Consider the following 48,414-nt stretch of genomic DNA (forward strand, 5'->3'; position numbering starts at 1 on the left):
GTCATCAACTTCTTCGACGGGTGGAACGAGTTCCTCCTGGCCAAAACGTTCATTGCCGAACGCGATCTCTGGCCGGCGTCCGTGGGCCTGGCATCCTTCATCGGCCAGTACCTGACTTCCCTGAACTCCGTCATGGCCGCGGCCTTGCTGTTCACCCTCCCGGCGCTGATCTTCTTCCTCCTGGTCCAGCGTCGTATCGTCTCGGGCCTCACGGCCGGCTCAGTCAAAGGTTGATCATGGCAAAGCTCTCACTACGCAACATCAGCAAGCGCTTCGGCGACACGCAGGTCATCCACGACTTCAGCGCCGACGTGGACAACGGGGAATTCCTCGTCCTCCTGGGCGCGTCGGGATCCGGAAAGTCCACCCTGCTCCGCATTATTGCCGGGCTCACGGATCCCACCAAAGGCGACATCATCTTCGACAACCTGCGGGTGAACAGGCAAAGCCCGCGCGAACGGGACATCGCGTTCGTCTTCCAGTCCTATGCGCTCTACCCGCACCTGACAGTCCGCGAGAACATCACGTTCCCGCTGGCGCTGGACAAGTTCAAGGCCTGGCACCACATCCCGGGCATCAGCGCGATCGCACGCCGCATCTTCGGTTCCTCAAAGGAGGTCGCAGAGCGGGTGGACAGCGTTTCCTCCATGCTGGAACTGGACGAGTATTCGAAGCGCAAGCCCGGCGGGCTCTCCGGCGGCCAGCGCCAGCGCGTGGCCCTCGCCCGTGCCCTCATCCGCAACCCTTCGATGTTCCTGCTCGATGAGCCGCTGTCCAACCTGGATGCGAAGCTCCGCGCTGAACTCCGCGGCGAAATCGTCCGGCTGCACAAACTGACCGGAAAGACCTTCGTGTACGTTACGCACGACCAGGTTGAGGCCATGACCATGGCCACCCAGATCGTCATCCTCCACAACGGCATCGTGCAGCAGCACGCCACGCCGCAGGAAATCTATGCCCGCCCCGCCAACACGTACGTCGCCCGGTTCATCGGCAGCCCGCCCATGAACCTCATGAGTGCGACCGTCGCCGACGGGCAGCCGGCACTCGGCAGGCTTCGGCTCCCGGCACCCGAAGGTCTCCGGCTCGGCACCGGACCGGTCACCTTGGGCCTGCGCCCGGAACACCTCACCGTTTCCGCCGACGTCGACGGGCCCGGCCTCCCGGGCACGGTCCGGAGGATCGAAGACCTCGGTGCGGACACCCTGATCGGCATCCAACCCGACCGGACGCTGGACCTGAAACTGTGGGAGCTCAACCAGGACGACCTCATCTGGATCCGCCAGACGGGACAGACCCGCCTGATGACCGGCGATCCGTGCACCGTGGCTCTCAACGCCGGCATGGCCAGCTACTTCGACAGCGATACCGGTGCAAACCTTGCATCAGCCGCGGAGGTCTCCGACGCGGGAATGCTGTCCTCCCACGGCTAATATGACCACCAACACAGATCCCGTTCCACACGTAAGGAAAAGGCACCTATGACCATCGTTGTCACCGCAGAGTTCACTCCGAAAGAAGGCACCTACGACCAGGTGGTTGCTGCCCTCTCCCCCGCCATTGCAGAAGTGCACGAAGAACCGGGCTGCTTGCTGTATGCCATCCATGAATCGCCGACTGGCCGGATCATGATGATCGAAAAATGGGAAAGTGCGGAGCTGCTGGACGCCCACGGCGCCGGCGACCCCGTCAAACGGCTCAATGCTTCGCTGGATGGGCTCCTCGAAAAGCCGGTGGAAGTTACCCGCCTAGTGCCGATCCCGGCGGGTACCACCCACCAGGGCAGTCTTTAACGAGCAAAGCGGACGACGGCGGAGGTCCCGCCGTCGTCGCTTTCCGTTAAAACCTCGCCTAGGATTTCTTTGCAGGCTTTGCCTGGCTCTTCGCGCTGGGGGTAGCGGTAGTGTCCTTCGGGTTGTTTGCGTCCTGCAACTCCACCTCTGCGGTGGCCTGGATCAGCGCAAGCAGGTCGGGGTCGAGTCCAGGGGCGAATTCCTCGCGGCGCTCCGGGGAGATGGTCATGGGGAAGCCTTCAGGCATGACGTCGGTACTGAGCTCGGTCCCGTCATTGGACGGTGAGGCGCCGCGGTAGAGTTTGCCGGCCTCGCTGAGGTTATCCGCGCTGAACGTGTACTGGATGCTCTGCAGGCCTTTGTCCAGCAGCTTCTTGACCTCGGGGAACTGCTCGGCGTTGGTCTTGGGGATCGGCAGGACCTTGCCCCAGTTCACGCCCAGGCTTTCCAGCGCTTTGGCGAAGGCGTTCTCGTGGGCCTGGTCCCGGACAATGAGGTAGGCGATGGTGGACCGCGCGGTTTTGTTTTCCGTCATCTCGTAAATCCGGCATTTCTGCAACCGGCCGGTGGATTCCAGCATGAGGTTGTACAGCAGGTCCAGGACCAGGTTGCCGCTGTTGTAGACATAGGATCCGCTCCACGGGTTGCCCGCCGCGTCCACAGGCAGGGCGCCCTGAGCGCCCACGAGGTAGTGGTGGATATTGCTGGTGTCCAGCGCAATCTTCAACGGCGTGGCACCCTTAGCGCCGGGCTCATCCACCGGATCGGTCTTTTTGCCCTGGTAGCGCGGGGAGCCGTCCAGGAGCTGGGAGATGGTGGTTCCGATGAGTTCGACATGGCTGATCTCCTCGGTGCCGACGCCTTGGAGCAGGTCCTTGTAGGGTTTGGAGGCAGCATCGCCGCGGAAGTTCATGCTCTGGAACAGGTACTGCATCATGGTGCGCATCTCGCCGAACTGCCCGCCGAGACCCTCCTGCAGCGCATTGGCTGCGGCAGGATCCGGCTCGTCGGCAGCGATTTCGTTGATCAAAAGCTGGGTATGCAGGTACATTTTTTCCTCACTCGTTGATCCATTGACGGGGCATTGTTGACGTTGAATGGGATTCGGCGGATGCGGGGTTCTGCAGGCTTTCCACGAATCTGGTGAGTTCTCTGCGAAGTTTTCGCCACCCCTGCGCGTCCGCCGGGAAGGCGTTGGCCTGTGCATCGCGGGCGGACTGCAGCAGGGTCCGGCCAGCTTCGGTGAGCCCAATAGTGAATTGACGCCGGTCCCTCGGATGGCGTGTCCTGGTGACCAGCCCAGCACTGTCGAGCCGCTCCAAGACCCTGCCGATGGTCTGGCTTTTGACGTGGATGGCGCTGGCCAACTGTTCCTGGTTGAGGGGGCCGTTGGCGAGACCACCCATGGCTATGGCCGCAGCCCGGGTCAGTCCCAAGGGAGCCAGGACCTCATCTTGGCGGCGCTGCAACAACCGCGCCGCCAAGATGAGGAGCCGGTATCCATCCCGGATATCGCTTTCTAAATTGCTCATCTGAACCGTCCTTGCCTCTGACGTTCACACGACGCAGTGACGTCGATGCTGTCTGTGCCTACGACGGTGGAGCACATCGTGGGCGGATTACGCATGGTTCGCGCCACTACCATAAGCATGCTTATCATCCAGTTGGCAAGCAGGCTTGTCATTCCCGCTGAAGAGCTCTCCCCTCGCCCACCGAATACCTGCACGGGACAAACCGGCTCTTGCAAAGTAGATGGCAAGTGTGCTTAGTATCGATTAGTAACCTTGCTTACTATTCGTTCAGAGCCGGCACCGCTGGCACTACTCGCCAGAGTGACCCATCAAGAACGTGATCCATCGAGAAAGAGAGCGACAATGACTGAGAACCAATGGCCCCAGACATCCCCGTCGACCCTCGACCAGTACGGCGACCCGGCCCCGGCCACGCCTGCCGGAACGCCGGGCGGCTCCGCTTCCAAAGCCGACGCGGCCAAGACGGAAGCTTCGGAGGTTGCCAACCAGGCAGCCGGCGCAGCCCAGGACGTTGCGCACACCGCCAAGGCGGAGGCTGCCAACGTAGCCGCCGAAGTGAAGACAAATGCCCGGGACCTCCTGCACCAGGCCAAATCGGACCTCACCAGCCAGGCAGGCACGCAGCAGCAGAAGGTTGCAGAGGGGATGCGCTCCATCTCCACTGAACTGCGTGCCATGGCCGACGCCTCCAATGAGCCTGGCGTGGCCTCGGATCTGGTGCGGCAAGCTGCCGATCGGTCGCAGTCCGTGGCGTCGTGGCTTGACGGCCGGGATCCCGGGTCACTGCTGAACGAGGTCCAGAACTTTGCCCGGCAGCGTCCCGGCACCTTCCTCCTTCTCGCGGCAGGCGCGGGCGTGCTGGCAGGACGGCTGGGCCGCAGCCTGCAGGCCGGTGCCCCCGCTTCGACCGGGACCCCCAGCCCGGCAGTACAGCAGTCCGCCTACCCCGCGGCATACCCCTCGACCGGGACGGGTGTTGTTGCCGGGGTTGGGGAGCCGTTCTACGACGAACCAGTCGTGGGTCGGCCCGGATTGGCAGAGCCCGCCTACGGTACGCCCGCTTACGGCGAACCCACCTTTGGTGAGCCGGGATTCGGTGAGCCGGTGCGGCCCGCAACGGGCGCGGACCCGTACGCCGAAGGGGAAGGACGCCACCTGTGAGTAGCCAGATTCCGGAGCCTCCCGCGTCGGCGGCGCACGTGAAGGCGGATAACACCTCGCTGGGTGATCTGCTCGGTGAGGTCACCCGTGACCTGTCCACCCTGATGCGCCAGGAAGTCGAACTCGCCAAGGCCGAACTGAAAGAGTCAGCCGGCAAGGCAGGCAAGGGCGGCGGCATGCTCGCCGGCGCCGGCGTCGCCGGACACTTCGTCCTGCTGTTCCTCTCCATCGCCCTCTGGTACGCCCTGGGCGAGCTGATGGGACTGGGCTGGTCCGCCGTCGTCGTCGCCCTGATCTGGGGCATCACCGCCGCCGTGCTGGCCACCATCGGCCGCAAGGAACTCAAAGCGGTCAAGGGCCTGCCCCAGACCACGCAAACACTCTCAGAAATCCCCCCAACCCTGAAACCCGGTGAGGTACAACGATGAGCGACAACCCGGACGCAATCCGTTCAGACATTGAAGCAACCCGCGCCCGCCTGGGCACCAACGTTGACGCCGTGGCCGACAAAGTCACCCCGTCCAACATCGTCCACCGCCAGACCGACAAAGTGAAGGAAGCGGTGTTCGGAATGAAGGAGAAAGTCATGGGCACCAACGACACCACGCCTGCCTACACCAACGCCTACACCGGCCAGCGCGTGGGCCAGGGACACAGTGCCGGGGATACCCTTCACAACGCCACCGACACCGTTTCGGCAAAGTTCAGCGACGCGGGCGAGTCCATCGGCGACGCCCCGCACCAGGTCAAAGCCAAAACCCAGGGCAGCCCCCTGGCCGCTGGCCTGATCGCGTTCGGCGCCGGGCTGCTGCTCTCGGCCCTGATCCCCGCCAGCGAAAAGGAACGCGAGGCAGCCGACGCGCTCAAAACCGCCGCCGAACCCATGACCACCCAGCTGACCGAGGCCGCCAAAGACATGGCCGAAGGCCTCAAGGAACCAGCCCGCGAAGCCATGGAAAACGTCAAGGCCACCGCCACCGACGCCGCCGAAAACGTCAAAGCCGAAGGCCAGGAAGCAGCAGCGGACGTCAAAGACCGCGCCACCGACGCCAAGGACAACGTCCAAAACACCTAAGCCCAGCTAGAGCCCGTCCGGGGCCGTCCTTCCATTCGAAGGGCGGCCCTGGCTCATTTCCCGTCCGGTGACTCTTCATCCTCAGTGACCACTTGGTTGGCGATCAGGTCCACGCGGTCAGCTGCGGTCAAGGTGTCATCACCCTGGATGGCGGCAACGTCCTGGCTGTCTACCGGTCCCGCCCCCGGCTCAGGAACCTCGTCAGGATGCGGATCGTCCTTGTGGCGGGCTTCCTGGAGATGGTGCTCCAGTTTTTCCTCTGCGTCGCGGCGGCGTTGACCCACCGTCCGCATTTGCTGCGTTGTCGGCGCCGCATGCGCGTGCTGGTGCGGGCCATGGTCCTGGATGCTGCCAACTTTATCTTCGCTCATACCGAAATCGTCCCACTCTATGCCAGCGCCGGGAAGCGCGTCTCACGCCTGAAGGACGACGGCGCGTGGTCCGTCGTGTGCTTTTCTCGACAAAGTAGGTAGACTGGTCTACCTACTTCCACTGAGCGAGCGAGGTCCCGCCATGACGGCGAAACAAGATGTAGCGGCAACCCGCCCCTTCCGAAGGCCCGCGCGGGAGGCACTGCTCGAGGCGGCCGCCAAACGCTTTTACGCCCACGGCCTGACCGGCACCGGCATCGATACCATCACGGCCGAGGCGGGTGTGGCCAAGAAGAGCCTCTACAACAACTTCGCGTCGAAGGCGGACTTGGTGACGGCCTACCTGTACGCGCGGCACGAGGAGTGGCTCGGGCTGTACCGGGCGAGGCTTCAAAAGGCGACGACTCCAAGGAACCGCGTGCTGGCCGTCTTTGATGCGTACGCCGACCACGCCGATCTCGTGTACGAGCACGGGTTCCGCGGCTGCGGCCTGCTGAACGCGGCCGCAGAACTACCCGCCGGTGACCCCGGGCGCGCGGTGGTCCGGCGGCACAAGGAGGAGGTGGAGGCGTTCCTGACCGAGCACCTGGCTAAACTGCCGACCCCGGCCGGCCAGGCCGCTCCCCTCGCCCGGCATCTCGCCTTCCTGCTCGAAGGTTCCATGGTCCGCGCCGGCCTGGAAGGTGATGAGGGTTGCGTCCTGGAAGCCCGCAGGATCGCGGCTGACCTGCTGGACAGACTGTGAGGACGGCTGGCTTCCACGGGACGACATGGGGTGCGCTGTTTGTGCTGGCCGCGTCTGTCCTGTGGGGAACCACCGGGACGGCGGCCACGTTTGCCCCGGATGTGAGCCCGCTGGCGATCGGCGCGGTGGCCATGGGTTTCGGCGGCCTGCTGCAGTCGGCCATTGCGGCGCGTGCCCTGAAGGCTTTCGGCTCCAGTCTGCGGAGCCAGTGGCGCACGGTGGCTCTGGGTGCGCTGGCCGTCGCTTTGTACCCGCTCGCCTTTTACTCGTCCATGCACCTGGCCGGCGTTGCCGTGGGCACGGTGGTCTCCATCGGGTCGGCGCCGCTGGCGTCTGCCGTCATTGAACGCGTTGTGGACAAGAGGCCCTTCACGCGTCGCTGGCTCGGCGGTGCGGTCCTTGGCGTGGTTGGCGCGTCGCTCCTGTGCATCGCCGACGCCGGGAAGGCTGATTCCGCCGTAGCCGCGGCGCCGGGATGGTCCACCCCTGCTGGCATCGCGCTGGGGCTTGTGGCCGGACTGACGTACGCCCTCTACTCGTGGGCGGCGCACCGCCTCATCAACACAGGGGTGCCGTCAAGGGCCACTATGGGAGCAATCTTCGGGATCGGCGGCCTGCTGCTCATGCCGGTGCTGGCGGCCACCGGGGCGCCTATCGTCGCGTCGTGGCAGAACCTGGCGGTGGGCGCGTACATGGCACTCGTACCCATGTTCGCCGGCTACGTTTTGTTCGGGTGGGGCCTGGCCCGGGTCCGCGCCAGTACGGCCACCACCCTGTCCCTTTCGGAGACAGTAGTGGCGGCCGCCCTTGCAGTGCTGGTGGTGGGTGAACGCCTGCCTGCGCTGGGCTGGCTTGGCGCCGCGATGATCGCCGCCAGCCTGTTGGTTCTCACGCTTCCGGCGCCGCGGTCCCGATCCAAGCCGGCGGCCGGCAGCGAAGTGATGCTCGACGGCGGCGCCTCCCCCCAGACTGGGCCCGAGTCTGTTGCGGCCCAGTCGGCTGAATTGTCGGAGTAATCAGGCCGCCAGTGGCGCGTCGAAAAGCTGCTCGGCGAGCCGGATCAGGTGACCGGGGGCGTCTGATTCGTGTCCGCGGTTCCCGTGGCCGAGGAACACCGCCGTCCCGTTGAGGGTGTCGTCCAGGGAGATGCCCGCCTCGCGGGCAAGTACTTCGGCCCGCACGTTCTGGGGCAGGCGGCTTCCCTCGTCGTTCAAGTAGACGTGCCAGTCTTTGCTGGTGATGGATTCAATGTTTCCTGCAACCAACTTCTGCAGTGCTTCCATGTCCGTGTCCACGGTTTCGATGCGCACCGGTTGCGCGAGGTGGGCAGGGACGATCAGGGCGTTAAAGGTGGTCTTCATGGTCATGTCCTTGTGACTGAAACGTGGATCTCAGTTGCGGCCTCAAGTGGCGGCGAGAAGTGGGTGGCGGGCAGCCGATTGGGTCTAGGAGTCTCGCAATCGGCTGCCCGCGGTCTATCAGCGCTGGTTTTTGCGCGGCTTTACGAACAATCATTGGTTTCGCTTTTAGCCCTTTTTTCGGCCCGCTTTTCGAGAATTGACTTTCCCGCTTTTTTATTGCTGCCACTCTTGGGCGATTTTCCTGACATGGGAATCACACCTTTCTATGCTGTGTATCTACCCGATACCATACACACTTATATTTTTTATGCCAGTTTCCGAAAAAGCCCACAGGAGGGCCAGGAGGGCCGCCTGAGGCGTCCAGGCCGGCCTGAAGGGGTGCAGCCACCATCGTTCCGGTTGGCATTTGGTGGCCACCGTCACGGAATTAGCTAATTCCGGGGCCCGGCCTTGGACCGTTAATATCCTTTGTTTTCTGGTCCGCAGAAAATGCGAATCCTTGCACCACCGAAGTCCACCTCGAGAAATTTGCCGACACACCGCTAATGCCGGCGGCGACGGCGGGAACCTCCCGCCGTCGCAACCTTGGAATTTAATGCAAAAAGTCGCAGGGCAGGGGCCTTGGACCGAAGCGGCATCCATGGAAGTAGCTTCCATGGTGCGCGTCTTCGGGCTCAACCGTTCCGAACTGCATACCCGGCTGGGCCTGGCTGAAGGCGTCACCTTCCCCCGCGTTCCGGGCATCGAAGCCACCGGCGAAGTGGCAGCCTGCCCGGGCGGGGAGTTTCAGCCCGGGCAGAAGGTGGCCACCCCGATGGATGGGCCGCGTGTTCGATGGCGGCCACGCGGAGTACACCTGCGTCCCCGCGGGGGGGACGTCGTCGGTGGCATGGCGGCGGCCGTCCTGGTCTAAGGCAGCATCACAAGGTGGCGGCTTCCTGCTCTGCCAGCCTGATCAGACGGAGTTCGTCCTCCACCGCGCGGGTGGGCCAGTAGTCCTTCGACAGCTCATCTGCCGCGGTCAGATCGGCTGCCGGGAAGAGCTTGCCGAGCAGTCCGGCCGCCTGGAGCAGGGCGATCAGCACGATGGTCCTGGCGTCAGGCCCCTTGGAAACAGGCTTGGCCCCGGGGGCACCGGCGTCCGGCGCCCCCGCAACGGAGGCATCGATTGGAACCGTGGTATCAGGCGCTTCGAGTTCGGACGGCTCGCTCAGTGCAGCCTGGATCTTCTTCAGGAGCGCCGCCTCCGGGGCGTGGTCCTTCTCCGGGTACCGCGCGGCCCGGAACCGGCCAAGGTGCTTTTCCCCGACATGTTCCACGATGCCCAGTGACGCCAGCCCCTCATAGACCCGATGCGCTTCGGCGCGACCCTCCAGCATGGAGACCCACGTCTTGGGAGTGTGGGGCCGGGATTTGTCACGGATGAGGTCCAGCTCGTGCTGGAAGTCCGTGTTCGGGGCCGCGCCGGTGACCCTGACGTGCTTTCCCTGCAGCTCAATCGCGCCGAGCAGGTCCAGCTCGGCCAATATTGCCCCAGCCACCGTGGTTCTGAGGGCAAACACCGGCACTGCAGGTTTGCCGTCTTTGTCGTTTGTGGCCAAGAGCAGGAAGGCCTGGGGAAGATTCAGCTCCACCGCTTGGGGTGTTTCAGCGTCCATAGGATCATGGTGGCGCAGTTGGGCAGCCACCACAATAAGGACTTAGAAGCACCGAGCCGCAGGCAAAGTCAGCCTTCCAGGATCTGCCTGATCCCGAACTCTCCCACGGCGAACATCCGCGGATTATCGTCGGAGTTGCTCAGCATCGCCGTGGACAGGACGAGAGCCCAGCCCCGGGCCCTCGCCCAGGTGTCCCCGTCCACTGCGCGGCCAAAGGCATCCGTGAAGCGGTGTCGGGCGCCGGCGCCGAACATCAGCCACCCCACCGCAAGATCGACAGCCGGGTCCCCCGCCCCCACGTCACCGAAATCGATGACACCGGCCAGCGAGCCGTCCTCCGCCAGCAGGATATTGCCCGGGTGAAGGTCCCCGTGGAGCATCACCGCGGGACCATCCCAGGCATTGGCGGCACGGGCCTGCGTCCATATGGCACTCAGGGCTGCCGCCTGCGGGTAGCGTTCGCGGTCCCCGAGCCGTTCCATCACCGCGGCATGACGGTCCGCCAAGGGCACGCCGCGGAAAGGGTTAACCGGAACGCCGGAGGCGGCGGGCACGTGGAGGGACAGGAGGAACTCGGCCAGGCCCTCAGCGGCAGGTCTGCGCTCTGCTGATCCCACGTCGGCCGCTGCGGCTCCGGGGACCCACCGCACGATGCTCCACGGCCAGGGAAAATCCGGCGTCGGCCGGCCGGCATGGACGGGGACAGGAACCGCAACCGGGGAACGGCTGGCAATGTCGGGAAGGTAGCGCTGCTCATGCAGAATCAGCGGCACGGCCTCCGCCCTGCGCGGCAGCCGGACGGCCAAGTCGTCACCCAGCCGGAAGGTCGCGTTGTCCCAGCCAGTTGCAACCCGCACTAAAGGACGATCGCCGAGGTCGGGCCGCTGGTCCCGGACGAGGCAACGGACGACAGCGTCACTCACGTCCAACGTGGCTGGTGGCATTCCCGCCATCCGGAGATCCGCCTCCCTTGTGTCTGCCATGCAATCCGGCCCGTTCCCTCCGAATATAGTTCAGGTCCCCGCGTGCAGAGGAGCAGGCGCACGACGGCGGGACTTCCCCGCCGTCGTCCGCGTGCCATTGGCAACTTCCCCCCACGACGCCGCTCACTACAGCGCCGACCAGCCGCCGTCGGACGCAAGAAGGGCGCCGTTGACGGTGGTGTGGTGGGCCGTCAGGCGTTCGACTCAAGCAGGAGGTTGCGTGCTCTGGCTTCCGGCAGGACCGCTGCCGAGACGATGGACACGATTGCCAGCAACGCCATGTACGCTCCCACAGCCCAGAGGTTGCCGAAAGCTCCTACGAGCATGGCGCAAACTAATGGCGCAACGCCGCCGGAGGTCAGGGCACCCAGTTCCTTTGATGACGTCACCGCCGCCAGCCTGGCCCGGGATCCGAACATCTCCACCATGTATGCCGACTGAACCGAGTACATTCCCATGACACCAACGCTGTACGCCAAGACGAAGGCCAGCAACACCCAGAGGGTCTCACCGGTCTGGATCATCCAGACCGTGGGGAATGCCACGGCGAGCTGAAAGACGCTCAGTGAGATGTACATGCGGCGGCGGCCCAACCGATCGGACAACCAACCGGCCAGGGGTGCGGTCGCGAAGCCGACAACGGCGGACACCACGATAGCCAGTGATCCGAGCCCGGGATTGTCTTTTGCGAGGGTCACCAACTGACCCACGAAGAAGGCCAGGAAGATCGTGGAGATCCCGTTTTCGCCCCAGCGCAAGCCCACGCACGCGAGCATTTTGCCGCGGCTCGTCTTCAGCAACCGGCGGTAGATATCGATGATTCCCAGCTCGGCGGCATCTTCCTCACGGACCTCGAACGTGGGACTTTCCGCGACTGACCGACGCATCCACAGTCCGACGACGGCGATGATGACGCTGATCAAAAAGGGAATGCGCCAGCCCCAGGCGAGCAGTTGTTCCTTTGGCAGGGCAGAGACGGCCAGCCAGACTGCCGATGCCAGGAGGGTCCCGGCGTTGGTTCCGATGCCCATCAGGGATCCAACAAGCCCGCGTCGGGCAGGATGTGCGGATTCAACCAGGAGAGTGGAACTTGACGCTAGCTCGGCTCCCGCGCCGAGCCCTTGGATAATCCGCAGCAACACGAGCAGTATCGGGGCCAGGATCCCTACTTGATCGTAGGTGGGCAGCACACCGATAAGCGTGGTCGCCGCACCCATGAGCACCACCGTCCAGACCAGGATGGCTTTGCGTCCGATCCGGTCGCCGACCGCACCGAGGACAATGCCGCCGACCGGGCGGGCGAAATAGCCAACGGCGAAGGTAGCCAAACTCGCGACCAGGCCTACGGCGGGCGTGATGTCGGAAAAGAAAACTTGCTTAAAGACGGTGGCGGCAGCCAGCCCGTAGATCGCGAAATCGTAAAACTCCAGCGCCGTGCCCAGGGTACCTGAGAACGCGGTCTTGAATGTGGTCCGCCGGGATGGCGCTGCCGGGTTCGGCTGGCCTTCCAAGGTGGTCGAAATAGTCATGACGTCCTTGTCGTACGTAGATGCGTATTTTGATTGATCAGTGGCCCATGGCTAAAAGCGCTCTTAGGGAGTTCCACCGAGGCCGGACGCGACGACGGCCGCACAGACCGAATGTGATCCGCCTCGCATTTTGGAACGCTCCAAAGCTAGAACACACCGGAACGGTATGTCAATGGAGCGTTCCAAATATGTCGTGCGGGCGCAGTCGCCTCACTCCGCGCACAAAAAACGGGCGACGGCGGGTCCTCCCGCCGTCGCCCGCCTACCTTTGACGCCCCTTTGGTGCCGCCCGCTACAGCGCCGACCAGCCGCCGTCGGACGCGCGAATGGCACCGTTCACGTTGGGTGCCGTTGCCGCTGAGCAGGAACGTGATGGAGGCGGCCAGCTGCGCCGCGGTGGCGGGCGCGGGGATGTTTGCGTCAGCGGCTGCCCTCCCCGCAGAACCTGAGGTCAGGTCGACGCGTCCCTTTCGATTTCTTCAGCGAGGTCATCCACCTCTTCGGGCGGCAGCTCGATGCCCGCCTTCCCAAAGCGTTCCTCGAGAACGTGGCTTACGTCATCCTGGACGTGGCCCAGGCGGATCTCATGACGGATGTCTTCGGCAATGCTCTCGGGGGTCTCGGCATGGTCGACCTCCCCGACGCCATCGTCGTCGTCAAGAGGGGCGCCAGCCGTATCAGCTCCGGATTCACTCATAACTCATGGTGGCCGGTCGGCATGGAGCCGTCAATGACTCGAAAACGAGGAGCAGATCGTCATGGATGGCGCCGCGGCCGAGATCCTTTCCTCACCACCGAACTCCGGAACGCAGGGGATTCCTGACCAAGGTCCTCCAGCGGTGCACGACGGGGGTCGCAGCCCGGCCGCGAACGTCGGGTGACTTCGACCAGACTCGCTGTTGACCCGGCGCCGTCACGCGCATCCTGAAGTTCGAGCCCGGAACGGACACGTCCCCCGTCGGTGTGCTCACACATGACTTCTGGGAAGAAATCTCATTGAGGGTTCCGTGACCGATCAGCGGCTGCACCGAACGTTCAGTGCAGGCGATTGGGCCGTGCGGCCTCCGGGCATGGAACACGGACCGCGGGTCTCCGAGCACGGTGCCAGGATGTTCGAAGTGCGGTGTTACCAGAACCGCGGTTAGCGGACGACGACGGGACTTCCCGCCGTCGTCCGGGTTCCGAAAGCCGCGGGCCTGAGACAATGGCCCAATGGAAATCGCACTGGGACTTCTGGTTCTCGTCGCGGTGGTCTGCGCGGGAAGCGCCTTGGGCCGGAAGCTCAACATTTCGGTTCCGCTGGTGCTGGTGCTCGCCGGCGTCGCCGGTTCCTTCCTCCCGTTCGTTCCGCACATTGAGCTGAACCCGGAGTTGGTCCTCGTGGGCCTGTTGCCGCCCCTGCTTTATGCGGCGGCACTGCGGACCTCCCTGTTCGACTTTGGCTCCAACCGCCGCTCCATCGGCCTGCTTTCCGTGGGCTACGTCATTTTCGGCACCGTGACCGTGGGCTTTGTGGTCTGGTGGCTGTTCCCGGAGGTCCCGCTGGCCGCCGCGTTCGCCCTCGGTGCCGTCGTGGCACCGCCGGATGCTGTGGCGGCGACGTCCATCGCGCGCAAGGTGGGGATGCCGCGCAGGATCGTCACCATCCTTGAAGGTGAATCCCTGGTCAACGATGCCACCGCACTGATCTGCCTCCGGGCTGCAATCGCCGCCATCTCGGGGTCGGTGTCCGCAGCAGGGATCGCCGGGGACTTCCTGCTCGCGGTGGGCGGCGGGCTGGTGGTGGGCATGGCTGCGGCCTACGTGCTGACCTCACTTCGCAAACGGATCCGGAACGTTGCGATCAACACCTCGACGTCGCTCGTGGCCCCTTTGGTGGCCTACTTGCCGGCGGAAGCGATCCACGCCTCAGGCGTGCTCGCCGTCGTCGTGACCGGACTGGTGATGGGCACCAAGGCGCCGTCCATGCCCAACGGGGCCGCGCGGCTGAGCCAGCGCAGCAATTGGAACACGGTCCAGTTCCTGCTGGAAAACTCCGTATTTCTCCTGATCGGGCTCCAGGTGCGGTCGATCGTCGAGGGCGTCCAGGACGACTCCCTCGGCGCAGGCCGGATCTGGGCCGGATGCGCCGTAATCCTGCTGGCGGTGCTCGTGCTGCGGCCGGTGTGGGTGTTCCCTGCGACGTACCTGCCCCGGCTGATTCCGGCGGTGCGGCGGAACGACCCGGCGCCGCCGTGGCAGTTTGCGGCGATCGTCTCCTGGGCCGGGATGCGGGGGGTGGTCACCCTGGCCGCGGTTCTGGTGCTGCCCGCGGATCTGGAACACCGTTCCGTGCTGATTCTCGCTGCCCTGGTGGTTGTGGGCGGCACGCTGACTTTGCAGGGGTTCACTCTTCCGGCCCTGGTCCGGGTCCTGCGGGTCAAGGGCCCGGACCAGCGCGAGGACGCACTGAACCAGGCTTCGCTGATGCAGCAGGCCACTGCAGCCGGCGTGGCCCGCCTGAAGGAACTGCGCACGGACGACGATCCGCCGGAGGTTGTGGCCATGCTGAAACGGCGCACGCAGGAGCGCGGGTTGGCTGCCTGGGAACGTCTGGGCCGGCCGTCCGCGGAGACGGCCACGCCCAGCGAGCGCTACGCCCGGCTGCGGCTTGCCATGCTGGAAGCGGAACGGGCCAAGGTCCTGGAACTGCGGCGCGGCGGCGAGTACGCACAGGAGGTCCTCAGCGAGGTTCTCGAGCGGCTGGACGTGGAGGAATCCATGCTGGACGTGTCGCTCGACGAGGTGGATACCTCCGGCGAGGGCGGCGGCGAAGGGATCGCGAGGCCGGGCGGGGTGTGCGGCCACCTCGAGTCGGCCCGCTCCCCGGAGGTGCCCCGCGATGCCTACTGCGCGGACTGCCGCCGGGAAGGCACGACGACGGTGCACCTGAGGATGTGCCTGCGGTGCGGCAAAGTGGGGTGCTGTGATTCCTCCCCCGGCACCCACGCGTCCAGGCACTTTGCAGCGACCGGGCACCCGGTCATGCGGAGCATCGAGCCGGGCGAAGACTGGCGCTGGTGCTACGAGGACGACCTGCTGGGGTGAGTGCCTAATCGTCCAGCCGCACACCGCGGAGCAGCAGGAGCGTCCCGCCCACCACCACTGCTGACGCCAGGAAAACTCCTCCTGCGCCAAGCCCGGCCGCCACCACGCCGATGGCGCTGGGCAGCACCACCTGGCCCACCCTGTTGCCGGCCAACCGCAGGGCAAGAGCCCGGCCGCGTTGGCCCGCCGGGGCCTGCGCTGAAAGCCAGGACATCGTGAGGGGCTGGCCGATGCCGAGCCCCAGACCCAGTACCGCCATGACCGCAAACAGCAGCCACGCCGGCATGGGAATTGCGGCCGCGCAAAGGGCGGCTGTGGACAGCGCAAGGCTGAACACCATCAGCCGCATGCGCCCCAGCTTCCGGGACATCTGCCCCAACCCGAGCCGGGAAACCATGGAGAACACGGCCCGGGTGGTGAGCATCAGGCCCACCGTTGCCGCAGTGAGCCCGCGCTCGGCGCCGAGCGCGGGGAGGTAGACCATGGTCAGGTCCACCACGGCCAGGACGGTGGCACTGGCGGCCAGGGCGCGGGCAACACCGGGTGTCTTCAGCAGCCCAACAACACCGCCCTCGCCGCCACCACCGGCACCCACAACCGCTTTCCTTTTGCCGCCGCTGACTTTGGCCGACACGCCGAAAGTGGTCACGAAAAGCACCAGGCTCATGCAGGCGGAGAGAAAGAAGATCGCCTGAGTGTCGGGGCGGATCGAGGCGCCTCCCACCAGGGAAATCGCCAACGGCCCCAGGGCCTGCCCCAGCGATGCGGCGAATGTCAGGTAACCGAAGGCGGAGTCCATCCTGGAGGAGGCAGCGTTGTTGGCCACCACGGCCTGCTGCCCCACCACGCAGGCAAGTTGGCCGGCGCCGAGGAGGGCGGTTCCGATGACCAGGGTGACGATCGACGATCCCCACAGCAGCAGGAAGGCAGAGCAGGCAAGAACGACGGCGGATCCGATCGCCATCAGCCGGCGCTCACCCAGGCGGTCCACCAGTCCGCCCGTGGGGACGGCGAGCAACAGCGGAAAGACGGCGTAGCTGGCGGCCAGGAGACCCAGTGCGAAACCCGGAACGTCCAGTTCCAGCGCCCGGTAGGTGGCGGCCGGCCGGACCAGGAAGGTCACAGCCTGGATCAGGGTGGAATGCAGGAGCAGTGCTGTGGCCGAGCGGCGTCCGAGTTCACCAATCATGTGATGACGAGGCTGCTGCCCGTGATGGCACGCAGCGCCGCGTCCCGGGCTCCGATGACGTGCTCGAACGCGAGCTTGGCGGCTTTTTCAGGGTTGCCGCCGGCCACCGCGTCCACCAGGATCCGGTGCTGCGCCAGGGCCTGGTCCCGCCGTTCCTGCGTGCTGTTGGTGAAGTGGCGGTACCGCTCCATCTGGCTGGAGACCTGGTCATGGAATCGCCGGGCCCACGAATTCCCCGCAATCTCGGCGATCTTGGCGTGCAGCGCCATGCCCTGCTTCATGGCTTCATCGGCAAACGTCACCATGGCGGCGTTGCGCTCAAGAATGCCGTTGAGGGCTTCGATGTCGGCCGCCGTCGCCTTTACGCACGCCAGCCGCGCCATGAGCGATTCCATCGCCGCGCGCACCTCGTACAGCTCGGAAATCACTGCCTCGTCCAGGACCGGCACCAGCACTCCGCCGGTAGGTTGCTGTTCGAGCAGGCTCTCCGAAATGAGCCGCCGGATGGCCTCCCGCAGCGGCGTCCGGCTTACCCGCAGCGCCTCAGCCATTGCCGGCTCGTAGATGCGCGCCCCTGGCTTCAGCTCAAGAGTAAGGATCTGCCGCTTAAGCTCCGCGTAGACAAGGTGTGCCCCGGTGTTCCGGGACGGTGAATCTGCCATGTGGTGACCTCCGCGCTTCATTATACTTGTATACATCTATACAAGTACGCGCTTCCTGCACGGGAGGCTCTGTCAATGGGCGGCGGCTAACCTCCGGGCATTTGGATCACGCCGAGTTGCTGCATCAGACCGAGGTCGTCCCTGGCTGACCAGTGCTCCGCGATCTCTCCGTCGTGGATTCGGTGGATGGCCACGGCCGTCTCCCGCAGCTCGGCGCCTGTAGGCGGCAGCGGTCCGGGGAGTTCACCCACATGTCGGCCGGTGGCGGTCAGCCTGGTGACCACTTTGTCCCCTTCGGCCACCTGGTCATCGATCTGGTGAGTGCCCGGCGTCGCCGTCCAGAATATGCGGAAGGCCTGTTTCAGGCCTTCCCGTCCTGCCGGCAGCCCGGGGAATGGCGGATTGTGATCGAGGTAGTCTTCGGCGACCAGATCATCCATTGCATCGACGTCCCCGGCGTCGATTGCTGCGTAGAAGCGCCGCACGAGCGCTTTGTTATCGTCTGTTTCCACGGGTCGACCTTCCGTTTGTACACGGAGATCGCCTTCGGACCGGCTCAGCTGTGCGGGCAGTTCAAGTGTCCCGTGCGAGGCCAGTTTAAGCCCGCCGGGCCAGCCTTTATAGGTCCAGCAGGCCTAAGCTAATAGCAGTACGTCTCTTCCAGCGCCGGGGAGGTCATCATGGATACGGAAACCGCCGAAGTGATCGGGCATGATGTCACCACCATTACCTGCGTCTGCGGCAACACCGTCAGCAAGGACGGGTTGATTCAAGCCAACTCACAAGGCGTCCCCGTCCACCTCGGCGAAGACACTCCGGTACCCGCTGAGCTGGCGGCATGGCCTGCCGACGAGGATCTCTACACCCTGTGCCCTGCATGCGGCCGCGTGTACCGTGACGCGGTCATCGAAGAGACCGGGACCGCGCCGGTTGCTTTCCGTGTGGACGTCGCCGCCGGCCCCGTTGCCGAAGCGATCCGCGTCCACTGGAACCTCAGCACCTAGGCCGTAGGCGCCGGACGATAATTACAGGCGCACCCGAGGACGGTGACGGACGACGGCGGGACGCCCCGTCGTCGTCCGTTCTCAGCGGTCAGCCCGCACCCTGGCCCTCGCGGGCCGTCTCCTCCAGAAGCCTGGCTGACGGCGACGCCGTCATGAGCTGCCCTATTACCTCGGGCTTATCCCACACCTCGCTGCGGAGCCGTTCCAGAAAGCCGTTCGCAGCATCCTTCGTGTCGAAGTCAAGGAGCACGGCCACGCTGTTCTGGTCGTCCGTATCCCGGAACAGGCGGACAGACCTGGCGCCCGAGGCGGCGCGGCCCGCAGGATCGCTGTCGAATACTTTCTTGAAAGCCTCGTAATCCCTGACTGGATAACTGATCTGCAAGGTGAACATCGTTGTTCCTTTCGTTCGGGCTGTGTCAGACCAGACATAGGCCTTCCACCGTCGTCCCGGTAGGGCCGAAAGGCTTAGGGGGTGCCGGATCCATGCCGGCGGGATGAGAATGGTGGAATGCGCTCCGCATTCACACAAAACCGGCCCACGAGCCGAGTCCTCGTCCGGGACCTAAGTCCCGCCGTCGGCGTTGGGCTGGTTCTGTGGTGAGTACGTTCATCCTGATCCCGGGAGCCGGGGGCGCCGCTTGGTACTGGAGCCACGTTGTTCCGCTGCTGCAGGAGGCCGGCCACCAAGCCGTCGCGGTCGATCTGCCCGGCGACGACGAACGCGCCGGGCTCGCCGAATACACAAGTCTGGTCGTGGAAGCCATCGGTGCGCACCACGGAGTGGTGCTGGTGGCGCAGTCGCTGGGCGGTTTCACCGCGCCGTTGGTGTGTGGAGAGGCTTCCGTCGGGGAGCTGGTGCTGGTCAATGCGATGATCCCCCTGCCGGGCGAGACGCCGGGCGCATGGTGGGACAACACCGGATGGGCTGCGGCGCAGCAAAGCGCTGCGAAGGCCCACGGCTACGGCAATCGAGTTCGACACGGACACCTACTTCCTGCACGACGTTCCCCCGAAAATCGCCGCTGAAGGGGTGCCGCATCAGCGCCCTGAAGCTAACGCAGCCTTCGAATCGGCATGCAATTTCGCGGCGTGGCCCAAGATCCCCACACGCGTGCTATCCGGCGAGGGAGACAGGTTCTTTCCCGTGGACTTCCAGCGCCGGATCGCCCGTGAACGCCTCGGCATCGAGCCCGACGTTGTGCCGGGCGGCCACCTCCTCGCCCTGGCAAACCCCGAAGGTGTGGCCACGTACTTGCTACGCAGTTGAACGAAACAAGATCCTAGAAGGTATTCCAGGTGAGCGGTCGACGGCGGGACCTCCCGCCGTCGGCCGCTTCCGTCTTGTCAGGCGTCGTCGCGGGCGAGGCTGCTGGAGAGCTCCCGGTGGGCATTGGCTTGGTCCTGGAGCGTCGCGGCCCGCGCCTCGAAGGTGGCGACGGCGTCGGCTCCGGCGGCGAACCGCAGTGGCGGCTCGTCGAATTCGGCCAGCTGGATCAGGGCGTCGGCGAGTTTGGCTGGGTCCCCGCCCTGCTGGCCGTCCATGCTTTGCCAGGCCTTGACCGTCTGCTCGGTGCGCTCGGCGTAGTCCTCGATGGTGGATTCGGCATAGCTCGTCGATTCCGGAGTGAGGAGCTCAGTGCGGAAGAACCCCGGCTCCACGATCATGGAACGGATGCCGAACGGTGCGACCTCCTGGGCCAGCGACTCGGCCCAGCCCTCGACGCCGAACTTCGACGCGGCGTAGGCGGTGAGGAACTCGCCGCCTGCAAGGCCGGCGGTTGAGGAGATGGTGACCAGCAGGCCGGAGCGCTGGGCCCGCAGGACCGGCAGGGCCGCGCGGGCGACGTTCATGGGCCCGAACATGGTGGTTTCGATCTGTGCCCGGAAGCCCCCGGGGGTGATTTCCTCGAAGAACCCGGCGTAGAAGTTGCCGGCGTTGTTCACCAGGACGTCGATCCGGCCGAACCGGTCCACGGCTGCCCGGATGGCGGCCGTTGCGTCGGCGGGATCGGTGACGTCAAGCTTCACGGCAAGCAGGTTCTCGTTCTCGCCGACGGCCTGGGTGACTTTCTCCGCGTTGCGGCCGGTGGCGACCACGGCGTGGCCGGCCGCGAGAGCTGACTTGACGATGTCGGTGCCCAATCCCCGCCCGGCGCCGGTAATGAACCAGACTTTCTTGCCGGCCATGTTGTCGTTCTCAGTGGTGGTGTGCTGCTCAGTCATGGGTTGGTTCAGTCCTTCCTGGTTTGCGTCCTGGCTGCGCGTGGGAGCGCACGGGGGCGTCGGATCCGCCGGCGGGATCGCCGGCGGTGGTAGTTTCGGGCGGCGATCCCGCCCAGCTGGCGAGGAAGGCCAGCGCGTTTGCGGAGGCGGAGCCTGGCTCCGCAGTGAAGGTGAACAGGGTCTGCCCCTCGTCGCCGGGGAGGTCCAGCGTCTCGAACTGCAGCGACAAGTCCCCGGCGACCGGGTGGTGGAAGCGCTTGGTTCCCGTGGTGTGGATGCGCACGTCGTGCCCCGCCCAGAGCGCGGCGAACAGACCGCTTCCCGTGGTCAGCTCGCCGACCAGCTCGTTCAATGCCCGGTCGTGGGGGTTCCGGCCGGACTCCAGGCGAAGCATGGCGACCGTCGTTGCCGCGATTGCGTTCCAGTCTGGATAGAGGTCTGCTGCGTCCGGACCGAGGAAGAGGTAGCGTGCCTGGTTCGGCAGCCGCCCCGGAACGTCCGCCCCCAACGACACGGCTGAGTTAAATACCTCGGCATACAGTGCCTTGCCCAGCAGGTTGGCAGCGAGCACTTCGCCGCGGCCGTTCTGCACTATGGCGGCCACGCCGGTCATCCCGTCCAGCAGGCGCAGCACCCCGGGACGGACCCGCTGCTGAGTCGGGCGGCGCGGCGCCCGGCGCGAAGGCGTGTTTGCCGTCCGCGCCAAGTCCATCAGGTGTGCGCGCTCCGCCTCGTCCAGCTGAAGGGCTGAAGCCACAGCCTCGAGCACCGAGTCTGAGGCGCCGCGGATGCCGCCGCGTTCCAGCCGGGTGTAGTAGTCCGTGCTCACCCCGGCGAGCTGCGCCACTTCCTCACGGCGCAGACCCGGCACACGGCGCAGCTCCCCGTAGCTGGGGATGCCGGCCTGCTCCGGGCTGACTTTCGCACGACGCGAGATCAGGAACTCACGGATCTCTTCTTTTCTGTCCACAACCACCACGCTACGCAGCGCGGTTGGCTGGCGGCAGTGTCTGTCAGACACCCCCAGGCAGTTCGGTGGGTCCCCTGGCGAAAGTCATTCACATGATTGACTTCAAGAGGGCACAGCTCGGGCGGGACTCGCCGGACTGAGCGACGGCACTCCCGGACTTGCGTTGAACCAGGGCTCCTGTTGACGCTGCATGTGATACGAGTTACAGTTGTCCCAGTTATACGAATAACCCTTCCATTAGTAAACGGCCCGAGGAGGTGCCCATGGCTGGAACACGGCCAAAATCAGGTCCGACGATGCACGACGTCGCTGCTGCTGCCGGCGTTTCGCAGGCCACAGTGTCTTTGGTGTTGAACTCGGCCGCCGGGTCCCGGTTCTCGCAGGAGACCCGGCAGAGGGTTCGGGATGCTGTGGACAAGCTGGGTTACCGCACCAACGCCCACGCCAAAGTTCTCCGCGAAGGTGTGGCCGGCATGATCGGGTTCATCGGCGATTCCGTGGCCACCACTCCTTTTGCAGGCGCCATCATTGAAGGTGCCCAGCAGCGGGCCTGGGAGGACGGGCTTCTCCTGCTCTCAGTAAACACCGGTGGTGATAGGGAGCTCGAGGCCGCGTCTTTGGACGCCATGCTCTCTTATAAGGTTGCCGGCGTAGTCTACGCCGCCATGTATCACCGGCGGCTGGAAGTTCCCGACGCCCTGGCCGGCGTCAGGTCCGTAGTGCTGAATTCGCAGGACCGGGCCGGTCGGGTCCCGAGCGTCGCCCCGGACGAGGTCAAAGGCGGGTACGCGGCCACCAGCCGGTTGCTCGAGGCGGGCCACACCAGGGTGGGGATGATCAACATCGAAACCCTTGAGAGTGACCTTCCTGCCGCCGTCGGCCGCTACAAGGGCTACTGCGCGGCACTTGAGGAGGCGGGGCTGGACATTGATCCGTCGCTGGTTCGCTTCGGCTCGGGCGGTGAGGAAGATGGCTACAAGTACACGATGGAGCTTCTGACCGCCAGTAACCCGCCCACCGCAATTTTCTGCGCCAATGACCGCGGCGCCTGGGGAGCCTATCAGGCAGTCTCGGACCTGCGCCTCGCAATCCCCGGCGACGTCTCGATCGTGGGGTTCGATAACCAAGCGACCCTGGCGCCATTTCTTCGCCCGGGATTGACCACTTTTGAATTGCCGTTCGTCGCCATGGGCCGGCGCGCGGTTGACCTGATCCTCCAGGATGCGGAACCCGACGGCCGGGTCGAGCTGATGGACTGCCCACTCGTTGAACGGAATTCAGTGACTCATCCTAAGGAGATCCCATGAGCCGCACCATCCCGGCCAAACGCGGGCGTCCTGCCGCGGCGCCGCTGCCACAGCGTAAAAATTCTCTTTCGCTTCGCCTGAAGAGGATTTCCCGTGCCTGGCAGTTATACGTATTACTAACTCCAGCAATCATCTACATCCTGGTCTTCAAGTACTGGCCGATGTACGGCGTGCAGATCGCTTTCAAGAACTACAACCCGGTGGACGGGTTCACGGAAAGCCCCTGGGTGGGCCTGACGCACTTTATCCGGTTCGTGAACTCATACCAGTTCGGGCAGGTGGTTGGTAACACCCTGTGGATCGCCGTCCTTGGGCTGTTGATTGCCTTCCCGATCCCCATCATCCTGGCGTTGCTGGTCAACCAGCTCCAGAGCGAGCGGTTCAAGAAGTTCACCCAGACGGTGCTGTATTCGCCGGCGTTCATCTCCACTGTGGTGGTGGTGGGCATCATGTTCGTAGTTCTGTCCCCAAGGTCGGGGCTGGTGAACAACGCCATCCAGCTGGGCGGGGGCGAGCCGATCTTCTTCATGGGATCGGCGGAGTGGTTCCGCCCCATTTACGTGATCTCGGATGTCTGGCAGAACGCCGGGTTCTCGATGATCGTGTACCTTGCAGCCCTGGCGGCCATTGACCCGGCGCTGCATGACGCGGCCAAAGTTGACGGCGCCTCGAAGCTGCAGCGCATCCGGCATATCGACCTGCCGGGCATCATGCCGGTGGTGACCATCCTGTTCATCCTTGCCATCGGCAACCTGCTCAACGTCGGTTTTGAAAAGGCCCTGCTGATGCAGACGCCGCTGAACCTCTCCACCTCGGAGATCATTCAGACCTACGTCTACCACGCAGGACTGCAGCAGGCGCAGTTCAGCTACTCGGCCGCCATCGGCCTGTTCAACTCCCTCCTCAACCTGGCGCTGCTGCTCGTCTTCAACACGATTGCGCGCCGGGCCAACCAAGCGACCCTGTGGTGATGCCGAAATGTCTCTGACAACCAACCCCCGCCCAACCGAGGCCCCGGCCCGGACACGGACCACCGATCAGGGCCGCCCCAAGCAGTCCTTGCGGGACAAATACGGCGACCGCGCCTTCAACATCGGCGCCACCGCCGTGCTGCTGCTGTCCATCCTGGCCGTGGTGTATCCGCTCTACTTCATCGTGATCGCGTCCATCAGCGACCCGAACGCCGTCTACGAAGGCAAGGTCTGGCTCTTCCCCTCCGGTGTCACCACTGAAGGCTACGAGCGGATCTTCGCCGACAGCCGGATATGGAACGGCCTGGGCAACACCGTCATCTACACCGTCCTGGGAACGGCCATCAGCGTCAGCACCATCCTGTGCGGCGCCTATGCCCTGTCCCGCAAGGACATGCCCGGCCGGAAGATCCTCATGCTCCTGTTCGTGATCACCATGTTTTTCGACGGCGGACTCATCACCAAGTACCTGGTGGTCCGCGATCTGGGCATGCTGGACACCGTCTGGGCCGTGGTCCTGCCCGGCGCGGTGGGCGTATGGAACCTGATCATCGCCAGGTCCTTCTTTGAACACACCATCCCGAACGAACTGCGCGAAGCTGCCCAGATGGACGGGGCCACCGACTTCACGTTCTTCTTCAAAATGGTGCTGCCGCTGTCCAAGCCACTGATCATGCTGATGATCATGGTCCACGTCGTAGCCCAGTGGAACTCTTTCTTCGACGCCCTGATCTTCCTCAATGACGACTCCAAGTACCCGCTGCAGCTCGTCCTGCGCAACATTCTCATCCAGTCAGACGTCTCCTCCACCGGAACCACCGGCGGGGACATCGCATCCTATGCGGCAGCGCAACGGATAGCGGAGCTCACCAAGTACGCCATGATCGTCGTCTCGAGCCTGCCACTCATGATTGCCCTGCCCTTCATGCAGAAGCACTTCACCAAGGGCGCCATGATCGGCGCCGTCAAGTAGACCCCCTCCCCCGTTACCCACCGCCTGGGGCATCCGCCCCCGGACGGCAGCACTCCCATCTCAGAATAGGAATGACCATGGCATTCAGCCGCAAATTTACCGCCCTCGGCGCCGTCCTGGCCGGTACATTGATGTTCACCGCCTGCTCCGGCGGCGGCTCAGGCACCGAGATCAAAGACGCCTCGGCAGACTTCGGCTTCCAGGAAACAGGCTTCCCGATCGTCAGCAAGCAACTCGACCTGACGTTCTCCGGCACCAAGGCAGCACTGGCCCCGGACTACAACACCATGACCGTGGTGAAGGAATGGGAAAAGGCCACCAACGTCCACATCAACTGGGAGAACCTGCCCGATACGGTCTTCCAGGAAAAGAAGAACCTCATCCTGGCCAGCGGCGATTTGCCTGACGCGTTCTTCAACACGGGTCTGACCGACGCCGAGATCGCCACCTACTCCGCCAGCGGCACGCTCATCCCGCTCGAGGGGCTCATCGAGAAGAACGCACCGAACCTCGCCAAACTGCTCGCGGACCGGCCCGACGTCAAGGCCGCCATCACTTCCTCGGACGGGCACATCTATTCCCTGCCATCGATCGAAGAACTCGGCTTGGTCCAGTTCCCCGACGAGCTCGCCATCAACACGTCGTGGCTGAAAAAGCTGAATATCCCGATGCCGAAAACCATCGCTGAGTTCCACGACGCACTGCTGGCGTTCAAAACGCAGGATGCATCCGGCACCGGCAAGACCATTCCGCTGAGCTTCATGCCCGGCTCCTGGTGCGGGGACATCGTTGACCTGATCGCCGCCCTGGGCGGAGTGCCGGACAACATGGACCACCGCATCGTCCAGGACGACAAAGTCATCTTCACCCCCACCCAGGACGGCTACAAAAAAGCCATCCAGACCCTGCACGAGTGGTACCAGGAAGGCCTGATCGACCCCGAGTCCTTCTCCCAGGATGACAAGGCGTACCTGGCCAAGGGCAAGGCCGCCACGGAAAACCTGGGCTCCTTCGTCTGGTGGGAAGTCCCCGAAATGGTCGGCGCCGACCGCGCCGGCAACTACTCCCTGGTCCCTGTCCTCGAAGGCGTGAACGGCAAGCGGATCGCCAGCCAGTCCAACAACCAGGAAATCGCCCGCGGCGCCTTCGCCATCACCCGGACCAATAAATACCCGGCCGCGACCATGCGCTGGGCCGACAACCTTTACGACCCCATCCAGTCCGCCCAGGCCAACTGGGGGCCCATCGGTGAAACCCTGCAAAAGGACACCAGCGGCCTGCTGACCCAGATCCCCGCCCAGGCCGGGACCAGCGAAGGCGAACGCCGCCAGAAGGTTGCCCCGGGCGGCCCGAAGGCCAACACCGCCGAGAACTTCAAAACCGTCGTCGCTCCCGAACCACGCGCCGCCGACCGCCAAAAGACCGTCGACGAGTTCTACAAGCCCTTCGCCGGCAACGACGGCTACCCCCCGGTGGCCCTCTCCAACGAAGAACTGCAGCAGATCAGCACCATCCAGACCGACACCACGTCCCTCGTGAAGCAGAACATGGCCAAGTGGATCGTCTCCGGCGGCATCGACCAGGAATGGGACGGCTACGTCTCCCAGCTCAAGAACGTCGGCGTCGACAAAATGATCGAGGTCTACCAGCAGGCCTACGACCGCTACAAGAAAAACTCCTAGCTCCAGAACCGGGTGGGCCGGCGCAACCGGCCCACCCATCTTCAGGGAACCCTGCTCAGGGGGCTCCCCACGCTTGCACAGAAACGAGACCTCACCTTCATGACTGCCGCGACCGCCACCACGGCCGACACCTTCCGGCCGGCCCTGCACTACGCCGCCCGGAACACCTGGCTCAATGACCCCAACGGCCTGATTTTTCACGACGGCGTCTACCACCTCTACTACCAGAACAACCCGCTGGATAACGTCTGGGGCAACATGTCCTGGGGACACGCCACCTCCCCGGACCTGACCACCTGGACCGAACACGCCGTCGCCATCTCCTGTGACGAGGAAGAAGACATCTTCTCCGGCAGCATCGTCTTCGACCGGGACAACACCAGCGGATTCGGGACCGACGCCGCTCCACCCTTGGTCGCCGTCTACACCAGCGCCTTCAAACCCGGCTCCGCCCATGAGGGCCTCCAGGCCCAGTCCCTCGCCTTCAGCCGCGACGGCGGCTACACCTGGACCAAACACACCGCCAACCCCGTCCTGAACCGCGGATCCGCTGAGTTCCGCGACCCGAAGGTCATAAGGTACGACGGCGGCGCCGGCAGTTACTGGGTCATGGTCGCCGTGGAAGCGACGGACTTCCAAGTGGTGCTCTACAAATCCCACGACCTCAAGAGCTGGGAGCTACTGAGTACCTTCGGCCCGGCCAACGCCACCGGTGGCGTGTGGGAATGCCCGGATCTCTTCCCCCTCCCCGTCGACGGCGATCCGGAGAACCTTCAGTGGGTCCTCACCGTGAATCTCAACCCCGGTGGTCCGAACAGCGGCTCCGCCGGGCAGTACTTCGTCGGAGACTTCGACGGGACCACGTTCACCTCGGCCACCACCGTTACCGAAGGACTTCAGGACCCGGACCGGTTGGGTGAGTACCAGTGGCTGGACTGGGGCCGGGACTACTACGCCGCCGTGTCCTTCAGCGACGTCCCGCATGGGCGGCGGCTCATGATCGGGTGGATGAACAACTGGCAATACGGCAACGACATCCCCACCTCTCCATGGCGCAGCCCCATGTCGTTGGTCCGGGAAGTCACCCTCGCGACAGTGGACGGGAACCCCAGACTTCTCCAGCACGCGGCCGAGGAAATGGCTTCCCTGCCGGCCAAGACCGGGTTCGAGTCCCGCGCGCGTGAACTTCCGGAAGGCCAGCACCTCATCGAGGGCGCACAGGGCCGGGTCCAGCGCATCGACGCAACGTTCACGCCGGGCACTGCCGAGGAATTCGGCCTGATCCTCCGCGGCAACGGAACCAAGGGCACCCGCATCGGCATACGGCCCGGCGAAGGTCGGCTCATCCTCGACCGCCGAGAGTCCGGCCTGACGGATTTCCATGACTCCTTCGCCTCAGCGGAGTCCGCACCGATCCTGCCCGTCGATGGCATGTACCAGCTCACCGTTTATGTGGACAGCTGCTCCGTTGAGGTCTTCGCCCAGAACGGGCGCCTCACGCTGACTGACCTCATCTTCCCGGACGAGTCCAGCACCGAGCTCTCCCTTTACGCGAACGGCGGGCCGGCCACCCTGGACAGCCTCAGCGTGGCCACCTACGGCTGAGCTGCACATGATTCTTCCTCCTCCCTACTCCGATGAAAGGGCCTCCATGCTCAAGACCCGCGCCCGCAGCGATGCCGCGGTCACCCCTGATGTCATCGTCATCGGCGAAGCGTTGGTCGACGTCGTTGCCTCAGTCGACGGCACGATCGAGCATCCGGGAGGATCGCCGATGAACGTCGCGTACGGGCTGGGACGGCTCGGCGTGAGAACTGCGCTCCTGACGTCGATCGGTGAGGACGAACGTGGCGCCTCGATTGAAGCGCACCTGGGCAGCGCCGGCGTCGAGCTGCTCCAGGGTTCCAAGAGCACGGCCCGTACCGGATCCGCCACCGCCGTCCTCGGGTCCGATGGCTCCGCCACGTACGATTTCGACATCCGCTGGGAACTCAACCCCATCGCTCCCGCGTATCTTCCCAAGGTGCTCCACACAGGCTCGATCGCAACTTTCCTGGCACCCGGCGCCACCGCGGTCAAGACGCTTCTCCATCAGTCCCACGGCGCCTGCATGGTCACCTACGATCCCAACATCCGGCCTGCTCTCCTGGGCAGCCAGGCCGAGGCCCGTTCAATCTTTGAGGACCTGGTGCCCCTGACCGATGTGGTCAAGCTCAGTGACGAGGACGCCCGGTGGCTCTACCCGGGACTTGGCCTAAAGGACGCCGCGGGCCGGATCCTCGAACTCGGCGCAGGGCTGGCCGTGGTTACCAGCGGTTCCGGGGGATCCCTGCTGGCAACGCGGGAGACTCAGGTGCACATCCCGGCCATTACATCGGTGGTGGCTGACACCATCGGCGCCGGGGACGCCTACATGGCGGCGCTCATTTACGGGTTGCTGGCCCGCGGGACGGACGGCCTGGCACCTGCCGTGCTGGAGACCCTGGGGCACACTGCATCAAAGGCCGCCGCCATCACCGTCCGCAGGCAGGGCGCCAACCCGCCCACCGCAGACGAACTCCAAAGCTTCCAGGGGTTCGCCGCGCCGACGGTTCTTGCCAGATAACCTCAGCAGCTTTAGGAGGCCCGGGTGAAAGTCCCCAGCCCGGTTCTGTCGTAGAAGTCAAGGGTCACGCTCGGCGAGGAGCCGCCGTTTGCTTCTGCAAACAGCGCACCGGCCAGGCCGTTGCCGTTCTCCCCGATGGATTCGAAGCTGAAGGTGTCGCCGTCAAAGTGGGTGAGCGGGAAGGTGGTGGGACTGCCAGACGGCCCCATTCTCATGGCCAGCTTTCCGCTCTCTTCGAGGACCACAAGCTGGCCATAGTAGGGGTTGTCATAGGTGCCGGTGTAGGCATTGTTTGCTCTGGCGGGAGCTGGGCTGGACGGAGCCTTGGTGTAGTCGACCTCAGGATTCTCGGACTCATCAATTTGTTTGAAGGCGCCACCGGTGAAGGCCAGCCAATCGACCGTGGGAGATCCGTGCTGGGCTCTATCCAGGAAGCCGGCGCAGATTGCTTCAGGAATTCCCTGCGGGCGTCCGTTGGTCAGTGCCACAATGGCCAGTTGTTCACCGGGAAGCATCGAGACGGCGGTCGCCGCGCCAAGATTGAATGCTCCGGAGTGGCCCAGCTGGACGCGGGCCTGGTCGTCGTAGGAAACGTTCCAGCCCAGCCCATAGAAACGGGACCGGGCAGCCGGGGCCGATGCCGGCCCGGAGACTGCGTGGGGAACGTGGGTAGTTTGCAGGGCTGCCGGATCAATAACGGGCTGGCCCTCGTAACTGCCGTTTCCGAGCTGCAGCCGAAGCCATTGCGCCAGGTCCCGCACCGATGAACTCGCGCCGCCGGCCGGAGCCTCGGAATCGGCGTTGCGCCGGTATTTTGCCGCCCACTCCTTGTTCCCGAGCGGCACATGAAGGGTGGCTTTATTTGCGGCTCTCTCGTAGTCCGTGTGACGGTAACTGCTGTCGGCCATGCCCAGCTTCCGGAAGAGGACCTCGTCGGCCAGATCCTCCCAGGTCATTTTCATCGCATCGGCTGCTGCCTGGCCGCCTTCCGTGTAGCCGAAGTTGCTGTAGTTGTAGCTGGACCGGAACGTATCAAGGGGCTCCTGGTTGAGGTGGCCGAGGATGTAAGCCCGATCGAATCCGAGGTCCTCCAGCAGATCACCTGAACCTGTTTTCAGCCCACTGCGGTGGGACAGCAGATCAGCAAAACTCGCATTCCGCGTGACGTAATCATCCTTGAGCGCGAAGTTCTTATTGTGTTCGACGACGGTGTCGGTCCAGTTGATGATCTGCCGCCCCACCAGCCCTGCCACCACGGTGGACGCCAGGGGCTTGGACACAGAAGCAACCTGGAACACCGTATCGGGACCGATCTCCTCGGGCTTTCCGACCTCCCGGACCCCAAAGCCCTTGGAGTACACCACCTCGTCCCGATACACCACGGCTACGGCCATCCCCGGCAGCCCGGTGCTCTCCATCGCGTCCCGGACCATCCCGTCGAGCTGGCCCAGGGCATTGTCGACTTTCGGCCGGTCCAGCAGCGGTTCGACCTGCCCGGGCGGGGCCGGGAGCAGTGCTGCCGGCGTCGACGATGCGGCAACTTGTGCGGATCCGCCGGTGCAAGAAGACAGAAGGGGTATGGCGGCGACACCGGCCGCACCAATCCCGGCCGCTTTCAGCAGCGTACGTCGGTTCGGGAAAACAGAAGCAGCGCTGTCGTCCATGTACTCCCCCTTGAGCCGTCAAGCGGGTGGTCCGGTCCGTACCGGGCGTCGCAGTCCTTCCATACTGGACCGCGCGCTGCAAGCAGGCAAGGGCTGAATCCCAACTGGGCATCAGTGTCTACCAGACACCTCGGTCGCCCTGCTACTGCGTCAGGTCCTTGCCCTTGGTTTCCGGAAGTTTCCAGGCCACCACGGTGGAGATAATCAACAGTGCAATCACGTAGATGGTGAAGGCCGAGGGCCCGAAGGCGGCGTTGGACCAGCTTTGCAGGTATGGTGCTGTCCCGCCGAAGATGGCCACGGCTACCGCATACGGGACGGCCACACCCACGGTGCGGATCCGGGTGGGGAACAGTTCCGCGAAGACTGCCGGGGTGACGGCGAGTGTGGCTCCCATCAGCACCAGGATGAGGGTCGCCGGGAGGAACAGGGACCAGAAGCTCTGGCCCACGGTGTTGACGAGCAGCGGGAACAGCAGGACGGGCGCACCGGTGCCGATCATCATGCTGGCGCGGCGGCCGAAGCGGTCTGAGAACCTGCCCCAGAAGGGCAGCGAGATGATCAGAACCACGTTGCTCAGGACGCTGGCAAGCAGGGCCGTTACCAAGACCAAACTCCGGGTATAGGCATACCTGGACGGCATGGAGATTCCGAGCCAGCCCCAAAGCCCATGCCATTGACGTGAACTTTGGGCCGAAAGTTCCGATTCTTGAGACTTGATATTGCGCGGGACACTCGCTTCAGGCACACTGGCTACAGATCCGCAGGAACAAATGCTTCCGCCGATCCAGCTCGCCGGACAATTCGGCCGGCCACCGCCCCATCAGAGATGCCGGGCAACCCCTCTGGAACCATTTCCTTCCGCCTCCCCGGGTCCGCCCGGCGCTGGAGGCCTGCGCCCACCCAGAGTCCCGGGATCCCGCCGAGAAAGAGACCACCATGATCAAGCGCCAATCTGACCTTGTCCTGGCAATCACAGCCCACGACCCTGACACGGTCGAAAACGACCTCAACACCGCCGTGGAAATGGCCCGCGAACACGCCATGAAGGAGAGCCGCCACGGCATCCTGGTCACCCAGCACAGCTACACCAGTTACACGGTCGCCGTCAGCCGGGATGTCCCGTACGGGCAGACATACGAACGGCGCGAACAGCCCGCGTAGCAGTAAACGCAAGCAGACGACGGCGGATCCTCCCACCGTCGTCTGCTTGCGTTTGGCGCACCGGAGCGGGTGCGCGGGGCCGGGGGGTGGCGACGCCTCTAGGCTGCCTGCACTGGCAGCCTTCTACAAAATGCCCTCCTTCAGTTCCGCAGCCGTCCGAAGGAGATGGCCGGCCAGGCGTTCCCCATCGCCGGATCCAAAGCGCGCAATGGGCATGGCAATGCTGAACGCCGCATGCTCGCCGTCGATGACGCCCAGGGACACGGCGAGGGCCGCCACACCGTCCTCGCTCTCCTCGAAGTTCATGCCCACTCCCCTGCGTCTGGTGTCATCGAGATCCCGATGGAGCTTTTCGAAGTCCACGCTGGAAGCCGGGCCGCCGGCCACGGACGGCACCGTCCGGTAGCGGTCTTCCACATCTTCCCTCGAGAGGTCCGCCAGCATTGCCTTACCCGCCGACGTGACGTGGGCCGGAAGGACGACGCCGACGCGCAGCCCGAACCGCAGCGCGTGGGTCGTGGCGTCGATGCCGTCATGATGATGAATTGTCGTACCGACGAGCGTCGCCAAGTGAACTGTTTCCCCCACCCGCTCGAACAGGCGCTCCAGATAGGGCCTGGCGCGAACCCGCAGCGGGGGAAGTGCCACCATCATTCCTGGCCTGAGGAGTTCCCTGCCGGGCCGGTAGCGCCGCTGTTCCCCCTGCTCGGCAAAGCCATCCCCGGTCAGCGTGGCCAGAAGGCGCTGGGCGGTGGACGGGTCGACATCGAGTGCCTTTGACGCCTCCGTAACGCTGAGCGACCCCTCTTGAACCATCAGCTTCAGGAGGACCAAGGCGCGGTGGACTGACTCGACCCGGGAACTGTTGTTATTGCGCATCACGCAATAACCATAGTTGGGTGTTGCGTAACACACAAGGTCGTGTCTAAACTCACATCCATTAGTTAGCGCGAGAGCGCGACCGCCAGGCAGTTCCCGGCCCCCTTTCCGGCAGTGACTGCCCTCCCCCGCATCGTCACACGTTCATCCGACATAGGAGTCATGATGAGTCAGCCCGCCTCGATTCAACCCGCCAAGCGCCCGCTCCGGCCGGCCACCCCAGCCCCTGCCGAGGCAAAGCGCGCCGTCCTCAGCGGCACGTTCGGATCGGCTTTGGAATGGTTCGACTTCGCCGTCTACGGAGCCATGGCGGCCACCGTATTCCCGGTTGTGTTCTTCAATGACCTCAGCCCCGCGATGGGTCTCCTGGCCTCGTTCGCCACCTTCGGTGTGGGCTTCTTCGCCCGGCCACTCGGCGGGATCCTCTTCGGCCACCTGGGCGACCGGGTTGGACGCCGCAAGATCCTCCTCACCACCTTTATCCTCATGGGCGTTGCCTCGATGGTGATCGGCCTGCTGCCGGCATACTCGGCCGTCGGTTTCATCGCGCCCGTGGCCCTCGTGCTCATGCGCTTCATTCAGGGGGTGGCGCTTGGCGGCGAGGCTACCGGCGCCCAGCTGATGACCATGGAGCATGCCCCCGCAGACCGGCGTGCGTTCTACGGCGCCCTTATGGCAATGGGCTCGCCGATCAGCCAGGTCATGGCCAACCTCCTGCTCGCCGTGCTCTCCGGCGTGCTGAGCAAGGAGGATTTCCTCTCATGGGGCTGGCGCCTGCCGTTCCTGCTGAGCATCCTCCTGGTGGCGGTGGGCATCTACATCCGGCTCAAGGTCGAAGAGACGCCCGTATTCAAGAAGGGCCTGGAGGAAATCGGGGCCGAGTCCACCAATCCCGCGATGGTGATCCGCACCCACGGTGTGACAATTCTGCGGCTCATGCTCGCTTACGCCCCGATCATCGTCACGTTCTACATCGTCAGCGTCTTCGGCATCAGCTACCTCACCACCCATGGGTATGCCCAGAGCGAGACCTTCACCATCATCATGATTTCGAACTTCCTCTCCGTCATCGCCATCTGGTGGGGCGGCCGGCTTGCCGACGTCTACGGCCGGCGCAAGATCCTCATGATCGGGTCCTTCTTCACCCTGATAGCAGCCGTCATCTTCTTCCAGGTGGTGGACCTGCACAGCTTCCCCCTGACCCTCGCGGTCGTCGCTTTCGCCCTGGTATCCGCGCAGTTCGGTAACGCCGGCCAGGGCGCCCTCTTCGCCGAGGCCTTCCCCACCCACATGCGCTACACGGGATCGGCTTTGGCCCTCACCGGCGGCAACCTGGTGTTCGCGGCCCCCGCACCGTTCCTGGCCTCCTGGCTGATGAGCATCAGCGGGGGCAGCACCCTGTCCATCACCATCACCTGGGTGGTCATCATCGCCGCGGCCCTGGTGAACATGCTGCTCATGGGTGACGGTTCCACGCTCGAGGGGAACAAGCAGCGCTTCGGACGCTACGAACCGGCTCCCCGGACGGCAGAAGAACTGGACGCCAGCCCAGCTGTCCGCGCCGGCTCGGCAGTGAACTGATCCATGATCGTTGAACAACGCACCTACGTCCTGCACACCGGGGCCAGCCTGACAGACTACCTGGCGGCGTATGAAGAGATCGGACTGCCCGCACAGAAACCGATCCTTGGGGGCTTCCTTGGCTACTTCGTCACCGAGTTCGGCCGCCAGAACGAGCTGAACCACCTCTGGGCCTACGCAGACCTCGAGGACCGCCGGGCTCGCCGGGCCGAGCTGGCCAAGAACCGGCAGTGGCAGGAATGCCTGGCCATCATCCGTCCCATGATCATGACGATGGAAAACAAAATCATGTACCCCACATCGTTTTCACCCATCCGGACGTTGCCCGTTTCCATCGCAGATACCAACACTGCATTCAGCGAAGAATTGAGAAACTGACCATGGGAATCGCCCTTACCGAGGCTCCCGGCCTCGCCGTCCCCGCACAAAAGACCCTCACCCAGACAGCGATCGTCACCGGCGGCGCCGGCGGCATCGGCAGGGCCATCAGCCACAGGCTGGCCGCGGAAGGCTACGCCGTCGTCGTCGCCGATGTGAACCCGGAAGCTACCGACCTGACCGTGGCAGGCCTCCCCGAAGTCAACGGCGCAGCCCACAGGGGTTTCGCCGGGGATCTGACCACCAGCGAAGCCAACCGCGAACTGGCAGCCCTCGCCGCCCGGGTGGCGCCCATCGGCGTCCTGGTCAACGCCGTCGGCATCTCCCCCAAGCGCAACGGCACCAAGGTCCCCTTCTTCGAGCTCAGCGACGAAGACTGGAACAACATCATGGCCGTCAACGCCAGAGCCCCGTTCTTCCTCATCCGCGAGGCCTACCGTTACATGCCCACAGATGGCAGCGCGAGCATCGTGAACCTGCTCTCCATCACCTCGAAGCTGGGGACCGGCGGTCCGGCAGACGCCTCATTCGGGCCCTTCCTGCCGAGTTCCGTGGCGTACGGGGCGTCGAAGGCTGCCCTGCAGAATCTGACCGCAAGCCTGGCTCACGAGCTGGCCGACCGGAAAATCCGGGTCAACGGCGTCGCCCCCGGTTTTGTGCAGACCCCCATGATGTCCAGCGTCCCCGTCGACGAAAAGCTCCTGAACCAGGTCCCGATGAAGCGCTTTGCCCGGCCCGAAGAGATCGCCGACGCCGTCGCTTTCCTCGTCAGCAGCCGCTCAAGCTACATCACCGGCATCAGCCTCGACGTCAACGGCGGCTGGCTTACCTGCTGACTCCTGATCCGACGTGCCCGCCCGAAGTCTTCGGATCACGCGCAACACCCCGATCGACACCTGGAAACACCTGAAAGCGAGCAACACATGTCCATGCCCGAATACTCCTTTGACCTGGTCGTGATCGGCTCCGGCATCGCCGGGCAGGCGGCCGCCGCATCAGCGGCCGAAGCCGGACTCAGCGTGGTCCTGCTGGAAAAGACCGACGGCCTCGGAGGTTCGACCTCGATGAGCGGAGGGTTCTTCGCCTTCTCCGGAACCGACGAGCAGGCTGCGGAGGGCATCCGCGATTCAGCCGAACTCTTCCTGAGCGACATGGTCACAGCCGGCGGCGGGGCGAGCGACCGCGCCTTGCTCCAGACCTACATGGACCATCAGGCGGAAACATACACGTGGCTCAAGGACCAGGGCGTGGTTTTCCGGGCCCTGGAAATCAGTTCAGGACAGTCCGCGCCGCGCAGCCACAATTCGCTCATTACCGAGGTCCTGGCCACCCTCCACCGGAACTTCACCTCCCACGGCGGCGAAACCCGGCTGAACCACCGCGCCACCCGACTGGTCCGCGAGGACGGAAAGGTGACCGCCGTCGTCGTCCAATCCCCCGACGGTGAGGCACTGTTCCGTTCCCGCGGCGGGATTGTGCTGGCCACCGGCGGATTCAGCCGGAGCGCTGATCTGCTCCAGACGTTTTCCCCGGAAGCCCTCGCAGCGATCCCGTACGGCGGAAAAGGCAACACCGGTGACGGCCTGAAAATGGCGTGGAAGCTCGGCGCCGGCATGGCTGACATGTCCTATGTCACCGCCACGTACGGTTCGCACCCGGAGACCGGCGAGGAGTTCCATGAGCTGCTCACCGCCTATTACATGGGTGCGATTGTGGTGAACACGGCCGGCAAACGTTTCATGGACGAGTCCCAGTCCTACAAGGTCCTGGGCCGTGAGGTCCTGAAAGAAGCCGAGGGCCTCGGCTTCCAGATCTTCGACGCAAGGATCCGCGCGAAATCCCACCCAGGGATTCCGCTCAACGACATCGACATGCTCGAAAACATCGGCCACGTGCACAAGGCAGACAGTCTGGAAGGACTCGCCGAACTCGCCGGCATCGACGCCGCCGGGCTGCAGGAAACGGTGGCACGCTACAACGCCTCCGTTGCCGGGGACCAGGCTGACGAAACCGGCCGCACCAACCTGTGCAACGGCGTCGGGGAGCTGCTGCCCCTCGACCAGGCACCGTTCTATGCCTATCCGGCCAAAGCACTGATGACCACCACCTACTGCGGGGTCACCATCAACACTGACGCCCAGGTAGTGGACATCGACGGCGAGGTGATTGACGGCCTCTACGCCATCGGCGAGGTCACCGGCGGATTCCACGGCGCGGCCTATATGACGGGCACGTCGCTGGGCAAGGGTGCGGTGTTCGGCCGCATCGTCGCCCGGCACGCTGCAGCCCGCCTGCCCCTCGTCCGGGCCTGACCCCCTATCCGCTACACAGGAGAATTTGCTATGTCACAGTCAGGAAACCCCGACGAGACCCGTCAGGTGGATGTGGTTGTTGTCGGCTCGGGCATCAGCGGGTCGGCTGCAGCCATGACGGCCGCCCGCCAGGGCGCGCGGGTCGTGTTGCTGGAGAAGCAAGAGTCGTTTGGCGGCTCGGCCGCCCTCTCCGCCGGCATGTTCTGGACCGCGCCAACGGCGGAGGCTTATAACGCTCGGATCCCGCTGGGAAACGCCGCACTTGGTGCCCGGCTCGTAGGCGACTATGAGGAGGCGCTGGCGGAGCTGCGGGCATCAGGGGCACGAGTGGCCGCCGAGCCCAAAATGAACATCATGACGTTCGGCATCGGGTACTCCACGGACATCCACGCGATCCTGGAGTGGTGCCGGCAGGAAGTTCGCCGTGCCGGCGGCGAAACGCTCACCGGGGTTACGGTCACCGAACTGACGCACGACGGCGGCTCCGTCACCGGAGTAACGGCGCGCGACGCCGCCGGCCGTGCTGTCCGCTATGCAGCGCCCGCCGTCGTACTTACCACCGGCGGCTTCCAGGGTGCCCGCGACGAACTCACCCGGCACATTGGGCCGAACGCCGACCGCCTGCTGCTGCGCTCCAACCCCGGCAGTGTCGGGGACGGGCTGCGGCTGGCACGCGCGGCAGGTTCCGGCGGGACCACGGCGATGAGCACGTTCTATGGCCACCTGCTGCCCTTCCCGGTCAGCCGGTTCGAGACGGAGGACTACCTGCCGTACTCCCAGTACTACTCCGGGTCCACCGTGATGGTGAACCTCCGCGGGGAGCGCTTTGCCGACGAAACCAAGGGCGATGAGCTGCTCAACCAGGACGTGACATTCCAGCCGGAAGCGCGCGGCATCCTGATTTTTGACCACCACGTCCGCACCACCGAGGTCATTCAGGAGCCGTTTCCCGGCCTCGGCACCATCGATCGCTTGGCCACCGCCCTTGAAGCAGGCGGAACCTATGCGGAGGCGGAGACACTGGACGAGCTGGTGCGGAAGGTCGCGGCCTGGGGTGTCGACCAGGACAAACTCAGTGCCACGCTTGAGCAGTACACCGCCGCTGCTGACCAAGGCGGAGGCACCGCACTCGGCGTTCCGGTATCGCCCACGGCCCGGCCTCCGCGAACCGGTCCCTTCCACGCCCTGATGGTCCAGCCCTCCATCACCTTCACCTTCGGCGGAGTGCGCACCAACAGCAACGGCGAGGCACTGGACCATGACGGCCGGCCCATCCCCGGCCTCTACGCGGCCGGCGCCGATATCGGCGGCCTCTCGAACTACGGCTACGCCGGCGGCCTGGCACCCGGTTACATCACGGGCCGCTGGGCGGGCCGCGCCGCAGCTCAACGCGCAACCACCGGCACCCGTCGGAGCCCCGAACCAATCCGGGCCCCGGAACTGATTTATGCAGGCGGACCGGCCACAGAGAAGGAAGCATCGTGACCAGCACTACAGCAGACGTCCTGATCATTGGAGGCGGCGGATCGGGAATGTGCGCCGCCATCTCGGCAGCAACCAGTGGCGCCAGCACGCTTGTCCTGGAGAAATGCCCCAAGGTGGGCGGCAGCACGGCGATGTCCGTGGGCTCCTTCACCGCGGCCAATACGTCCTACCAGTACCGGGCCGGCGTGAACGACAGCATCGACCTTTTCGTGGCGGACATGAAGGTGGCCAACGGCGAATTCGAGGAACGGGAGAACAAGCCGCTGCGCCGGATCCTGGCCGAGAACGCGGGGTCGACCGTGGAATGGCTGTCCAGCATCGGTGTGCAGTTCCTCGGCCCCACGCCGGAGCCGCCGTACGAGAAGCCCCGCATGCACAATGTGCTGCCCAACTCGTCCGCCTACGCATCGGCCCTGCTGAGGGAATGCCGGAAGCGCGGCGTCGAGATCCGCACTTCGATGCACGTGGAGAAGCTGCTGCGCAACGCCGCTGGCGAGATCATCGGGGCACGGGCGAACGGCACCGACTTCTTCGGCCGCCGCGGAGTTATCCTGGCCACCGGCGATTACTCCGCGTCCACGGAGCTGAAGGCCAGGTTCGTTGGGGAAGCTGCCGCCAGGATTCCGCCGGTCAACCCCAACAACACCGGCGACGGCTTCACAATGGGAACCGGCGTTGGCGGCGTGATGCTGCAAATGGACCGGCTGTATGAGGGACTGCGCTTCGCGCCCTCCACACGGCCGGATCCCATCAAGCTGCTGCCGTCGCACCCGCTGCTGTCCAAGGCCATGCGGCTCATCGTGGAGCGGCTGCCCAGGAACCTGTTGGCAGTGGTCATCCGCGGTGCCCTGACCAGCTGGGTGGGCCCAAACAACACGATGTACAAGGCGGGTGCCATCCTGGTGGGACATGACGGGAAGCGGATTGCCAACGAGGACTCGGACAAGCTGATGGCCCGCGCCGCGGCCGCCGACGAGAAAAACACTGCCTTCATGATCTTCGATGAGCGGGTGGCAAAGAAGTTCTCTGCGTGGCCGAACCCTGTTTCCACGTTCCCTGGCGTGGCCTACGCCTATGTGGAGGACTATAAGCGGTACCGCCCGGACGTCTACCACCGGGCCGACACCATCGAGGAGCTCGCCCGGAGTACCGGGCTGGATGCCGCCGTCCTGCGGTCAACCGTCGATGACTGGAACGCGGACGTCGCCGCCGGAGCCGACAGCCGGTTCGACCGGCAGCACCTCGGTGCCGGGGTCAACGAAGGCCCGTTCTACGCCTTGGGCCCGATGAATGCCTTCATTACCCTTGCAGACGGTGGCCTGGCCGTCGACACCGAACTGCGGGTGACGACAGAAGACGGCGAAGCCATCCCCGGGCTGTGGGCCGCAGGATCCACCGGCCAGGGCGGCCTGCAGCTGCTCAACCACGGCCTGCACATCGGCTGGGCGATGGTCTCCGGGCGGCTGGCCGGCCGCCACGCGGCCCAGGCCCGGACCCGGTCCGACCTCAAACCTGCCGAACACATGACGGTGGCCTGACGCGGGGGGCGCCGGAAGGAGCAACGCGGCTGTCCCGCGCCAGGGCCGCCAGCCTGGCAGTGGTCCGGCCTGAGGGAAGCTCGCGTTATCCCGGCCAGTCGCCACCCGCGCTGGACGAAGTTCGCGGAGGCGGGGCTGCTGGTCCCGGAGGCGGCAATGGACGAAGGCGTCACTCACGTACACCGTGGCTGGCCGCATTCCCGCCCTGCAGAGCCCCGCGTTCCTTGTTCCTGCTCTTCAATCCGGCCCTTCCCTTGCCCGAACATAGTTCAGGTCCCCGGCCGGTAAATTGGAGGCGATGATTCACATTGCGAAAGACGACCCCGCACGCGCGGATGTCCACAAACTACTGAGCGAGCACCTGGAAGACATGTTCGCCACGTCGCCCGCCGAGAGTGTTCACGCGCTGGACCATTCTGCGATGTCCGCACCGCCGATCACGTTGTGGACGGCCCGCGAGGAAGGCGTGCTCCTTGGCTGCGGCGCGCTCAAGCTCCTCGATTTCCCGGACAGCCCGGGGAAGCATGGCGAGATCAAGTCCATGCGCACCGCAGCTGGTGCGCGGGGTCGAGGGGTGGCGACGCTTGTGCTCGGTCACATCCTGGACGTAGCCCGGACGCGAAACTTCGAGCGCATCTATCTTGAGACCGGAACCGAGGACTATTTCGCTCCCGCCCGGCGCCTGTATGTCCGCCACGGATTCAGCGTGTGCCTTCCCTTTGCCGACTACGCCCTGGATCCCAACAGCGTGTTTATGGAACTCCGCCTCTAGATTGCGACTCTCCTGAGAAGTGCTTAGAGGCCAGGGCACGAGCACGCGGCGCTGCTGACACGATTACTCGTCGTTCCCGCAAAGGTCCATCGTGTAGCAGACGGCCGTACCTTCCAGGACAACCGTCCCATCTTCACGGACAACCCAAGTCCGAAGCTTGGTGATCGGCTTGTCCTCGCGTGCTTCCAAGACTTCAACATGTCCGGTAATGATGTCGCCCGGACGGACAGGCGCCTTGAAGTCCCAATTAACGTTCAGGAAAACGGTACCCGGACCAGGTAGTTCCTCCGCCACGACGGCGTTCAGGATCGCGCTGGTGACCCCGCCCTGAACCACGATTTCCCCAAACCGGGATGCCTTCGCCGCCTGAGGATCATAGTGCAGGGGATTACGGTCTCCGCTGATGTCGGTGAACAACCTGATGTCGCTGTCCGCGACCCTGCGGGACAGTTGGGCGGTTTGCCCCACGACGGGACGGGTGCGGGCCTGAATCGGGGTCATGACTGACCTTTCCTGTACGAGTTGGTCTTGCCTTGTACGAGTTGGTCTTGCCGACCCTGTTGCAGCCCCAGCAGGGCCGAAGCAAGATCGTCCTCTTGAACTTCACCCTCGCTTTGAACCAGTTCTCTTTGGGAGCGAGGTGTCCCAACAGAATTGCGCTGGCACGCCCGGAGGTCAATCCGTACTGAGTTCCGTAGAGAAATCCGTGATGACCACGGATGCACCCTACCTGTGATGCATCCCACACTGAGGTGGCATCCAAATCTCGAACCTGGAGATAGTGGATCCGCCCGGCTGGCGCGGAGCCGGTGGCCGCACAAACCTCCACTGACTGGACACTTCAGCTTCATGTCCAGCAGGCCGCCTGCGGCTAGCAGCGCCAGCAGTTTCCGCGCCCACCGCATTTCCCAACAGAAAGAAGACACCATCATGAAGCTCCAAGTTGCTATCGACCTGCTGACCACCGAAGCCGCCCTCGAACTCGCCGGCCAGGTAGCCGAATTCGTTGACATCATCGAGCTCGGTACCCCGCTGATCAAGGCCGAAGGCCTCTCCGTCATCACCGCGATCAAGAACGCCCACCCGGACAAGGTTGTTTTCGCTGACCTGAAGACCATGGACGCCGGCGAACTCGAAGCCGACATCGCTTTCAAGGCCGGCGCTGACCTGGTGACCGTGCTCGGTGCCGCTGACGACTCCACCATCGCCGGCGCCGTCAAGGCTGCCAAGGCCCACAACAAGGGCGTTGTCGTTGACCTCATCGGCATCGCAGACAAGGTGACCCGCGCCAAGGAAGTACGCGCCCTGGGTGCGAAGTTCGTTGAGATGCACGCCGGCCTGGACGAGCAGGCAAAGCCCGGCTTCGACCTGAACGGTCTGCTCCGCGCCGGCGCCGAAGCCCGCGTTCCGTTCTCCGTGGCAGGCGGCGTAAAGCTCGCCACCATCGCAGACGTCCAGAAGGCCGGCGCCGATTTCGCCGTCGCCGGCGGCGCCATCTACGGTGCAGCCGACCCGGCACTGGCAGCCAAGCAGCTCCGCGCCGCCATCAACTAAGCCGCCATCAACTAACCATCCGGTTCATGGTGGCGCTTGTTTAGGACTAGTCGTTTTTAGTACCAGTCGCCGCCCGGACCCCGTCAGCGCTTCATAACCGCCTTCGTTGAACCTCGCGCCCTTCCTCAAGCCATTGGAGTTCTCCTGCCATGTCCAGCACGTCTGTTATTGACAACCCGCCCCTCGTTTCCACGGCGCCCATTGCCCCACCAGCCCCGCTCAGCGGCCCGCTGGCAGGGGCACCCGGCATAGTCGGAATCCCCATGGCTGTCGCGGGAGCCTTCGGTCTGGGCCTGGTCAACACCGGGTTTGTACCCGCCAGCGCAGCCGCCGCCGCGTTACCCACGGTCATCGCCGCCTCCGCAGTCGGTCTGCTGCTGACAACAGTCTGGGCCTGTGCTCTCGGCCAGAATGCATCAGCGGGCATCTTTGTACTTTTCTTCGGTTTCTTTGCCACGTACGCCGCACTATCACTTGGACTCATCAATGGTTGGTATGGCATTCCCTCTGATCAGGTCGTCAACGCACAGGCGCTATGGCTGACCTGTTGGCTGGTTATATTCGTGATGCTCACGCTGGTGACATTACGTCTCCCCTGGAGTTCCACCCTCATGCTCGTGTTCGTGGACATCGCCCTAGTCCTGCTTCTCATGGGCACCCTCCAGAACAACACGGCCATGACCAACCTTGGAGGCTGGTTTACCTTCGCCTTTGTCGCAGTGGCCGTTTATCTCTACGTCGACGTCATGTGGAGCCAGACCGGTGGACGTGGGCTGCCCCAGGGACGGCCGCTGGTCCGCTAAGCAGTTCAGGCTCAGTGACAACGAGCCTTAGCAGCGCAGCAGACCCCCGGCTTCGGGCGCCCCCTGGTGGCGGACCGGGGGTCTTCCTGCTGGGACGTCCGCCAGCGGCGCGAACCGGTTTTGACTTCCCCGCGCACCAGGCGGGCTGCGCCCCCCAGAATGCCGGCCGTAACCTGTCACAGCCGGCCATAAGCACTGACCCGTCGTTGCGCAGATTTGGCTGGTGGCTATCCGACGCCTGCGGCAATTCTCGCCGAGATATCGGGCGTTCGTTTCTCTGAAGCCATCCAGTGGGAATGATCCATTCCCACTGGATGGCTTTTGCACGCATGCAGCCCGCTCAGTACCGCTTCCCGTGGAGAAATCCGTGATGACCACGGATGCACCAGTGCTGTGACGCAATCCACACTGAGAGGGAATTGTTGTAGCGCTAATTGGGCGGGACCGTCCGCACCAATCCCTTGAAAGGAAAAATCATGACTACACAAATTGCCGACAATAGTCTCCTCCTCCAGGAGGCCCTCACTCATTTTCCAGCAGGTGTCGTAGCCCTGTCGGCGACGGTCGAGGGCGAGCGGCAAGTTCTCATCGCTTCGTCTTTTTCTGTCGGAATCTCCTATGAACCGCCGCTGGTTCTCTTCTCCGTTCAGAAGTCTTCATCCACTTGGCCGAGCATCAAGGATGCGCCTCTCATTGGCGTGTCGGTCATGGGCGAAGACCATAATCCGATCTGCCGTCAGCTCGCATCGCGCGATAAGTCAAAGCGCTTCAACGGAGTAGAGACCTTTTCCGGGGACCGGGACGACCTCTATATTTCCGGGTCTCCCCTGTGGCTTACTTGCTCCATTTACCAAGAGGTCGACGCCGGCGACCACATTCTCATTCTGCTGAAAATTGAAGATTTCAAGGCACACAGTTTGCATATGCCCCTAGTTCTTCACCGTTCTTCTTTGGGCCGCTGGGACAGCATTTAGCGCTCACAAACGAGACGAATGAGAGGCAGTACAACCATGATCAACACGCTTCCTCAAGTCGTGAATGTGATAAACGCCCACACCGTCCCAACTGGCCACGCCCGTGGCGTTCGGTCTGCTGATCACCAGTCAACGCGGGCCGGCGACTCGATGACGAGTGCCACGCAGCTGGACATCCTGCTGACGTGGAGGGGCCGGGTGGGTCTCTTCAAGAAGTCCGGGCACGGTGCAACGGCGAGTACCCCGTGGCAACTTCTCTCCGTGGCCCAGGCGGGCAGTGGTTCAGCTTTCGATGAGGGATTCCTGCAGTGCATCCAACTGCTCCATGGGGAGACCGGCCTCGCCGTTCGTGACATCCTCACGATTCAGCCTGGCCCGACCATCGAGGTGTCCCACGGCTCGCAAAGCACCTTGCACGTGGTCTACGTGGTCGAAACCAACCAACGGCGGTTGGCCCTCGGACCCGAGTACTCGGTGCACAGGTGGGTCAAGAAACCGAGGATCGGGCGATTCGATGGTGGCGCCGATTGGCTCGGACCTGTACTTGAAGCCGCCGCTTCCAGGCCGGTACACAATGCGGCCGGCAGCAGACCGGCATTGGCCGCCTAACGCAGCAGTACGCGGCGCGGGACAACGAAGACCCGCATCAACACCCGATGTGAAACCAGGCGCAACTCCCCGTCGAATGACTGAAGGATACGAATGGCACTCCAACAAGCAACCTTGCCCATGGTACGAGGACGTACCAGATCAATTCGCCTCATCCTGCTTTGTCAGGTCCTGACCTTAGCCGTGTGGTTCGCCTCGACTGCCGCGTTGCCGAGCATCGCGACCGTCGAATCCATTTCTGAGACACAAATGGCGCTGATGACCAGCGTGCTGCAGGTGGGGTTCGTTGTAGGCGCTCTGCTCAGTGCTTGCCTCAATGTGGCAGACAGATTTGACCCCAGGAACCTCTTTGCAGCGTCGTCGGCGGCTGCGGCAGTGACTACGGCAGCCCTGCTTGTGGTGTCGCCAGTAGGAACCGAAGCGCTCATTCTCAGGGCCCTTACCGGCGTAGCCCTGGCAGGAATCTACCCCGTGGGTATGCGTATGGTGGCCAGTTGGGCTACCAATGACCTGGGAAAACTCGTCGGCCTACTGGTCGGAGCACTGACCATAGGATCTGCGCTGCCCCATCTCTTCACCATCGGTGAAGCCTGGGACTGGAAACTCGTTTATGCAGTCTCATCAATTGCTGCACTGTCGGCAGCGGGCCTGGTCAAACTTGTGAAGCTCGGACCTGCCTTTAAGCGGGCGCAAGCGTTCGACCCAAACGTTGCGAAAGCTGCTTGGCTCCAACGCCCAGTCCGTCTGGCCAACCTGGGATATCTCGGCCACATGTGGGAGCTATATGCAATGTGGGCCTGGATCGGGCTGTTCTTCCGTGCTTCATTGGACGCCCGGGGAGTTGATCAACCGGGGCTTGCACCCGCAGCCACCTTCGTTGTCATTGCCGCCGGCGCCCTGGGGGCAATGATCGGGGGGCGTTTAGCCGATCGTTACGGCCGCACGGCTGTCACCATCTATTCCATGGCAATCAGTGGTGCATGCGCACTGACGGTGGGATGGCTCTTTGGCGGGCATCCTCTGCTCATACTCATCGTGGCCGTGATCTGGGGCATCTCGATCATTGCGGATTCTGCTCAATTCTCAGCGTGCGTCGTTGAACTCTCACCCCCCGAGTCAGTGGGCACAATGCTGACCATCCAAATCTGCATGGGCTTCGCATTGACCCTCGTCACAATCCAATCCATGGGCTTTGTTGTCAATCATTTGGGCTGGGGAATCGGATTCTCGATGCTCGCCCTGGGTCCGCTCTTTGGATGCGTGGCCATGTGGTTACTGAGACGAGACCCGGCATCGTCCCTCCTTGCAGGCGGGCGCAAATAGTCATTGTCACCGAGCCCGGTCGACTACACGAGCTACTTAACAGTGCCGAGGCTGCGCTCCAGCAGGCGGCGGTTCCCCACCGCCAGTCCGGAATCCTTGTCACCCGTCATCATCCTGGCCGGTACACCCTCACGCTCAGCAACAAAGTTCCTTTCGGGGAGACCCGCGAGCAGATCCTCTCGTAACCGTCAGTCGAAGGCCGCATTGACCATCGAAGAAAGAAGGCAACAGTGCTGCCAAGGACTTCCTCGCTGATCTGCGCGCCTAATCCAGATTCTTAGGAGAAACACCATGACCACCCAGGCACAGCAGCTCTCCGATGGCGGAGAAACCATCTGGCTTGATGGCCGTTCCCCCAGCCGTCTCAAAACGGGCACGCTGCGCAGCTTCATCGAGGCGAAGAACATGGTTGGCGTGACCACCACCCTTCCTATCTCCGACGCGGCCATCACCTCCGGCTCGGACTTCGGCGCCACCGGCGCCGCGCAGCAGGCACTCGAGCAGCACCTGCCCGCCCTGGTGGCGGACCGCATTGCCACCCGGATCTTCGCCAAGGACCACACTTTGTGGGGTCCCGACGCCGAGGCCGAGTCCGCTGTCCGTCTGGGCTGGGTCGAGGCGGCCTCCGTCTCGCAGGCCCTGGTGCCGGGCATCCTCGAGCTCCGCGATGCCTTGAAGGCCGACGGCGTGACCCGGATCGTGTTGTGCGGGATGGGCGGTTCCTCGCTGGCTCCCGAGGTCATCGCCGGCACCGCCGGCGTCGAGCTGACCGTGCTGGACAGCACCGACCCCGACCAGGTCGCCGCTGCCCTTGCCGACCGGCTGGCCGAGACTGCCATTGTGGTCTCGTCCAAGTCCGGTTCGACCCTGGAGACTGACTCGCAGCGCCGGATCTTCGAGCACGCCTTCACCGAGGCCGGCATCGACGCGAAGAGCCGGATCATCATCGTCACTGATCCTGGCTCTCCGCTCGACAAGGCTTCCCGCGAAGCCGGCTACCGTGCCGTCTTCAACGCGGACCCCAACGTGGGCGGCCGCTACTCCGCCCTGACCGCTTTCGGCCTGGTGCCGTCGGGCCTGGCCGGGGTCGATATCCAGGCCTTCCTGGACGAGGCTGAGGAAGCCGCCGAGATCCTGAACGACGACGCCCCGGAGAACATCGGGCTCGCCCTCGGAACGGCACTCGGCGGAACCAATCCGCTGCGGAACAAGATTGTCATCGCCGAGGATGGCTCGGGCATTGTGGGCTTCGCGGACTGGGCCGAGCAGCTCATCGCGGAGTCCACCGGCAAGCTCGGCACCGGTGTTCTGCCCGTCGTGGCCGGCCCGTCGTCCCCGGAGGTCACCTCCGGTGCCGACGACGTCCTGGTGGTGCGGCTGGTAGCCGCGGATGCCGACGTCGAACTTGGCGAAAACGAAGTTGCCATCGCCGGTGGCCTGGCCACGCAGATGATGGTGTGGGAATTCGCCACGGCTGTCGCAGGCCGCCTGCTGGGCATCAACCCGTTTGACCAGCCGGATGTGGAGGCTGCCAAGGTTGCCGCCCGCGGCCTGCTGGACGCACAGCCCGAGCCGACGCCGGCGGCGTTTGTTGACGGGGCGATCGAGGTCCGCGGCGGTGACTGGCTCGGCGCCGCCTCAACGGCGGAGGAAGCAGTGGATGCACTGCTGCGAACCCTCGCCGGGGACAGCTACCTCAGCGTCCAGGCGTACTTCGACCGGCTCGCCTTCGTCCAGCTGGAAGGCATCCGGGATCAGCTGGCTGCAGTCAGCGGCCGTCCGGTCACCTTCGGCTGGGGCCCGCGCTTCCTGCACTCGACCGGGCAGTTCCACAAGGGCGGCCCCGCCATCGGGGTCTTCCTCCAGGTCACCGCGGCCCCCGCGGAGGACCTTGCCATCCCGGACCGTCCCTTCACCTTTGGGGAACTGATTGCCGCCCAGGCCGCCGGCGACGCCCAGGTCCTGGCCGGCCACGGCAGGCCGGTCCTGCGCCTGCACCTCACCGACCGCGCCGCCGGCGTCGCACAGCTGCAGGGCATCATCGCAGCACTGGGCTCCCGGTCCGCATCCGTCACCGACAACTGAAGGTTCCACAGCAACCATGCCAGAAACTGAAAACGGCAGAACGTCCGGGCTGCGTACCGGACGGCCGGGGCGTAATCCGTTGCGGGATCCGCGGGACCGCCGCCTGAACCGGATCGCGGGTCCGTCCTCGTTGGTGCTCTTCGGGGTGACCGGGGACCTTGCCCGGAAGAAGCTCATGCCGGCGGTGTATGACCTGGCGAACCGGGGGTTGTTGCCGCCGAGTTTCGCGCTGGTCGGGTTCGGCCGGCGCGGCTGGAGCCATGCGGAGTTCGCCGCCCAGGTGGAGGAGTCCGTGCGGGCTTACGCGCGGACGCCCTTTGATGAGGCGGTCTGGAACCAGCTCGCGGAAGGCATCCGCTTTGTGAAGGGCGAGTTCGACGACGACGACGCGTTTGAGCGGCTCGGTGAA

General features: G+C 64.4%; 51 protein-coding genes and 1 pseudogene (1 of these 52 cut by a window edge). 34 read left to right on the forward strand and 18 right to left on the reverse strand.

The features are described 5' to 3' along the window. The 3 genes in view from IAQ70_RS18165 to IAQ70_RS18175 are tightly spaced (at most 48 nt apart) and all read left to right on the forward strand, a layout consistent with a single transcriptional unit that may run on beyond the window. On the forward strand, window positions 1-234 hold the end of the coding sequence (locus IAQ70_RS18165) for a carbohydrate ABC transporter permease (RefSeq protein WP_190990844.1). It extends 660 nt beyond the left edge of the window; 234 of the gene's 894 nt are visible here — the last part of the coding sequence; its start codon lies off the left edge, out of view; its stop codon occupies window positions 232-234. A gap of 2 nt (window positions 235-236) precedes the next feature. Further along, window positions 237-1,433 carry an ABC transporter ATP-binding protein gene (locus IAQ70_RS18170; protein ID WP_190990846.1) on the forward strand — a complete coding sequence of 399 codons (1,197 nt, stop codon included), beginning with the start codon at window positions 237-239 and terminating at the stop codon, window positions 1,431-1,433. A 48-nt stretch (window positions 1,434-1,481) separates the two neighbouring features. Next, entirely contained in the window at window positions 1,482-1,793 is a 312-nt protein-coding gene (locus tag IAQ70_RS18175) for a putative quinol monooxygenase (RefSeq protein ID WP_190990848.1), read from the forward strand. A gap of 58 nt (window positions 1,794-1,851) precedes the next feature. Here the strand turns inward: IAQ70_RS18175 and IAQ70_RS18180 are convergent, their stop codons facing one another. Together IAQ70_RS18180 and IAQ70_RS18185 are read right to left on the reverse strand one after the other, a co-directional pair. Continuing rightward, complete coding sequence (locus tag IAQ70_RS18180; protein WP_190990850.1) at window positions 1,852-2,844, reverse strand: manganese catalase family protein; 993 nt, start codon at window positions 2,842-2,844, stop codon at window positions 1,852-1,854. 7 nt (window positions 2,845-2,851) lie between these two features. Continuing rightward, window positions 2,852-3,325: a MarR family transcriptional regulator gene (locus IAQ70_RS18185; RefSeq protein WP_190990852.1), complete on the reverse strand. Its 474-nt coding sequence runs from the start codon at window positions 3,323-3,325 to the stop codon at window positions 2,852-2,854. Between the two features lie 342 nt (window positions 3,326-3,667). On the opposite strand from IAQ70_RS18185, the gene IAQ70_RS18190 reads away from it, so the two are divergent. The 3 genes from IAQ70_RS18190 to IAQ70_RS18200 are packed head-to-tail and all read left to right on the forward strand — an operon-like array spanning window position 3,668 to window position 5,561. Beyond that, the gene (locus IAQ70_RS18190; RefSeq protein WP_223860303.1) at window positions 3,668-4,486 is read left to right on the forward strand and encodes a hypothetical protein; all 819 of its coding nucleotides are present in this window, start codon (window positions 3,668-3,670) and stop codon (window positions 4,484-4,486) included. Next, entirely contained in the window at window positions 4,483-4,914 is a 432-nt protein-coding gene (locus IAQ70_RS18195; RefSeq protein WP_190990854.1) for a phage holin family protein, read from the forward strand. Before IAQ70_RS18190 ends, IAQ70_RS18195 begins: the two co-directional genes overlap by 4 nt. After that, entirely contained in the window at window positions 4,911-5,561 is a 651-nt protein-coding gene (locus tag IAQ70_RS18200; RefSeq protein ID WP_190990856.1) for a DUF3618 domain-containing protein, read from the forward strand. Before IAQ70_RS18195 ends, IAQ70_RS18200 begins: the two co-directional genes overlap by 4 nt. A gap of 53 nt (window positions 5,562-5,614) precedes the next feature. Here IAQ70_RS18200 and IAQ70_RS18205 read toward each other — a convergent pair whose 3' ends face one another. Further along, window positions 5,615-5,932: a hypothetical protein gene (locus tag IAQ70_RS18205; RefSeq protein WP_190990933.1), complete on the reverse strand. Its 318-nt coding sequence runs from the start codon at window positions 5,930-5,932 to the stop codon at window positions 5,615-5,617. Between the two features lie 142 nt (window positions 5,933-6,074). On the opposite strand from IAQ70_RS18205, the gene IAQ70_RS18210 reads away from it, so the two are divergent. Both IAQ70_RS18210 and IAQ70_RS18215 read left to right on the forward strand, forming a co-directional pair. Next, window positions 6,075-6,677: a TetR/AcrR family transcriptional regulator gene (locus tag IAQ70_RS18210; protein ID WP_190990858.1), complete on the forward strand. Its 603-nt coding sequence runs from the start codon at window positions 6,075-6,077 to the stop codon at window positions 6,675-6,677. Then, window positions 6,674-7,693, forward strand: coding sequence for a DMT family transporter (locus IAQ70_RS18215; RefSeq protein ID WP_317983704.1), 1,020 nt, complete (start codon window positions 6,674-6,676; stop codon window positions 7,691-7,693). Before IAQ70_RS18210 ends, IAQ70_RS18215 begins: the two co-directional genes overlap by 4 nt. On the opposite strand, the gene IAQ70_RS18220 is transcribed toward IAQ70_RS18215, so the two are convergent. Continuing rightward, entirely contained in the window at window positions 7,694-8,038 is a 345-nt protein-coding gene (locus IAQ70_RS18220; protein WP_190990860.1) for a DUF3846 domain-containing protein, read from the reverse strand. A gap of 640 nt (window positions 8,039-8,678) precedes the next feature. On the opposite strand from IAQ70_RS18220, the gene IAQ70_RS18225 reads away from it, so the two are divergent. Beyond that, window positions 8,679-8,951, forward strand: coding sequence for an alcohol dehydrogenase catalytic domain-containing protein (locus IAQ70_RS18225; protein WP_223860304.1), 273 nt, complete (start codon window positions 8,679-8,681; stop codon window positions 8,949-8,951). A 7-nt stretch (window positions 8,952-8,958) separates the two neighbouring features. Here IAQ70_RS18225 and IAQ70_RS18230 read toward each other — a convergent pair whose 3' ends face one another. The 4 genes from IAQ70_RS18230 to IAQ70_RS18245 form a co-directional block, all read right to left on the reverse strand. Then, a complete protein-coding gene (locus IAQ70_RS18230; RefSeq protein WP_190990862.1) occupies window positions 8,959-9,696 on the reverse strand; it encodes a GOLPH3/VPS74 family protein in 738 nt (245 codons plus the stop codon). Window positions 9,697-9,764: 68 nt separating this feature from the next. Next, a complete protein-coding gene (locus IAQ70_RS18235; RefSeq protein WP_317983705.1) occupies window positions 9,765-10,619 on the reverse strand; it encodes an aminoglycoside phosphotransferase family protein in 855 nt (284 codons plus the stop codon). 251 nt (window positions 10,620-10,870) lie between these two features. After that, a complete protein-coding gene (locus IAQ70_RS18240) occupies window positions 10,871-12,208 on the reverse strand; it encodes an MFS transporter (protein ID WP_190990864.1) in 1,338 nt (445 codons plus the stop codon). A gap of 451 nt (window positions 12,209-12,659) precedes the next feature. Next, the gene (locus tag IAQ70_RS18245; protein ID WP_190990866.1) at window positions 12,660-12,905 is read right to left on the reverse strand and encodes a hypothetical protein; all 246 of its coding nucleotides are present in this window, start codon (window positions 12,903-12,905) and stop codon (window positions 12,660-12,662) included. A 515-nt stretch (window positions 12,906-13,420) separates the two neighbouring features. Here IAQ70_RS18245 and IAQ70_RS18250 point away from each other — a divergent pair. Continuing rightward, window positions 13,421-15,295 carry a Na+/H+ antiporter gene (locus tag IAQ70_RS18250; RefSeq protein ID WP_190990868.1) on the forward strand — a complete coding sequence of 625 codons (1,875 nt, stop codon included), beginning with the start codon at window positions 13,421-13,423 and terminating at the stop codon, window positions 15,293-15,295. Window positions 15,296-15,299: 4 nt separating this feature from the next. Here the strand turns inward: IAQ70_RS18250 and IAQ70_RS18255 are convergent, their stop codons facing one another. The 3 genes from IAQ70_RS18255 to IAQ70_RS18265 form a co-directional block, all read right to left on the reverse strand. Further along, the gene (locus tag IAQ70_RS18255; protein ID WP_190990870.1) at window positions 15,300-16,484 is read right to left on the reverse strand and encodes an MFS transporter; all 1,185 of its coding nucleotides are present in this window, start codon (window positions 16,482-16,484) and stop codon (window positions 15,300-15,302) included. Beyond that, window positions 16,481-17,146 (reverse strand): GntR family transcriptional regulator, encoded by a 666-nt coding sequence (locus tag IAQ70_RS18260; protein ID WP_190990871.1) that lies wholly within the window; start codon window positions 17,144-17,146, stop codon window positions 16,481-16,483. The genes IAQ70_RS18255 and IAQ70_RS18260 overlap by 4 nt, the downstream gene beginning before the upstream one ends. A gap of 86 nt (window positions 17,147-17,232) precedes the next feature. Continuing rightward, window positions 17,233-17,658, reverse strand: a complete 426-nt coding sequence (locus IAQ70_RS18265) for an ester cyclase (protein ID WP_190990873.1) — start codon at window positions 17,656-17,658, stop codon at window positions 17,233-17,235. 168 nt (window positions 17,659-17,826) lie between these two features. Between IAQ70_RS18265 and IAQ70_RS18270 the strand changes: the two genes are divergently transcribed. Continuing rightward, the gene (locus IAQ70_RS18270; RefSeq protein WP_190990875.1) at window positions 17,827-18,150 is read left to right on the forward strand and encodes a hypothetical protein; all 324 of its coding nucleotides are present in this window, start codon (window positions 17,827-17,829) and stop codon (window positions 18,148-18,150) included. Window positions 18,151-18,238: 88 nt separating this feature from the next. Here the strand turns inward: IAQ70_RS18270 and IAQ70_RS18275 are convergent, their stop codons facing one another. Next, on the reverse strand, window positions 18,239-18,544 hold the full coding sequence (locus IAQ70_RS18275) for a hypothetical protein (protein WP_190990877.1): 306 nt from the start codon (window positions 18,542-18,544) through the stop codon (window positions 18,239-18,241). Window positions 18,545-18,750: 206 nt separating this feature from the next. Here IAQ70_RS18275 and IAQ70_RS22855 point away from each other — a divergent pair, with 206 nt between their 5' ends. Both IAQ70_RS22855 and IAQ70_RS23115 read left to right on the forward strand, forming a co-directional pair. Further along, a complete protein-coding gene (locus tag IAQ70_RS22855) occupies window positions 18,751-19,179 on the forward strand; it encodes an alpha/beta fold hydrolase (protein ID WP_317983706.1) in 429 nt (142 codons plus the stop codon). Between the two features lie 118 nt (window positions 19,180-19,297). Further along, window positions 19,298-19,420, forward strand: a complete 123-nt coding sequence (locus IAQ70_RS23115; protein ID WP_263406518.1) for a hypothetical protein — start codon at window positions 19,298-19,300, stop codon at window positions 19,418-19,420. 77 nt (window positions 19,421-19,497) lie between these two features. Here the strand turns inward: IAQ70_RS23115 and IAQ70_RS18285 are convergent, their stop codons facing one another. Both IAQ70_RS18285 and IAQ70_RS18290 read right to left on the reverse strand, forming a co-directional pair. After that, a complete protein-coding gene (locus IAQ70_RS18285; protein ID WP_223860305.1) occupies window positions 19,498-20,376 on the reverse strand; it encodes an SDR family oxidoreductase in 879 nt (292 codons plus the stop codon). Further along, a complete protein-coding gene (locus IAQ70_RS18290) occupies window positions 20,369-21,346 on the reverse strand; it encodes a helix-turn-helix transcriptional regulator (protein ID WP_317983707.1) in 978 nt (325 codons plus the stop codon). The genes IAQ70_RS18285 and IAQ70_RS18290 overlap by 8 nt, the downstream gene beginning before the upstream one ends. Window positions 21,347-21,609: 263 nt before the next feature. Between IAQ70_RS18290 and IAQ70_RS18295 the strand changes: the two genes are divergently transcribed. From IAQ70_RS18295 to IAQ70_RS18320, 6 genes are all read left to right on the forward strand, one after another. After that, window positions 21,610-22,653: a LacI family DNA-binding transcriptional regulator gene (locus tag IAQ70_RS18295; protein ID WP_223860306.1), complete on the forward strand. Its 1,044-nt coding sequence runs from the start codon at window positions 21,610-21,612 to the stop codon at window positions 22,651-22,653. Beyond that, a complete protein-coding gene (locus tag IAQ70_RS18300; RefSeq protein ID WP_190990879.1) occupies window positions 22,650-23,624 on the forward strand; it encodes an ABC transporter permease in 975 nt (324 codons plus the stop codon). The genes IAQ70_RS18295 and IAQ70_RS18300 overlap by 4 nt, the downstream gene beginning before the upstream one ends. A gap of 7 nt (window positions 23,625-23,631) precedes the next feature. Continuing rightward, the gene (locus IAQ70_RS18305) at window positions 23,632-24,597 is read left to right on the forward strand and encodes a carbohydrate ABC transporter permease (RefSeq protein WP_190990881.1); all 966 of its coding nucleotides are present in this window, start codon (window positions 23,632-23,634) and stop codon (window positions 24,595-24,597) included. Between the two features lie 77 nt (window positions 24,598-24,674). After that, window positions 24,675-26,279 carry an ABC transporter substrate-binding protein gene (locus IAQ70_RS18310; protein WP_190990883.1) on the forward strand — a complete coding sequence of 535 codons (1,605 nt, stop codon included), beginning with the start codon at window positions 24,675-24,677 and terminating at the stop codon, window positions 26,277-26,279. A 99-nt stretch (window positions 26,280-26,378) separates the two neighbouring features. Beyond that, window positions 26,379-27,884: a glycoside hydrolase family 32 protein gene (locus tag IAQ70_RS18315; protein ID WP_190990885.1), complete on the forward strand. Its 1,506-nt coding sequence runs from the start codon at window positions 26,379-26,381 to the stop codon at window positions 27,882-27,884. Between the two features lie 46 nt (window positions 27,885-27,930). Continuing rightward, window positions 27,931-28,884, forward strand: coding sequence for a carbohydrate kinase family protein (locus IAQ70_RS18320; protein ID WP_190990887.1), 954 nt, complete (start codon window positions 27,931-27,933; stop codon window positions 28,882-28,884). A gap of 11 nt (window positions 28,885-28,895) precedes the next feature. On the opposite strand, the gene IAQ70_RS18325 is transcribed toward IAQ70_RS18320, so the two are convergent. Beyond that, window positions 28,896-30,548 carry a serine hydrolase gene (locus IAQ70_RS18325; RefSeq protein ID WP_190990889.1) on the reverse strand — a complete coding sequence of 551 codons (1,653 nt, stop codon included), beginning with the start codon at window positions 30,546-30,548 and terminating at the stop codon, window positions 28,896-28,898. A 142-nt stretch (window positions 30,549-30,690) separates the two neighbouring features. After that, window positions 30,691-31,191, reverse strand: coding sequence for an MFS transporter (locus tag IAQ70_RS18330; protein WP_190990891.1), 501 nt, complete (start codon window positions 31,189-31,191; stop codon window positions 30,691-30,693). Between the two features lie 296 nt (window positions 31,192-31,487). On the opposite strand from IAQ70_RS18330, the gene IAQ70_RS18335 reads away from it, so the two are divergent. Further along, window positions 31,488-31,712, forward strand: coding sequence for a hypothetical protein (locus IAQ70_RS18335; RefSeq protein ID WP_190990893.1), 225 nt, complete (start codon window positions 31,488-31,490; stop codon window positions 31,710-31,712). 123 nt (window positions 31,713-31,835) lie between these two features. Here the strand turns inward: IAQ70_RS18335 and IAQ70_RS18340 are convergent, their stop codons facing one another. Continuing rightward, window positions 31,836-32,591, reverse strand: coding sequence for an IclR family transcriptional regulator (locus tag IAQ70_RS18340; RefSeq protein WP_190990926.1), 756 nt, complete (start codon window positions 32,589-32,591; stop codon window positions 31,836-31,838). Between the two features lie 162 nt (window positions 32,592-32,753). Here IAQ70_RS18340 and IAQ70_RS18345 point away from each other — a divergent pair, with 162 nt between their 5' ends. The 7 genes from IAQ70_RS18345 to IAQ70_RS18375 all read left to right on the forward strand — a co-directional run bounded on the left by IAQ70_RS18345 (window position 32,754) and on the right by IAQ70_RS18375 (window position 40,657). Further along, complete coding sequence (locus IAQ70_RS18345) at window positions 32,754-34,172, forward strand: MFS transporter (protein WP_190990895.1); 1,419 nt, start codon at window positions 32,754-32,756, stop codon at window positions 34,170-34,172. 3 nt (window positions 34,173-34,175) lie between these two features. Next, a complete protein-coding gene (locus tag IAQ70_RS18350) occupies window positions 34,176-34,550 on the forward strand; it encodes an NIPSNAP family protein (protein ID WP_190990897.1) in 375 nt (124 codons plus the stop codon). Window positions 34,551-34,552: 2 nt separating this feature from the next. Continuing rightward, on the forward strand, window positions 34,553-35,386 hold the full coding sequence (locus tag IAQ70_RS18355) for an SDR family NAD(P)-dependent oxidoreductase (protein WP_190990899.1): 834 nt from the start codon (window positions 34,553-34,555) through the stop codon (window positions 35,384-35,386). Window positions 35,387-35,473: 87 nt separating this feature from the next. Beyond that, window positions 35,474-36,862, forward strand: coding sequence for an FAD-dependent oxidoreductase (locus IAQ70_RS18360; RefSeq protein ID WP_223860308.1), 1,389 nt, complete (start codon window positions 35,474-35,476; stop codon window positions 36,860-36,862). Between the two features lie 30 nt (window positions 36,863-36,892). Further along, a complete protein-coding gene (locus tag IAQ70_RS18365) occupies window positions 36,893-38,347 on the forward strand; it encodes an FAD-dependent oxidoreductase (protein ID WP_190990901.1) in 1,455 nt (484 codons plus the stop codon). Beyond that, window positions 38,344-39,885: an FAD-dependent oxidoreductase gene (locus IAQ70_RS18370; RefSeq protein WP_190990903.1), complete on the forward strand. Its 1,542-nt coding sequence runs from the start codon at window positions 38,344-38,346 to the stop codon at window positions 39,883-39,885. Before IAQ70_RS18365 ends, IAQ70_RS18370 begins: the two co-directional genes overlap by 4 nt. A 298-nt stretch (window positions 39,886-40,183) precedes the next feature. Then, on the forward strand, window positions 40,184-40,657 hold the full coding sequence (locus IAQ70_RS18375) for a GNAT family N-acetyltransferase (RefSeq protein ID WP_190990905.1): 474 nt from the start codon (window positions 40,184-40,186) through the stop codon (window positions 40,655-40,657). A 63-nt stretch (window positions 40,658-40,720) separates the two neighbouring features. On the opposite strand, the gene IAQ70_RS18380 is transcribed toward IAQ70_RS18375, so the two are convergent. Then, the gene (locus tag IAQ70_RS18380) at window positions 40,721-41,158 is read right to left on the reverse strand and encodes a MaoC family dehydratase (protein WP_190990906.1); all 438 of its coding nucleotides are present in this window, start codon (window positions 41,156-41,158) and stop codon (window positions 40,721-40,723) included. 429 nt (window positions 41,159-41,587) lie between these two features. On the opposite strand from IAQ70_RS18380, the gene hxlA reads away from it, so the two are divergent. From hxlA to IAQ70_RS18415, 7 genes and pseudogenes are all read left to right on the forward strand, one after another. Further along, window positions 41,588-42,211, forward strand: a complete 624-nt coding sequence (gene hxlA, locus IAQ70_RS18385; protein WP_190990908.1) for a 3-hexulose-6-phosphate synthase — start codon at window positions 41,588-41,590, stop codon at window positions 42,209-42,211. 149 nt (window positions 42,212-42,360) lie between these two features. Then, on the forward strand, window positions 42,361-43,014 hold the full coding sequence (locus IAQ70_RS18390; RefSeq protein WP_190990910.1) for a GPR1/FUN34/YaaH family transporter: 654 nt from the start codon (window positions 42,361-42,363) through the stop codon (window positions 43,012-43,014). 476 nt (window positions 43,015-43,490) lie between these two features. After that, on the forward strand, window positions 43,491-43,988 hold the full coding sequence (locus IAQ70_RS18395; RefSeq protein WP_190990912.1) for a flavin reductase family protein: 498 nt from the start codon (window positions 43,491-43,493) through the stop codon (window positions 43,986-43,988). Between the two features lie 150 nt (window positions 43,989-44,138). After that, a complete protein-coding gene (locus IAQ70_RS18400; RefSeq protein ID WP_190990914.1) occupies window positions 44,139-44,597 on the forward strand; it encodes a hypothetical protein in 459 nt (152 codons plus the stop codon). Window positions 44,598-44,690: 93 nt separating this feature from the next. Beyond that, complete coding sequence (locus IAQ70_RS18405) at window positions 44,691-45,920, forward strand: MFS transporter (RefSeq protein ID WP_223860310.1); 1,230 nt, start codon at window positions 44,691-44,693, stop codon at window positions 45,918-45,920. Window positions 45,921-46,325: 405 nt separating this feature from the next. Beyond that, a complete protein-coding gene (locus IAQ70_RS18410; protein ID WP_407682604.1) occupies window positions 46,326-48,005 on the forward strand; it encodes a glucose-6-phosphate isomerase in 1,680 nt (559 codons plus the stop codon). Between the two features lie 16 nt (window positions 48,006-48,021). Beyond that, window positions 48,022-48,414: pseudogene (locus IAQ70_RS18415) on the forward strand (glucose-6-phosphate dehydrogenase); the annotation flags it as partial.

Origin of the sequence: Pseudarthrobacter sulfonivorans, from assembly GCF_014712225.1 — a bacterium.
Taxonomy (GTDB): Bacteria; Actinomycetota; Actinomycetes; order Actinomycetales; family Micrococcaceae; genus Arthrobacter; species Arthrobacter sulfonivorans.

Bases quoted from the DNA above. Each gene is read 5' to 3' on its own strand.
- IAQ70_RS18185 (WP_190990852.1), bottom strand. From the start codon at position 3,325: ATGAGCAATTTAGAAAGCGATATCCGGGATGGATACCGGCTCCTCATC.
- IAQ70_RS18205 (WP_190990933.1), bottom strand. From the start codon at position 5,932: ATGAGCGAAGATAAAGTTGGCAGCATCCAGGACCATGGCCCGCACCAG.
- IAQ70_RS18355 (WP_190990899.1), top strand. From the start codon at position 34,553: ATGGGAATCGCCCTTACCGAGGCTCCCGGCCTCGCCGTCCCCGCACAA.
- IAQ70_RS18340 (WP_190990926.1), bottom strand. From the start codon at position 32,591: ATGCGCAATAACAACAGTTCCCGGGTCGAGTCAGTCCACCGCGCCTTG.
- IAQ70_RS18300 (WP_190990879.1), top strand. From the start codon at position 22,650: ATGAGCCGCACCATCCCGGCCAAACGCGGGCGTCCTGCCGCGGCGCCG.
- IAQ70_RS18175 (WP_190990848.1), top strand. From the start codon at position 1,482: ATGACCATCGTTGTCACCGCAGAGTTCACTCCGAAAGAAGGCACCTAC.
- IAQ70_RS18410 (WP_407682604.1), top strand. From the start codon at position 46,326: ATGGTTGGCGTGACCACCACCCTTCCTATCTCCGACGCGGCCATCACC.
- IAQ70_RS18180 (WP_190990850.1), bottom strand. From the start codon at position 2,844: ATGTACCTGCATACCCAGCTTTTGATCAACGAAATCGCTGCCGACGAG.
- IAQ70_RS18240 (WP_190990864.1), bottom strand. From the start codon at position 12,208: ATGACTATTTCGACCACCTTGGAAGGCCAGCCGAACCCGGCAGCGCCA.
- IAQ70_RS18395 (WP_190990912.1), top strand. From the start codon at position 43,491: ATGACTACACAAATTGCCGACAATAGTCTCCTCCTCCAGGAGGCCCTC.
- IAQ70_RS18335 (WP_190990893.1), top strand. From the start codon at position 31,488: ATGATCAAGCGCCAATCTGACCTTGTCCTGGCAATCACAGCCCACGAC.
- IAQ70_RS18275 (WP_190990877.1), bottom strand. From the start codon at position 18,544: ATGTTCACCTTGCAGATCAGTTATCCAGTCAGGGATTACGAGGCTTTC.
- IAQ70_RS18375 (WP_190990905.1), top strand. From the start codon at position 40,184: ATGATTCACATTGCGAAAGACGACCCCGCACGCGCGGATGTCCACAAA.
- IAQ70_RS18230 (WP_190990862.1), bottom strand. From the start codon at position 9,696: ATGGACGCTGAAACACCCCAAGCGGTGGAGCTGAATCTTCCCCAGGCC.
- IAQ70_RS18200 (WP_190990856.1), top strand. From the start codon at position 4,911: ATGAGCGACAACCCGGACGCAATCCGTTCAGACATTGAAGCAACCCGC.
- IAQ70_RS18405 (WP_223860310.1), top strand. From the start codon at position 44,691: ATGGCACTCCAACAAGCAACCTTGCCCATGGTACGAGGACGTACCAGA.
- IAQ70_RS18390 (WP_190990910.1), top strand. From the start codon at position 42,361: ATGTCCAGCACGTCTGTTATTGACAACCCGCCCCTCGTTTCCACGGCG.
- IAQ70_RS18380 (WP_190990906.1), bottom strand. From the start codon at position 41,158: ATGACCCCGATTCAGGCCCGCACCCGTCCCGTCGTGGGGCAAACCGCC.
- IAQ70_RS18295 (WP_223860306.1), top strand. From the start codon at position 21,610: ATGGCTGGAACACGGCCAAAATCAGGTCCGACGATGCACGACGTCGCT.
- IAQ70_RS18365 (WP_190990901.1), top strand. From the start codon at position 36,893: ATGTCACAGTCAGGAAACCCCGACGAGACCCGTCAGGTGGATGTGGTT.
- IAQ70_RS18190 (WP_223860303.1), top strand. From the start codon at position 3,668: ATGACTGAGAACCAATGGCCCCAGACATCCCCGTCGACCCTCGACCAG.
- IAQ70_RS18245 (WP_190990866.1), bottom strand. From the start codon at position 12,905: ATGAGTGAATCCGGAGCTGATACGGCTGGCGCCCCTCTTGACGACGAC.
- IAQ70_RS18330 (WP_190990891.1), bottom strand. From the start codon at position 31,191: ATGCCGTCCAGGTATGCCTATACCCGGAGTTTGGTCTTGGTAACGGCC.
- IAQ70_RS18255 (WP_190990870.1), bottom strand. From the start codon at position 16,484: ATGATTGGTGAACTCGGACGCCGCTCGGCCACAGCACTGCTCCTGCAT.
- IAQ70_RS18345 (WP_190990895.1), top strand. From the start codon at position 32,754: ATGATGAGTCAGCCCGCCTCGATTCAACCCGCCAAGCGCCCGCTCCGG.
- IAQ70_RS18305 (WP_190990881.1), top strand. From the start codon at position 23,632: ATGTCTCTGACAACCAACCCCCGCCCAACCGAGGCCCCGGCCCGGACA.
- IAQ70_RS18400 (WP_190990914.1), top strand. From the start codon at position 44,139: ATGACGAGTGCCACGCAGCTGGACATCCTGCTGACGTGGAGGGGCCGG.
- IAQ70_RS18170 (WP_190990846.1), top strand. From the start codon at position 237: ATGGCAAAGCTCTCACTACGCAACATCAGCAAGCGCTTCGGCGACACG.
- IAQ70_RS18285 (WP_223860305.1), bottom strand. From the start codon at position 20,376: ATGACTGAGCAGCACACCACCACTGAGAACGACAACATGGCCGGCAAG.
- IAQ70_RS18325 (WP_190990889.1), bottom strand. From the start codon at position 30,548: ATGGACGACAGCGCTGCTTCTGTTTTCCCGAACCGACGTACGCTGCTG.
- IAQ70_RS18250 (WP_190990868.1), top strand. From the start codon at position 13,421: ATGGAAATCGCACTGGGACTTCTGGTTCTCGTCGCGGTGGTCTGCGCG.
- hxlA (WP_190990908.1), top strand. From the start codon at position 41,588: ATGAAGCTCCAAGTTGCTATCGACCTGCTGACCACCGAAGCCGCCCTC.
- IAQ70_RS18350 (WP_190990897.1), top strand. From the start codon at position 34,176: ATGATCGTTGAACAACGCACCTACGTCCTGCACACCGGGGCCAGCCTG.
- IAQ70_RS18260 (WP_190990871.1), bottom strand. From the start codon at position 17,146: ATGGCAGATTCACCGTCCCGGAACACCGGGGCACACCTTGTCTACGCG.
- IAQ70_RS18210 (WP_190990858.1), top strand. From the start codon at position 6,075: ATGACGGCGAAACAAGATGTAGCGGCAACCCGCCCCTTCCGAAGGCCC.
- IAQ70_RS18220 (WP_190990860.1), bottom strand. From the start codon at position 8,038: ATGAAGACCACCTTTAACGCCCTGATCGTCCCTGCCCACCTCGCGCAA.
- IAQ70_RS18270 (WP_190990875.1), top strand. From the start codon at position 17,827: ATGGATACGGAAACCGCCGAAGTGATCGGGCATGATGTCACCACCATT.
- IAQ70_RS18310 (WP_190990883.1), top strand. From the start codon at position 24,675: ATGGCATTCAGCCGCAAATTTACCGCCCTCGGCGCCGTCCTGGCCGGT.
- IAQ70_RS18225 (WP_223860304.1), top strand. From the start codon at position 8,679: ATGGAAGTAGCTTCCATGGTGCGCGTCTTCGGGCTCAACCGTTCCGAA.
- IAQ70_RS18320 (WP_190990887.1), top strand. From the start codon at position 27,931: ATGCTCAAGACCCGCGCCCGCAGCGATGCCGCGGTCACCCCTGATGTC.
- IAQ70_RS18360 (WP_223860308.1), top strand. From the start codon at position 35,474: ATGTCCATGCCCGAATACTCCTTTGACCTGGTCGTGATCGGCTCCGGC.
- IAQ70_RS18315 (WP_190990885.1), top strand. From the start codon at position 26,379: ATGACTGCCGCGACCGCCACCACGGCCGACACCTTCCGGCCGGCCCTG.